This is a genomic window from Flavobacterium sp. YO64 (assembly GCF_004119505.1).
Lineage (GTDB): Bacteria > Bacteroidota > Bacteroidia > Flavobacteriales > Flavobacteriaceae > Flavobacterium > Flavobacterium oncorhynchi.
Genome location: NZ_NRQV01000009.1, coordinates 1 through 57,671, shown reverse-complemented (window position 1 = coordinate 57,671; position 57,671 = coordinate 1). Strand labels below are relative to the sequence as shown.

The 57,671-nt window shown below is 34.4% G+C and carries 44 protein-coding genes (1 of these 44 running past the window's edge); 19 read left to right on the top strand and 25 right to left on the bottom strand.

Annotated elements, in window-relative coordinates; translation table 11 throughout:
- The 6 genes from BOW57_RS08310 to BOW57_RS08285 form a co-directional block, all read left to right on the top strand.
- Positions 1 to 318, top strand: partial view of an AraC family transcriptional regulator gene (locus BOW57_RS08310; protein WP_129053734.1) — the 3' end only. Its footprint begins 576 nt before the window's first position; 318 of the gene's 894 nt are visible here — the last part of the coding sequence; the start codon falls outside the window, past its left edge; the stop codon is at positions 316 to 318.
- A 283-nt stretch (positions 319 to 601) separates the two neighbouring features.
- Positions 602 to 1,147 (top strand): hypothetical protein, encoded by a 546-nt coding sequence (locus BOW57_RS08305; RefSeq protein WP_129053733.1) that lies wholly within the window; start codon positions 602 to 604, stop codon positions 1,145 to 1,147.
- Positions 1,148 to 1,333: 186 nt separating this feature from the next.
- Positions 1,334 to 1,831, top strand: coding sequence for a hypothetical protein (locus BOW57_RS08300; RefSeq protein ID WP_089055032.1), 498 nt, complete (start codon positions 1,334 to 1,336; stop codon positions 1,829 to 1,831).
- A 33-nt stretch (positions 1,832 to 1,864) separates the two neighbouring features.
- Positions 1,865 to 2,662 (top strand): hypothetical protein, encoded by a 798-nt coding sequence (locus BOW57_RS08295; protein ID WP_129053731.1) that lies wholly within the window; start codon positions 1,865 to 1,867, stop codon positions 2,660 to 2,662.
- Positions 2,659 to 3,678, top strand: a complete 1,020-nt coding sequence (locus BOW57_RS08290; protein ID WP_129053730.1) for a hypothetical protein — start codon at positions 2,659 to 2,661, stop codon at positions 3,676 to 3,678. The genes BOW57_RS08295 and BOW57_RS08290 overlap by 4 nt, the downstream gene beginning before the upstream one ends.
- A gap of 12 nt (positions 3,679 to 3,690) precedes the next feature.
- The gene (locus BOW57_RS08285; protein WP_129053729.1) at positions 3,691 to 6,465 is read left to right on the top strand and encodes a hypothetical protein; all 2,775 of its coding nucleotides are present in this window, start codon (positions 3,691 to 3,693) and stop codon (positions 6,463 to 6,465) included.
- 108 nt (positions 6,466 to 6,573) lie between these two features.
- Here the strand turns inward: BOW57_RS08285 and BOW57_RS08280 are convergent, their stop codons facing one another.
- From BOW57_RS08280 to BOW57_RS08260, 6 genes are all read right to left on the bottom strand, one after another.
- Positions 6,574 to 7,413 carry a DUF4249 domain-containing protein gene (locus BOW57_RS08280; RefSeq protein WP_129053728.1) on the bottom strand — a complete coding sequence of 280 codons (840 nt, stop codon included), beginning with the start codon at positions 7,411 to 7,413 and terminating at the stop codon, positions 6,574 to 6,576.
- 4 nt (positions 7,414 to 7,417) lie between these two features.
- A complete protein-coding gene (locus BOW57_RS08275) occupies positions 7,418 to 9,652 on the bottom strand; it encodes a TonB-dependent receptor (RefSeq protein ID WP_241687420.1) in 2,235 nt (744 codons plus the stop codon).
- 53 nt (positions 9,653 to 9,705) lie between these two features.
- Positions 9,706 to 9,984 (bottom strand): hypothetical protein, encoded by a 279-nt coding sequence (locus BOW57_RS20870; protein ID WP_241687416.1) that lies wholly within the window; start codon positions 9,982 to 9,984, stop codon positions 9,706 to 9,708.
- A gap of 144 nt (positions 9,985 to 10,128) precedes the next feature.
- Positions 10,129 to 10,974: a FecR family protein gene (locus tag BOW57_RS08270; RefSeq protein ID WP_129053727.1), complete on the bottom strand. Its 846-nt coding sequence runs from the start codon at positions 10,972 to 10,974 to the stop codon at positions 10,129 to 10,131.
- Between the two features lie 12 nt (positions 10,975 to 10,986).
- Positions 10,987 to 11,196, bottom strand: coding sequence for a hypothetical protein (locus BOW57_RS08265; RefSeq protein ID WP_089055026.1), 210 nt, complete (start codon positions 11,194 to 11,196; stop codon positions 10,987 to 10,989).
- Between the two features lie 46 nt (positions 11,197 to 11,242).
- Positions 11,243 to 11,764: an RNA polymerase sigma factor gene (locus BOW57_RS08260; RefSeq protein ID WP_089055025.1), complete on the bottom strand. Its 522-nt coding sequence runs from the start codon at positions 11,762 to 11,764 to the stop codon at positions 11,243 to 11,245.
- A 374-nt stretch (positions 11,765 to 12,138) separates the two neighbouring features.
- Here BOW57_RS08260 and BOW57_RS08255 point away from each other — a divergent pair, with 374 nt between their 5' ends.
- Positions 12,139 to 14,763, top strand: coding sequence for a phosphatidylglycerol lysyltransferase domain-containing protein (locus tag BOW57_RS08255; protein ID WP_129053726.1), 2,625 nt, complete (start codon positions 12,139 to 12,141; stop codon positions 14,761 to 14,763).
- Positions 14,764 to 14,836: 73 nt separating this feature from the next.
- Here the strand turns inward: BOW57_RS08255 and BOW57_RS08250 are convergent, their stop codons facing one another.
- A complete protein-coding gene (locus tag BOW57_RS08250) occupies positions 14,837 to 15,592 on the bottom strand; it encodes a polysaccharide deacetylase family protein (RefSeq protein WP_241687415.1) in 756 nt (251 codons plus the stop codon).
- Between the two features lie 221 nt (positions 15,593 to 15,813).
- On the opposite strand from BOW57_RS08250, the gene BOW57_RS08245 reads away from it, so the two are divergent.
- The 4 genes from BOW57_RS08245 (at position 15,814) to BOW57_RS08230 (ending at position 22,325) form a co-directional block, all read left to right on the top strand.
- On the top strand, positions 15,814 to 16,731 hold the full coding sequence (locus BOW57_RS08245) for a bestrophin family protein (RefSeq protein ID WP_129053724.1): 918 nt from the start codon (positions 15,814 to 15,816) through the stop codon (positions 16,729 to 16,731).
- 34 nt (positions 16,732 to 16,765) lie between these two features.
- Positions 16,766 to 17,458: a response regulator transcription factor gene (locus tag BOW57_RS08240; protein WP_089055021.1), complete on the top strand. Its 693-nt coding sequence runs from the start codon at positions 16,766 to 16,768 to the stop codon at positions 17,456 to 17,458.
- A complete protein-coding gene (locus tag BOW57_RS08235; RefSeq protein ID WP_241687414.1) occupies positions 17,448 to 18,815 on the top strand; it encodes a HAMP domain-containing sensor histidine kinase in 1,368 nt (455 codons plus the stop codon). Before BOW57_RS08240 ends, BOW57_RS08235 begins: the two co-directional genes overlap by 11 nt.
- A 294-nt stretch (positions 18,816 to 19,109) precedes the next feature.
- Positions 19,110 to 22,325, top strand: a complete 3,216-nt coding sequence (locus BOW57_RS08230) for a TonB-dependent receptor (RefSeq protein WP_129053723.1) — start codon at positions 19,110 to 19,112, stop codon at positions 22,323 to 22,325.
- 80 nt (positions 22,326 to 22,405) lie between these two features.
- On the opposite strand, the gene BOW57_RS08225 is transcribed toward BOW57_RS08230, so the two are convergent.
- The gene (locus tag BOW57_RS08225; RefSeq protein WP_129053722.1) at positions 22,406 to 24,067 is read right to left on the bottom strand and encodes a serine hydrolase; all 1,662 of its coding nucleotides are present in this window, start codon (positions 24,065 to 24,067) and stop codon (positions 22,406 to 22,408) included.
- Between the two features lie 78 nt (positions 24,068 to 24,145).
- Positions 24,146 to 24,958 (bottom strand): AraC family transcriptional regulator, encoded by an 813-nt coding sequence (locus BOW57_RS08220; protein WP_129053721.1) that lies wholly within the window; start codon positions 24,956 to 24,958, stop codon positions 24,146 to 24,148.
- 265 nt (positions 24,959 to 25,223) lie between these two features.
- On the opposite strand from BOW57_RS08220, the gene BOW57_RS08215 reads away from it, so the two are divergent.
- The 8 genes from BOW57_RS08215 (at position 25,224) to BOW57_RS08180 (ending at position 31,807) form a co-directional block, all read left to right on the top strand.
- Positions 25,224 to 26,351: an NAD(P)/FAD-dependent oxidoreductase gene (locus BOW57_RS08215; RefSeq protein ID WP_129053720.1), complete on the top strand. Its 1,128-nt coding sequence runs from the start codon at positions 25,224 to 25,226 to the stop codon at positions 26,349 to 26,351.
- Positions 26,352 to 27,065: a methyltransferase domain-containing protein gene (locus tag BOW57_RS08210; RefSeq protein WP_129053719.1), complete on the top strand. Its 714-nt coding sequence runs from the start codon at positions 26,352 to 26,354 to the stop codon at positions 27,063 to 27,065.
- Positions 27,062 to 28,114 carry a type III polyketide synthase gene (locus BOW57_RS08205; protein WP_129053718.1) on the top strand — a complete coding sequence of 351 codons (1,053 nt, stop codon included), beginning with the start codon at positions 27,062 to 27,064 and terminating at the stop codon, positions 28,112 to 28,114. The genes BOW57_RS08210 and BOW57_RS08205 overlap by 4 nt, the downstream gene beginning before the upstream one ends.
- A 12-nt stretch (positions 28,115 to 28,126) precedes the next feature.
- Entirely contained in the window at positions 28,127 to 28,567 is a 441-nt protein-coding gene (locus BOW57_RS08200) for a 3-hydroxyacyl-ACP dehydratase FabZ family protein (protein WP_129053717.1), read from the top strand.
- Complete coding sequence (locus BOW57_RS08195; protein WP_129053716.1) at positions 28,564 to 29,838, top strand: beta-ketoacyl synthase; 1,275 nt, start codon at positions 28,564 to 28,566, stop codon at positions 29,836 to 29,838. The genes BOW57_RS08200 and BOW57_RS08195 overlap by 4 nt, the downstream gene beginning before the upstream one ends.
- A 4-nt stretch (positions 29,839 to 29,842) precedes the next feature.
- Positions 29,843 to 30,097, top strand: coding sequence for an acyl carrier protein (locus tag BOW57_RS08190; protein ID WP_129053715.1), 255 nt, complete (start codon positions 29,843 to 29,845; stop codon positions 30,095 to 30,097).
- Positions 30,094 to 30,591, top strand: coding sequence for a 4'-phosphopantetheinyl transferase superfamily protein (locus tag BOW57_RS08185; protein ID WP_129053714.1), 498 nt, complete (start codon positions 30,094 to 30,096; stop codon positions 30,589 to 30,591). The genes BOW57_RS08190 and BOW57_RS08185 overlap by 4 nt, the downstream gene beginning before the upstream one ends.
- Positions 30,592 to 31,117: 526 nt before the next feature.
- Positions 31,118 to 31,807 (top strand): VIT family protein, encoded by a 690-nt coding sequence (locus BOW57_RS08180; RefSeq protein WP_129053713.1) that lies wholly within the window; start codon positions 31,118 to 31,120, stop codon positions 31,805 to 31,807.
- A 119-nt stretch (positions 31,808 to 31,926) separates the two neighbouring features.
- Here the strand turns inward: BOW57_RS08180 and BOW57_RS08175 are convergent, their stop codons facing one another.
- The 16 genes from BOW57_RS08175 to BOW57_RS08100 form a co-directional block, all read right to left on the bottom strand.
- Complete coding sequence (locus BOW57_RS08175) at positions 31,927 to 33,057, bottom strand: efflux RND transporter periplasmic adaptor subunit (RefSeq protein WP_129053712.1); 1,131 nt, start codon at positions 33,055 to 33,057, stop codon at positions 31,927 to 31,929.
- A gap of 4 nt (positions 33,058 to 33,061) precedes the next feature.
- Complete coding sequence (locus BOW57_RS08170; protein ID WP_129053711.1) at positions 33,062 to 37,441, bottom strand: CusA/CzcA family heavy metal efflux RND transporter; 4,380 nt, start codon at positions 37,439 to 37,441, stop codon at positions 33,062 to 33,064.
- 86 nt (positions 37,442 to 37,527) lie between these two features.
- On the bottom strand, positions 37,528 to 37,821 hold the full coding sequence (locus BOW57_RS08165) for a hypothetical protein (RefSeq protein WP_241687413.1): 294 nt from the start codon (positions 37,819 to 37,821) through the stop codon (positions 37,528 to 37,530).
- Positions 37,822 to 38,148: 327 nt separating this feature from the next.
- Positions 38,149 to 40,476, bottom strand: a complete 2,328-nt coding sequence (locus BOW57_RS08160) for a glycoside hydrolase family 20 protein (RefSeq protein ID WP_129053709.1) — start codon at positions 40,474 to 40,476, stop codon at positions 38,149 to 38,151.
- 120 nt (positions 40,477 to 40,596) lie between these two features.
- A complete protein-coding gene (locus tag BOW57_RS08155) occupies positions 40,597 to 42,231 on the bottom strand; it encodes a beta-N-acetylhexosaminidase (RefSeq protein ID WP_129053708.1) in 1,635 nt (544 codons plus the stop codon).
- A 240-nt stretch (positions 42,232 to 42,471) separates the two neighbouring features.
- Positions 42,472 to 43,326 carry a fumarylacetoacetate hydrolase family protein gene (locus tag BOW57_RS08150; RefSeq protein ID WP_129053707.1) on the bottom strand — a complete coding sequence of 285 codons (855 nt, stop codon included), beginning with the start codon at positions 43,324 to 43,326 and terminating at the stop codon, positions 42,472 to 42,474.
- 58 nt (positions 43,327 to 43,384) lie between these two features.
- Positions 43,385 to 43,969: an LUD domain-containing protein gene (locus BOW57_RS08145; protein WP_129053706.1), complete on the bottom strand. Its 585-nt coding sequence runs from the start codon at positions 43,967 to 43,969 to the stop codon at positions 43,385 to 43,387.
- A 20-nt stretch (positions 43,970 to 43,989) separates the two neighbouring features.
- The gene (locus tag BOW57_RS08140; RefSeq protein ID WP_129053705.1) at positions 43,990 to 45,363 is read right to left on the bottom strand and encodes a lactate utilization protein B; all 1,374 of its coding nucleotides are present in this window, start codon (positions 45,361 to 45,363) and stop codon (positions 43,990 to 43,992) included.
- A gap of 2 nt (positions 45,364 to 45,365) precedes the next feature.
- Positions 45,366 to 47,621 carry a glycoside hydrolase N-terminal domain-containing protein gene (locus BOW57_RS08135; RefSeq protein ID WP_129053704.1) on the bottom strand — a complete coding sequence of 752 codons (2,256 nt, stop codon included), beginning with the start codon at positions 47,619 to 47,621 and terminating at the stop codon, positions 45,366 to 45,368.
- A 78-nt stretch (positions 47,622 to 47,699) separates the two neighbouring features.
- Positions 47,700 to 48,437, bottom strand: coding sequence for a (Fe-S)-binding protein (locus tag BOW57_RS08130; protein WP_129053703.1), 738 nt, complete (start codon positions 48,435 to 48,437; stop codon positions 47,700 to 47,702).
- 6 nt (positions 48,438 to 48,443) lie between these two features.
- Positions 48,444 to 49,208, bottom strand: a complete 765-nt coding sequence (locus BOW57_RS08125) for an SDR family NAD(P)-dependent oxidoreductase (protein ID WP_129053702.1) — start codon at positions 49,206 to 49,208, stop codon at positions 48,444 to 48,446.
- Positions 49,209 to 49,267: 59 nt separating this feature from the next.
- Entirely contained in the window at positions 49,268 to 50,923 is a 1,656-nt protein-coding gene (locus BOW57_RS08120) for a UxaA family hydrolase (RefSeq protein WP_129053701.1), read from the bottom strand.
- A 16-nt stretch (positions 50,924 to 50,939) separates the two neighbouring features.
- Positions 50,940 to 52,229, bottom strand: coding sequence for an L-fucose:H+ symporter permease (gene fucP / locus BOW57_RS08115; protein WP_089054998.1), 1,290 nt, complete (start codon positions 52,227 to 52,229; stop codon positions 50,940 to 50,942).
- Positions 52,230 to 52,361: 132 nt separating this feature from the next.
- A complete protein-coding gene (locus BOW57_RS08110; RefSeq protein WP_129053700.1) occupies positions 52,362 to 53,267 on the bottom strand; it encodes a metallophosphoesterase in 906 nt (301 codons plus the stop codon).
- Positions 53,268 to 53,604: 337 nt separating this feature from the next.
- Positions 53,605 to 55,863, bottom strand: coding sequence for a GH92 family glycosyl hydrolase (locus BOW57_RS08105; protein ID WP_129053699.1), 2,259 nt, complete (start codon positions 55,861 to 55,863; stop codon positions 53,605 to 53,607).
- Between the two features lie 152 nt (positions 55,864 to 56,015).
- On the bottom strand, positions 56,016 to 57,671 hold a 1,656-nt coding region (locus tag BOW57_RS08100; RefSeq protein ID WP_129053698.1), incomplete at its 5' end, for a glycoside hydrolase family 3 C-terminal domain-containing protein.

The following is a 57,671-nucleotide window of genomic DNA, read 5'->3' as shown; positions in this document are numbered from 1 at the left end:
GACAATCTGAAACAGCTTAAACTCGTTAAAGATTATGCTGATTTGCTTATTATACCCGTAAAGTCGTTGAACGAAATATGCAATGCGATTTATGGTATGTCTCCAAAGAAGGTAATTACGGAAGAAATTGTAATCGAAAGCAAACGTTTACTTCGGTATACTAATATGAGTGTTAAAGAAATAGCTTTTCAACTCCACTTCTTGGATCCAAGCAATTTCATTCGTTTTTTTACCAATGCCGCTGGAATATCTCCCAAAAATTACAGAACACAATTTGAAGAAAAAAGAGTTTACATCCCCAAAAGTAAACTAGTTTAAATTGTTGCTAAAACTCTGGCTGTAAGCCCCAAATCTTAACCTAAAAATTCCTCTTTTTTCTACAGCAGTCCTTTTAAGGATTTTTTTGCTGCTGCTTTCGTGTGCCTTTATTTTAACTTATTGTTATAATGCATCTTAAACAAAAGTTAAAAATAGTGTTTGCTGCAAAATGACACCAAATACACCCTTTTTGACTTTGACTTTCGTTCTGCACGAAAGTAATTTTGCACCAAATATAATAAGCCTACACCAAAAAGGGCTTAAACTAAAAAAAATGTACAAAATGAAAAATTTTTTAATGGCTGCATCATTTGCAATTATTGCGTTGTCGACAAATTCTATTTTTGCTCAAACAACTAATTTAAACGTAAATCTTGCAAACGTTTATTCTATCGAGGTGACTAATCCAACAGTTACTATCGCAATGAATACTGCAGCTAATTTTACAGAAGGTAACACTACAGGTTCTTTACCAAATCATGTTAAAGTAAGTGCAACTAATGATTACAAAGTAACTATTCAGGCTGCTACAGACTTGACATCACCTGGTAATGATGTTATTCCAGTATCGACTGTTGTTGTTAAAACTACACCGGGAACTTTTTCTGGTGCTCCAGGCAGTATTGATGCAGGATCAAACGCAGCTTTCCCTGCAAATGCTCCAGCACTTAGTGTAACTGCTCCAGTTGAACTTATTTCATCAACTACAGGGGATATTCGCGGATTTAATGTACAGTACACTATTCCTCCGGTAAGTGCTCCTGTATACTTGAACAAACCTGAAGCTGTTTACAGTACTTTGCTTACTTACACGATAGTAGCAAACTAATAATAAAAACTTTTACTAAAATGGCACTAATCTGCTTTAAGCGGTTAGTGCCGTTTTTATCTCTATTATTTTCAGAATTAGTTGTTTTCTGAGGGGTATTGTTTAACCATTTTAGGAATATAATTAGGCTTGAAAACTCTTAAAAACATACAAGATTTATTTTTACTGCTTTGTCCTATAGCCGCAATGGCACAAAATATAGGCTCTGCGCAAACACAGGTAAATGTGACTATTGCGCAGGTACAAAGCATACAAATTTCTCAGCCAACTGTTAACATAAGTATGGCTAAGCCTTCTCATTTTCTTTTGGGAAATGATTCTGGACAGCAAACGAATCATATAAAAGTAAGTTCGAGTACTGCATATGAAGTAACTGTAAAAGCAAGCACGGAATATTTCTCTCATAATGGAAATAGCACTTCATTACCTGTAAATACAATTGCTGTAAAAACAGTAACTGGCAGCCTTACAAATTCTAATGCACAACCGCCTGCTGGACTTCAAGTAGTGCCTCAAATTATGCTTTCGGCGCTGCCTGCAACTATTATAAAATCTCCCGCAGGAGAATGGGGACGCGGATTTCATGTGAACTACGCAATACCTGAAACAAAATCACCAAGTTATCTTAATCGCGAATCAGGCACCTATAGTACTACAATTATGTACACCCTAATTCCTCAATAATTGGTATATTTACTAGTAACAAACAATAAAAATATGAAGAATTTTATATTGGTTTTAGTTGGGTTATTCATGGCAAATCAGATTCAAGCTCAGGCAGGAATATCTGTATCGCCAGGACGTTTATATTATAAATTAAACTCTGGAGCATCAGGTTCTCAATATGTCTCTTTAACAAATCCTACGGATAAAGAGCTTGAAGTAGGTGTTTCTTTTAGCGATTGGGAATATGAGTCATCGGGTAACAATAAAATTGTACCGGCAAATACGCTTCCTACTTCATGCACAGATTGGATACAAATATTACCGTCGTCTTATTTTGTTGTAAAACCGGGTGAAACTAAACAAGTTGAGGTGCTTTTTAAAGTTCCTGCAACTGCCAATTCCTCTGTGCCTGTTCATACGGGTATGATTTTCTTTACGCAGCTTAATCCCGGAACGGCAACAGATCAAAACGGTGCTGCTATACAAGTAACCGTAAGAATGGGCGTAAAAGTGTATCATAGTTTTATTAAAGAAAATAAAGTTCTTGTAGATTTTGTCGATTTTACAAGTTATGCTGATGATAATAAAAACAAAATCATTGAACTAAAAATCGAAAATCAGGGCGATTTATGGACGGATGGAAAGGTAAAATGGGAATTATTTAATAATAGCACTGGTAAAAAAAGCACTTTAAAAGAGTCCGAGTTTTACACACTTCCAAAAGACATTAGAATCCTAAAACAACAATTACCAGCAGATCTTGCCAAAGGCAACTATACCGTTTCGGCCATTTTAACTTATGGCGAAAACGACCTTATAAAAATTGCTGAGTTAGAATTTAGTCTATGAAACAAATAATAACCTTTATCGTTTTTTTCTTATGCGTGCAATATAATGCTGTTGCACAGTATATGCTGGGAGCTTATAATAATGGTCAGCCTGTATTTTCTACTTATGCAGAAATGGTTTCAGGAAAAACATTAAACAATCAAATTTCTATTCCAATACAGTATTACGGTGCTAATATGGATGTAAACGAATGGAAACTTACTGCAAGACTTACACAGGATTTTACGAGTGAAGTAAATAGTGCTTATACTGTAGGTGCGCAATATGCTTATTTAAAATTTAACAGCCAAGAAAACAGCGGATCAGCAAACGGAACATTTATCAACGTTCCAAATCAAGTATTTCAGTTGAGTAAATACAATGAAATTACCCTTATTCACAGCAATGTAAACTTAAATGGTGCTGTAAACAGACTTTTTAGATATAACTTAACCATTCAAGGAGGAAATCATTTATTGGTAAGTCCGAACGGAATGTATAATACATCTTATGAATTTAAGCTTTATAAAATAAGCAACGGAACAGAACAATTAATTGGCATCTACACCTCGCCTATTGGTGACGCAAGGTTTCAGTTGTCTTTTGGAGGAAATTTTGGAAGTCAAAGTGTTATATTACAAAATGGTGCACAACAGTTTAACTTAAACTACAATTCGCCATCTGATTACACCGTAGAAAAATCGGTTACAATTCCGAATGCGCTTCGAGTTAATACTTATAATTCGCAACTGGCTGTGGAAGCTTCTGGCGATTTTATATCGTCAACATCATCGCAGACACTGCCGCTTTCTAACTTAAAATTACAATTAACCACGAATCAAACTTATAAAGGATTACAAATAATTTCTCCAGTTACATTATCGACCACAACACAACCAGTATCGATTAGATCCAGCAGTACGCCTCAGGATATCACATACAATGTGAAATTTTTCATTCCAGCTAATAGTCCGGGACTAAATGTTAATCCTGGAACATACAGTACAAGAGTATATTTTGTAATAATGCCCAATTAACCCTTTTTTATAATGCTGAGTAAATTCTATAAAATAGTATTGTTTTTTACTGTTTTGGGATCAAGTTTAAGCGCTTGGTCACAAGATAGCCGCTTTACTATAGAATTTACAAATAATAAAATTGAAACAAACAGCAAAGAGGTTATAGAAGCTTACATAAAAATTGTAAACACCAGCTCTAATCCTATTGAAGGAATTTTTGATACCCAAAGCAGTCACGAAGATATTTACCTTTCGCAGCGAAAAGCTAAAAACATAACACTAGCCGCTCACGATAGTATTTTTATTCCTGTAAAAGCTATAGTTTCTACAACTGCCAAAGCGGGAAATAAAAGCACTATAGAAGCCATATTTACGATCGCTGGAACTTCAGTTACTAAAAGTGTGTTTTTATCGGTATTTATTCGTGAACGTAAACTGGTAAAAGTTATGCTGTTGGAAACAAACATAATCTACGAAAGAACTGGTGATAGTCTAGCGATACCAATTCGTATTTCTAATGAAGGTAATACCGCTCAAAAAGTCACCATTTTAGCCCGTTATCCCGATTTTATAACTCGAAGTGCCATAGAAAACAAGGATATCAATATTCAGCCATTTACTGATACTATTGTAGTCTTGAAAAAAATAGTAAACAAGACTATCTTAAACCAAGAGGATTTCACCATAAATATTACGGCTCTATATCATAATGGTGATATTATCACTAACGGTACGGTAAGAGCCAGTTCTATTAGGCAGGACCGAAGATATGTTATGCCATACAACCCTGATTATAATTATGATTTTAACCAAACCAATCAGGTTACGGCAAGTGTACAGCATAACAGCGACAATACAAATGCTTATTTTTTGTATGCCAATGCTAAAGCCGAAATAAACAAAGGCACTTTACAGGCAAATTTAGATATGAACTGGTGGGAGAATTCCGATCAAGTATTTTTAAGAAATACTTGGCTTGGATACAGCCAAAAGAACTTTGGAGCTACAATTGGAAATGTATCGAAGTTTTTTGACATGAATCTAATTGGAAGAGGTGCCGAAGCTTTTTATAAACCCAACGAAAAAAGTACTATTGAAGCTGGTGCAATTGATAAAACGTTTAATCTGATCGACAATCCTAGTTTGTCTTTTGGTAAATCGGCATGGGCTGTTTTCACGCACAATAACGGATGGATGCAGAAAAACGGTTACGAGAATACAATTATCTACGATGATGACACTTATTCTGGAACCAAAAACTATCTGGCATCGTCTCGTTTTTCATTGTATACATCAGAAAGTTTTAACCTTAGATTTGGCGGTGCTGTAAGTAATCTAACTTCTAATATGGAAACTGGAAACAAACTCGGCGGCGCAGGAGAACTTCAGTTTAATGGTAAATTTAAAAATTTGTTCTACAGCAGTTCCAACTACCTTAGTTCTGGTTATTTTTCAGGAATGAGAAAAGGAGTTGTAAACCTAAATGAACGAGTAAATCTGCCTGTTGGTAAATTTAACTTTTGGGGAGTTTACAATTATTTGTCGGCAAAACCAGAAGCATTTGGAAATCAATTTACCTCTACGCATTTCTCGACAGCACGTTATGACATTGGGGCATCTCGACGATTTTCTTCATTAGTACTATCGCTGTCTCCTTATTACTATACTGAAAGTCGTAAAGAACAACTTACAAGTACGCTAATTCCAGAAGAATACTCAATGAAAGCTGCTCGAATGACGTTGGGTTTAACCTACTTTAATGCACCTACAAAACAAAATTTATCGCTGTCTTTTGAGGGCGGACTTTTTTCTGCTAATACAACCGAAAATAAAGAGTTTCATTTTAAAACAAACTTTATTTACAGCTGGAAATTCTTTAATCTTCTAGCGTTCTATCAATACAATAATTTTTATTTAGGAGAAATCATTGCCAATTCACAGTTAGGCATCAACGATACATACACCAATCTTACCATCTCTCCTAACCTGCAGCACAAGTTTTTTAATGATAAACTTAATGTTAATGTTGGAATGGTTTATTCTAAAAACAGCATAATCAGTGAATCGCTTCAGTTTACTGGACGTTTGGATTATAATATAACAAAAGATTTTACCATATTCCTTTATAATTATTACAGCGATTTTTCGACTAGCATAAACACTTTAAATACGATTCAAGTTGGTCTTACAAAGCGTTTTAATCCTATAAAAATTGATAAATCAAGAAATGAACTTGAGGTTTATGTTTACTATGAAACGGGAAACAAAAACGAACCAGCTGTAAACCAACTTGTAATTATTGAAGGAAAAGCATTTCGAACTGATACAAATGGAATTCTAAAATACAGATCATTACCCGCAGGTTCATATTCTGTAAAACCCGTTAATACAAATGAATGGTATGCTGACGAAGTAAAAGTGAATGTAAATGAAGACACTAAAATTGCTATTGGTTTAAATAAAACAGCTGCCATTAGAGGATCAATAACTTACAGCACAACTGATAAAAGCTTTGATATAACAAAGAAAAAAGGTGGTCTGCCGCTTATAGCAATTGGTAATAATGGTAAAGCATTTACAACCAAAACGGACGAAAACGGAAACTTTGTGTTGTATGTACCAAAAGGATCATACACTGTAAGTCTTGAAAAAACAGGTCTTTCAGAATATGTTGAAGTTGAAGATAATAATCAGCTTGTAAGTGCTGAACCTAATGCTATTAAAGAAATAAAATTTACTTTAAATATTAAGGAGAAACGTGTAGAAACTAGAAAATTTAGCTCCAGCGGTTTTAAAAAACAATAGATTTATCTAAATCAAACTTAAAGATTACTAAGATTTATTGCAAAAAAAAATACACCTGACATTATAAAATGCCAGATGTACATACAAATCAATTTTAAAAACTAATTTTTATTTTACAGTATAGGTCATTCGGTTTGCTTCACAAACCCTGAAATAACCAAGTGCAAAATTGTTTGCGTCAGTGGTATTAATAATATTTCCTCTTATATTACCCGGTGCGGCAGCAAAAGGATTCGAATTTGTTACTTCCAGAATTAAACTCATATAATTAGAGAAATTTTTAGAAATACCACGATGTGTAATATTTAAAACTTTTCCCGGCTTTAAGTCTGTATCAGTAAATTTTTCATTTATTTCATTTCCATTAATAAATTCATCACTTGTAGATGTGTATTCCGGAAAAGGCAGAAAATCAGTTTTATAATCTGTTAGATAATAATTTGCCTGATCGGCAGGATCTTTATAATAAAATGTTACCACAATAAGGTCTGGTCCCGTAATATCGGCCATAAATTCCTGATCTATTCGGTCAATTGGCGGTACACTAATTAATTTTTCAGTCGCAGTAAAACTCTGTCCATCAACGTCTACAAATAATTTATATTCCATATTAATTACAGGAACAAAATTAGTACAGACATATAAACCCGGCTCAGATTCATTGAATTTAAAAACAACTCCATTGCTATTTTCTACTCTCACCTGTGCTCCTGAAACCTTTGGCGTAGTGGCACTGTAATAAGGAGCCATTCTAGTTATTTTTATCGATTGTTGACTACCGTCAGTTCCTTTTTCCCAAATGATTTCAGCATCAATTACTATTTTGGGATCTCCACTTTCTAAATCAAGTTCCACAACCTTATCACAAGATGAAAAAAGTAAAACAAAAAGAAGACTGAATAGCGTAAACGCTTTACTTTTAAAATTGTATTGTTTTAATCTAAGCATACTATTAAAATTTAAAATTATAAGAAACACCAGGAACTAATCCATAAATAGATAATTGTCTAGACTCGTTCATTCCTGTATCATTATTTTGTGCAAACGTGATCGCTGCAGCATTTTGCCTATTATAAAGATTGTAAATACTAAATACCCAATAGCTTTGCCATCCTTTCTTTTTATCTGGTTTAGGAGTATAAGTTGCCCCAATATCTAAATGATGATAGGTTGGAAGTCTGTTTGAATTTCTCAACGTATAGTTAGGTATGTTTCTTCCGCCAAATTCGTAATAACCATTTGGGTATGTTACGGGCTGACCTGATTGTAAGCTGAAATTAGCATTGAAAGACCATTTAGGATTGAATTCGTAATTTGCTGTAATATTCAAATTATGCAATTTATCATAACCAGATAAATACCATTCGCCATTGGCAATACCTGGTTCTTCAGGTGTTCTTCCAGGTGTTTTTTGTTCTGCTTTAGACAAAGTATAAGAAACCCATCCTGTAAAACGACCCGTATTTTTTCTCAATAATAACTCCATACCATAAGATCTGGCTTTTCCATTCAAGATATCTTGTTCAATATTATTGTTACCTAACAAATTTGCTCCATCGATGTAATCAATACGGTTTTGAATCTTTTTATAAAACAATTCACCTTCAAAAGAGTACTCTTGATCCTTAAAATTTTTGAAATACCCTACTGCATATTGATCCAGCAATTGTGGTTTTGTAAAAGGTCCGCTTGGCGTCCAGATTGTCATAGGCAAGGGAGCACGGGTATTAGACAACATGTGGATATATTGAGCCATTCTGTTGTAGCTCGCTTTTACAGAAGTTTCATCATTAAAAGCATATGATAATGCCAATCTTGGTTCAAAATTATTAAAAGTACTAATGGTTTTTCCTTTTCCGTAATAAGTACTTCCAATAGGAGTTCCTTCTTCATAAATATGATATAACGGATTATAAACTACTGCTTCTCCATTTTCATAAATATTGATACTTTCGCCGCCCAAACGATTAAACATACTGTAACGAAGTCCGTAACGAAGATTTAATTTTTCTGTAATTTGATTCTCAACATCGAGATATGCAGAAGTTTCTAAAGCGTATTTTTTATCTAATTGTTTATAATTATACTGCGAATCAATGCCATACGGCTGTACAGTTCCCGGATTAAAATCATAATATAAACCGTCTATACCATAGTTAAGTTTAAAATTGTCTGATATCGTGTGGTTCCAGTTGTATTTTAAACCATAGTTGGTAATCTTACTATCCCATTCAAGTTTTTGAAAGGGTATTTGCAGATTAAATTTGTAATCACTGTAAAAAAGAGAAAGATTTGTATTTAAGTTGTCCGAAAACTTATGTTTCCAACTAAACGTTCCCATAGTATTACCGTAGGTACTGGCAAAAAAATTATTAATATCAAATAAATCATTTCCCATATAACCAGAAAAAGCAATCGAGTTATTTGCGCCTAGACGATAATTTAACTTAGCATTAATGTCATAAAACATGACCGAACTTTTAATATCAGTAAGTTTTAAAAATAAATGAGCATAAGAAGCACGACCAGCAATAACAAACGAACCAACATCCTTTTTTAAAGGACCTTGTACTAAAAGTCGGCTTGAAATCAGACCAATACCACCATTTACTTTATAATCAGTAAGATCTCCTGTTTGCTGACTTACATCAAGAACTGACGAAACACGACCTCCAAATTTAGACGGAATACCTCCTTTGTATAAATCTAATCCGCTAACGACGTCTGCATTAAAAATAGAAAAGAAACCAAACATATGTGAATCACCATATACCGGAGCGCCATCCAGAAGAATTAAGTTCTGATCAGCGGCGCCTCCACGCACATTAAAACCAGAAGAAGCTTCGCCTGCATTTGTAACACCCGGTAAAGTCAATAATGATTTTAAAGGATCTGGTTCCCCCATCGCCGTTGGTAATCTTTTAATTTCTGCCATCGAAAGCTTATTAACACTCATTTGAGTATTTCTAACATCAACAGCTTTATTGCCGGTAATTACGACCTGTTCCAGCTCGTGACTGTCTGGCTCCATATTGAATCTTACCTTACTATCATCAGAAACTGTAACTTGCTTTTCTTTATTTTTGAAACCAACATAGCTTATTACAACCGTATAAGTGCCTTTCTCTAAATCCATTGAAAACGTTCCGTTAGCATCTGTCGAAGCACCTGCAGCAATCTCTTTAATGTATACATTAGCACCAATAACAGGTTCTTTGTCTTCATCGAGAACTTGTCCTGTCAGCTTATTTTTTTTTTAGTTGTTTTTGCAGCTTTATGCTTTACGAAAATATTATTACCTACAACCGAAAATTGAACCAATGCCGTTTTATTAAGCTGATTAATAAGCTCTTTTATTTCGACATTGTTATAAACCCCTTTTTGAGTAAAATACTTCTGATTGGTATTTATCTGATCCGTAAAGGCAAATTTATAATCCGTTTGATTTTCAATTTGCTTAAAAAATTCTTTTAATGTTACTGTTTGATCTACAGTTACGCTTATGTTTTGGGCACACATACACCAACTGAATAAAAAAAAGCATGCTGAAATTATACACTTCATGAAATTTTGTATTTTTGAATATTATTAAATAGACAGCTTCGTGCTGTCTTGACTATGGGAAGGATGTTTAGTTTCGCGGCTAGGACATCCTTTTCTTTTCTACTGAAAAGTAATCTGCTTTAATTTCTCATTTACTTCAAAGTTTAGGTTATACATTTCTGATATTAATTGAACAATTGTTTTTAAATCTTCTTTTTTATTTATTCGTACTGTGATTCTCTGGCTTTGATATTCTTCAGGAATAGTCACTTTATAACCATAATTTGTTTCTATGTAAGTACAGACAACGCTGAGTTTTTCGTTATCAAAATCTGTAAATCTATTAAAGTGAGATACTGAAGCAGTTTCTTCTCCGTAAGTAAATTTTTCACCTGGTTTAAGTATCCATTTCTTATCTTGGTTTTTCACACTCATCTCAACACTTCCTTCAAAAAGCTCAACAGTCACACTTTTATTAGTATAGCCTTCAACTGTAAAAGAAGTTCCTAAAACTGTAGTTGTTGTTTCATTACAAAAAACCTGAAACGGATGCTTTTTGTCTTTCTTAACTTTAAAATAGGCACGACCAGTAACTTCAACTTTTCTGTCAACAGCAAAATTGTTGGCGTACACAATTTTAGAATTTGGGCTCAATTCTACACTTGAACTGTCTGGCAATGCCACAATTTTTAATATTGAAGTCGAATTTTCGATTGTAATTCCAGCAAGATTTACACTGCTGGCCGTAACATCTTTATTAAAGTAAATTCCTGTACCAATGAAAATAAAAACCAGCACCGCTGCCGCTGCCGCATAATAACGCCATGGCTTAAACTTCCTCTCTTTTATAGGAAATGCTTTTGCCTGAAAGGCTTCCCAAGAAGCTTCTTTTTCACTATCAGAATGCGCAACAGGAGTTTCGTCCCATATTTTTTTCAATTCTTCCTCTAATTTCTTTTCATTCATATCTTTTGAGCGCTAAAGTTTTTGACAATGAAATCCTTGTTTATTAAAAACGCCATAAACCATTTCTTTTATTTCTCTATTGGTTTCAATTCGAAGAATTTTATTAGAATCCTCCAAATCAAAATTCATGATACAATCAGAAATGATAAACTGCAAAAGCGCAACCATAAAGCTTGCGTCTTCCTTGCTTTTTACATCTGTTTTATAAGATTCAATATGCATTTTAAGTTCTCTTTTTTATATATAACAAACGAGAACAGAAAAGTTCCTAATGATCTTCTATTTTTTTTCGAATAAATTTACTGGCAAGATAAATATGATTGGCAATAGTCTTTTCAGAAAGATCTGTAAGCTCTGCAATCTCCTTATAGCTAAGGTTTTCCAGTTTATGTAGTGTAAATATTTTTTGCTGTTGTTCAGGAAGCTGATTTATGAAGTTATACAGTTTTTCTTTTCTTTCTTCAAAAACTGTGGTATCTGTATCTTCCTCTTCAAACTCAAATCGTAACGAATCAAGTTGAATTACTTTGTTTTCTCTATTAACATGATTTATAATGATATTTTTACATATCGTAAACAATTGCTTGTCAAACAAAACATCCTCATTAAGTAATTCTCTTTTATTATAAAGTCTTAAAAAAGTTTCTTGAATAAAATCCTGTGGAGTAAGAACTGTAAAATCAAATCGTTTGGCAATACTAATAAGCTTATCATAATAACTTAGATACGCTTTTTTGAAAGCCTCCTCATTACCATTTTTTAAACTTAATATAAACTTTCTATTGTCCATAATGCAAATACGATAATTAGTCTTAACTCAATGTCTTAAATAATATTGCATTTAAAAAACGACAGCTTAGACTTTTTTACTTCTTTTCTTAAGTAAATCTTAAGATGCAAAGTACAGGAATTTAATTTGAAAAATGGTCAACCTGAAAAGAAAATAGTACAAAAAAAGCACTCTTTTCTACTTCATTTGCTATAACAATTCTAAAAAACACAAATTTTTATCTTACAAAAAATAAGCGTATTTTTAACTGTTATTTTCTTTTTAAAATTCAGTTTTAAACATTTGCAATCATTCCTTTAAAAAAAGAGTTAAAAAATTATAGAATACAGAACTTATAGATTGTTTTAATCCTAAAATAAATAAGTCCTTTTCTTATGAAAGAGATAAACAAAACCAAAACTACTTTCCACTCGCTCCAAAAACAAATTGTTGCTTTTTTCTTAAAAAACGGAAAATTGTTAGGTCAAATTACTTTGACCTTAGTTTTCTTTATAATTGCTTTTTGGTTTATAAAAGAAGAACAAAGTGAGTTGTATCAAATAAAAAACAGCATAACCGCAGCCCAGCCGCAATGGATTCTTATTGCCTTACTTGTTACAATTCTATATATTTTTCTTCAAGGTTTATTATATGTCGTTTCATTTTCGGCTATTGGCGCCAAAATCAGCTGGAAAGATGCAAATGCCCTGTTTATAAAAAGAAACTTTATTAGCGTATTTCTCCCTGCTGGCGGCATCACTTCACTTTTGTTCTTTACTGAACGTTTATCAAAAAAAGGAACAACCAAAACTGAAATTCATTTAGCCTCTGCTTTATACGGATTTGTTGGAATTTTATCAGTCGTACTTCTTGCAATACCTCTATTTCTCTTTTCTCTGCTGAAGGGAAGCATTGGCTACAGCGAATGGCTGGTTCTAGGACTTCTTATCTTTATTCTACCATTACTTTTTGTTTTAATCAATTCGATAATTCAAAAAGGGAGCTTTTACAAGTTTCTGCTGAAAAGCTTCCCCAAAACAGAACCTTTTTTAAGCGATTTACAACAGCATAAAATCAATAGAAAAAGCTTTCTTAAAATTGTACTTTGTTCTTTATTAATTGATCTTACTGGAATTATACATATCTATATCGGTATGAAAGCAATGCAGCTAGAAGCTTCCTTCCTAGCCGCTTCAGTTGCCTATGTAGTTGCCGTGATCTTTTTAATAGTCTCTCCTTTATTAAGAGGTCTTGGCGCCGTCGAAGTCTCTATGAGTTATATTTTAATAAAATATGGTTTTAATAATATGGAAGCCGTTGCAATAACACTATTCTATCGTGTTTTCGAATTTTGGCTGCCTTTGCTTGCCGCCGTATTTTTGTTTGCTTCAAGAATCCAAAAACTAATTTTACGAATAGTTCCTGCACTGCTTTTGTTTGTACTTGGTGTTATAAATATTATTTCGGTTGCAACGCCTGCCATTCACAGCAGACTTTTGACTCTTAAAGATATTCTGCCTATTGAAGCCATACATACCTCAAACTATTTGGTGCTCACAACAGGTTTATTTCTATTGGTAACGGCAGCTTTTATGCTAAAAGGACTTCGAATAGCTTGGTGGTTTGCCGTATTATTATCTATAATTTCATTAATTGGAAACTTAACTAAAGCCATTGATTTTGAAGAATCTACTATAGCTTTTTTAGTACTTTGTGTTTTAATTGCAACGCGAAAAGAATATTATATAAAAACCAATCCAAAACTTGGACTTATTGGTTTACAAACTTCATTATTAAGCATATTAGCCGTTTTAATTTATGGAGTTCTTGGCTTTTACTTCTTCGATAAAAAACATTTTGATATTGATTTTAGCTTTATGGAATCTATTCGATATACACTTCAAAACTATTTTTTAATTGGCAGTGATAACCTGCATCCAACAGGAACATTTGCGATGCACTTTTTACTATCACTCAAAATTAGCGGATTTCTTTCTTTTGCATTCTTAATTTTTACATTGGTAAAACCTTCGATTCTAAAAAACACTGTCACTGTACAAGAAAAAGAAACTGCCTCTGCGCTTTTAGAACAATACGGTAATTCAAGTTTAGATTATTTCAAAACCTATTTTGATAAACTGCTTTTTGTTTCTAAGAATCAAAATGCGTTTCTTTCTTATAGATTATCAGGAAACTTTGCAGTTGTACTAGAAAACCCCGTTGGACGTGATGAACAGGAAATCCGTTCCTGCATTCTTGAATTTGATAAATATTGCTATGATTATGGACTAAGAAGTATGTTTTATCGCATTCCAGAAGCAAACTTAAAAATGTATACCCAAATGGGTAAAAAATACTTTTTTGTTGGGCAGGCTGCGGTTGTAGATTTACAGGAGTTTCATCTTGAAGGACAAAACAGAAAGTCTTTACGTAACTCTATAAAAAAAATTACCGATTTAGATTTGCGAGCTGCTATTAATGAGCCTCCAATAAAAGATGGTTTACTACAGCAAATAAAAGCCGTAAGCGATCAATGGCTTATCGAAACTTCACGAAAAGAAGTACTTTTTTCTCAGGGTATTTTTCTTTGGGAAGAACTCAAAAAACAAACTATTATTACGGTAGAAAATAGCGAAGGTAAAATTCTTGCGTTTTTAAATATCATTCCCGATTATAAGAAAAATGAAAGTACTTACGACTTAATACGAAAAACAAATGATGCACCAAATGGTATTATCGATTTTATGATGGTAACACTTTTTAATCATTTAAAATCACAAAATGTTTCCTTTGTAGATCTTGGTCTTGCGCCAATGAGCGGAATAGAAAACCCGCAGACTATTCAAGAAAAGTCAATGAAATACGCGTACGAAAAACTAAAATCATTTTCGCATTATAAAGGTCTTCGTGATTTCAAGGACAAATTCTCTCCATCGTGGCACAATCAATATATTGTTTTTAATGATGATTACGATCTGCTTCAAATTCCGCAGGTTCTAGCAAAAGTAATTAAAAGCTGAGTAGAAAGTAAAAAGTCTTAAAGTCAAAAAAACAAAGATTTTTAGATTATTAAAGATAATCTCTTACTATTATTTATTTCTGAGGAAGAAGATCATCTAAATCAGATAATTTATAAAACTTAAGATCATGCTGTTTCATATACTTACAGATAAACTCCAAAGTTTCAATTTTTACCTGATAATTTTCGGTTACGTCTTTCACTGGTTTATGACCGCATAAAAGCAAAATTTTATTATTTTTCTTAGCATAATCAAGTAATTCTAAAACATAAGGAATACTAAAATGAATATGACTGTTATCAATATCAAAAGCAAATACTATTTTTTTATTATTAAAATAACTATCCTGTTTTTCTGGAACTTCACCTCCAAAAGCTCTTCCTCTAATAATTTTAAAATCGGCAGATAATGCTTTATCAAGAGCATCCGATCTTTCTCCATAAGGATATGCAAACGAAGTCACCTTAAAAGATTTCTTTTTCATGGAAACAATCATTGGATCAATTTCCTGCTTCATATAGGCATCAATTCCGTTTTTCTGTACAAATTTTACCGCATTATAATGATGATAACCATGGCCTGCAATTTCATGTCCTTCTTTTTGAAGCTGCAGCAGTTTTTTCATTTGAGGAGCTCCAATAGAATCAATTCTGCACACATTAAAAGTGGCTTTCCATCCATATTTCTTCAAAGCCTGATCAGCCTCAAACCATTCATCAACATAAGCATCATCAAAAGATAAAATTACGCCAGCCGCATAAGAATTTGGTTCTGGTTTTTGCTTTTTGCTGTCGCAGCCTAAAAAAGTTAGTAACAGAAAAAATGCCATTGTTTTGATTAAAAAAAACTTCATAAACTGCGATCAATTAGTTAACAATAAAATTTTGATTACTTTGTTAAATGATAAATTTAAGAACCAAATATAAACTTTTTCTGAAATCATTTACTTACACATGATATAAATAATACTATACTATATTCTCTATTATTTTTCTTGTAACAGGTTGTACTTTTAACTATTTTTATGGTCAATAATTTCTCCTGTTTTAAATGATTATAAAGAAAAAAGATACTTGGTTTAAAATGCTCTTTGAATGGAAAGGTTCGGTTCTGCCTCAGCTCCTTCCAAGACTTGTATTATTGCTGTTATTCTCTTTTGCAGTAGTTTATTTTAAGCCTTATCTTATTCAATACAACTTACATATAAATCCTGCCATTTTTACTTTATTTGGTATTGCACTGGCAATTTTCCTCGGATTTAGAAACAGTGTAAGTTACGACAGATTTTGGGAAGGTCGAAAACTTTGGGGCGCACTGCTTAACGATACTCGATCTTTAGCCAGACAAAGCATTACTTTGATTAATGATAATACTTATGAAGCAAAACGTGATAACTTTCTTAACTTACTTATTGCTTTTGTTTACAGCTTAAAACATCAACTTAGAGAAACAGATTCCGCACATGATATGATGCGACTGCTTCCAAAAGAACTTGCAGAACAACTTAAAGAAGTACAATTTAAACCTATCATCATTTTACGTGAATTAGGTCTTTGGGTAAAAAATGCCAAATCTGAAAACAAGATTGACAGCATTACCCAACTAGCTTTTGAAGAAAACCTAAACAAACTCTCCGATATAGTTGGCGGCTGCGAAAGAATAGCTAGCACACCTATTCCCTATACTTATAGTGTATTATTACATCGAACCGTTTATATTTATTGTTTTTTATTGTCTTTTGGTTTTGTAGAAACAATGGGATGGATTACACCATTTATAATTGTATTTATTGCCTATACCTTTGTTGCACTTGAAGCAATTGCTGATGAGTTAGAAAATCCTTTTGGACTTCAGCCCAATGATCTTGCTCTAGATGCAATGTCGCAAATGATCGAAAACACACTTTTAGAATTGAACAATAAAAAAGTAACTCCAATAAAAAACTCAAATGACTATTGTATTTCTTAGTTTATAATAGCCAGCATTACAATTATATCTAATTATGAATAAAGTATTATTAGTTGAAGACGATCCAAGAGTTGCTTCCTTTATTAAAAGAGGACTTGAAGAACATCTTTATGAAGTTAAAACAATAGCAAAAGGTTTTGAAGCCATAAAAGAAGTTACTGAAAATGAATATAATATTATCATTCTAGATATTATGCTTCCTGATATAACAGGATTTGAAGTTTGCGAAGCCTTAAGAAGCAGAAAAATTATAGTTCCAATTCTCATTTTAAGTGCGCTAGATACACCACAAGAAAAAATAAAAGGATTGCAAGCCGGTGCCGATGATTATCTCTCAAAACCTTTTATGTTTGAAGAACTGCTGGCAAGAATAAACGCTCAGCTTCGTCGTGCCGAATTTAGTAACGGAATTCTAGATTTTCAATCGTATGCCGGAGTCGAAATTAATATGAAAGAACAAAGTGCTTCGAGAGACGGAAAGGAATTAAATCTTTCATCCAGAGAGTTAAAACTTTTAATCTTTTTTATGAAGAATCGGGAAAAGGCTTTATCTCGAACTGCAATTGCTCAAGCTGTTTGGAGTATCGATTTTGATTCAACCTCAAACACGGTGGACGTTTATATTAATTATCTGAGAAATAAAATAGACAAAAACTTCGCAGTTCCATTAATTCATACTATAAAAGGAACAGGATATATGCTCAAACAAAAGAGTCATGAATCTTAAAAACAAGCTATCTTTAAATTCTACTCTGCTTTTTGCCTTTACGGTGGGACTTCTTATGGCAGGTGCTTTTTTCTTGTTTAAAAGTCATATGAAAGATTTGTACATTGATACTCTTGAAGATCATGCCATGACTACTGCCCTTTTTTACTTTGAAAAAGATGAAATTAAGGAAATCAACAACGAGCGTTATCGACAGATTGAAATTCAATACAATAAAATCGACAACGAATCTATTCGGGTTTACGACGCCAAAACCAAAAAGCTTTATTTACGCGACAATATTGATATTGATTTAAATGATCAATATTTAGATCATATAATCAAAAATAAAATGACGTCGTTTACTATTAATGACCGACAATTTGTTGGATTATTCTACAAAGACAATCAAGGAGATTTTATAATTGTTGTTTCAGGAATTGATCGTGCCGGCAATAGACAGCTTGAAACATTAGGATTAATGTTCTTACTGTTCTATTTAATCGGCATACCTTTAAACTACTTTTTAGGCACTTTTTTGTCAAGAAAAACATTTCGTCCATTTGAAGAAGTTATTGCCAAAGTAAATACCATAACCACAGAAAATCTTCATTCTAGATTAGAAATTCCACAAACCAGCGATAAAGACGAAATTAAAGAATTGGCAACCACGTTCAATTATCTGTTAGAAAGATTAGAAAGCGGGATTATGATTCAGAAAAACTTTCTGAAAAATGCTTCTCACGAATTAAAAACACCGCTTACTATCATTATTGGTGATATTGATGTTTCTCTGCAGCAGCCAAGAACAAACGAGCAATATCAGGATATACTAAAATCACTCCGAAATGACACTTTACACTTAAAAGCTACGCTAGAAGGTTTATTAGTATTATCTGGACTTGAACTTTCTGAACCGCAGCAGATGGAAACGGTGAGAATAGATGAAATTCTGTGGAATGTTCTAGAGAAAAAAGCGATTGAATATCCTAAATCTAAAGTTTCAGTAAATTTAGACGCCATCGCAAATCATGAAGATCTACTTTCTGTTTACGTCAATAAACACATGATATTTATAGCTTTGTACAATATCTTAGACAACGCCATTAAATTTTCATCGCCTGCGCAAGTGAATGTTTTTGCCTTTTCAGAAAATGATAAACTTCTAGTAAAAATTATAGATCAGGGACCCGGAATTTCAGATCATGATAAAGATGCCATTTTTGATCTTTTTTTTAGAAGTGATAATACACGTCATATACAAGGACAAGGATTAGGACTTTTTATAACCATGCAGATACTAAAACTTCATAATATCAAAATAACGGTAGATTCTCAACCCAAAAAAGGCACTTCATTTTCTCTTTTGTTTCCTTAAAAAAATCTTCATTTTTCAAGAAACCTGTATTAAATTATTTCACTCCTTTTTACAATCCGTAACATTGAATTAACACTCTAATCTTTTTCTAATCTACTTTAAACCTAACTCTAATCTATTAATTTTCATTCATTTACACAAAGTATTGATTTTAAAGCGTTAAATCATTTTCATTAAAATAACACCTTAGTAATTTTAAGATAACACGGAATAGTTTTATCATTTTAAGTTAACAAAAACGTTAAATCCGATCGAAACAAACTGAGTTTCTTTGTCAAATAAAAACTAAAAATAATGACAAAACTAAAACTCTTTTTTTCGGCTTTAATGCTCCTTACTGTAGGAAACATTTTTGCTCAAATTACAACTTCATCTTTAACTGCAAAAGTTAATGACGGAACAGGTCCTTTAATTGAGGCCGAAGTAACGCTTACTCATTTACCTACAAACTCAGTTTACAAAGCTGTAACAGACAAACAAGGCCGATTCAGTTTCGAGAATTTAAGTGCTGGAGGTCCTTATGAATTAGAAATCAAAAGCCCAGACACTAAAGATTATTCAAATGCAAATATACATTTAGCTCTTGGTGACAACGATTTACCTGCTATTGTAGTTAATAAAGCAGATAATACTGTATTGGCAGAAGTTGTTATTACAAGTTCTAAACCATCTTCTAAAAATAACGGAACCAATATTAACGAAAAACAAGTAAATGGACTTCCATTAATCAACAGAGGAATTCAGGATGTTACAAAACTAGTTCCACAAAGTTCAAACAACTCATTTGCAGGAACCAATTTTAGATACAACAACGTAACTATTGATGGTTCTATCAATAACGATGCAATTGGTTTTAGTCCATCATTAGGCGGTCAATCTGGTACTTCAGGTATGCCGGGAAGCAGTACACGCTCTAACTCAATAAGTTTAGATGCTATACAAGATATTCAGGTTTATATTGCTCCTTATGATATTAAACTTGGAAACTTTTTAGGAGGAAGTGTAAATGCTGTTACACGCAGCGGTACAAATACAGTAAGCGGATCTATTTACAGTTACGGAAGAAGCGCCGCAATCACAGGACCAAATAATGCTAGCGACGGCTCAAAAATGCCAAATGCTTTTGGAGATTACCAAGTTGGTTTTAGATTAGGACTTCCAATTGTAAAAGACAAGTTATTCTTCTTTACTAATATGGAATATGCTGAAAGAACTGACCCTTTATTTTACAATGCAGGACAAACTGATGCAAACGGAAAAGTAACTTCGTTGATCGATAATGCAACAGCAGAACAAATATCAAATTTTGTAAAAACCAATTACGGTTTTGATTCAGGAACTTATGGTTCTTACAACAACTTTTCTAAAAGTCAAAAATTCTTCAATAAATTAGACTGGAAAATAAGTAATAAACATTCTCTTTCGTTGCGAAATAATACAGTAGTTTCTCAAGCTTCAAACCTAGAACGTGATGCAGCAAACTTCAGATTCTCAAGTATGGATTTTACACAAAAAAATCAAGCAATAAGTACTGTTTTAGAATTCAAAAGCCATTTCAACAGCCAATGGTCAAACTCCTTCATTGCAAGTTATTCAGCTATTAAAGATTATCGTGATCCAAAATCAAGCAATATTATGTTTCCCCAAACAGAAATTGGTTATAATGGAGGTACAATATTCTTAGGAAATGATCGTGAAGCGACTGTTTTTAACATGAAACAAAACACAACCGAAATTACAGATAACCTAACCTACAAAACAGGAAATCATACTTTATTGTTTGGTACACACAACGAATTCTACGATATTAACTACGGTTTTGTAAATGCTCTTAACGGAAGAGTTTCTTATAAATCTCTTGCAGATTTCTATAGCAAACTGCCTACTCGTGTTCGTGGTACTTATCCGTTCGACGGTTCAACAAGAGATGAGATCTTTAATAATCCTTACGCAAAATTCAAAGTAAACCTTTACAGTGTTTATGTGCAAGACGAAATTAGAATTGGCAGTAAATTAAAAGTTACTCCTGGAGTAAGAGTTGATTATACAGACATGCCGACTAAGCCAAATTTAAGCTCGCAAGTTCAAAACTCTCCAGCCGATCCAAACTATGGAACTACATATTCTTATACGCCTTTAAGCCAAATAAAAAACAACTTTTTCAGCACTGCTTTAATTTCGCCAAGAGTTGGATTTACTTATAACGTAGACGAAGACAAAACTCTAGTTTTAAGAGGTGGTTCTGGAGTATTTACAGGAAGAGTTCCTTTTGCGTGGTTAGGATATGCTTATTATAATGATGGTGTAGGTTACGGAAGCTACGATAAAAATAATTTAACTCCAGCTCAAGTAGCTGTTGCGGGAGATCCTTTAAAAGCTAATGGCTTAAACGGTTATCATGATGCAACACCAAAAGTACAAGCAGATTTAATTGATAATAAATTTAAAATGCCAGCCGTTTTAAGAAACACACTTGCAATTGATAAAATTATCGACGGTTATAAATTTACTACTGAAGGAATGTATACAAAAGTAATTCGTGATTTAGAATTTCAACAAGTAAATAAAACAGATAATCCATACTATTTCTCATACGATACAAATCATCAAATGCCTATTTACGCCTCAAATATCAATCCTGCATTTTCAAATGCTTACTTACTTTCAAATACAAGTAAAGGATATCGATACAGCATTACTGAAATGATTACAAAAACGTATGACTTTGGTCTTAACTTCATGGTAGCTTATACTTACGGAGATTCTAAAGATGTTACAAACGGAATTCGTAACTCAATGGAAAGTAACTTCCAAATGAACCAATCTTTAACGCCAAATGATCCGCAATTAGCAACTTCGAATTTCAATATTAAACACCGAATTGTTTCTAATGTTGGATACGCTGTAAAACTTGCTGATAATAACACTTTCTCTGCAAATGTGTATTTTAATGCACAATCAGGAAATCCGTTCTCTTGGGGATTTGTAAACTCAACAATTGCAGGAACTGGACAAGCAGCAGGATTGACTTACATTTTTAAAGATGCCGCAGAAGCAGCAAAATATATTGGAGTAAATGCAGCAGGAGTTCCTTCAGCTACAGCAGCACAACAAGTTGCAGACTACGAAGCTTTCATAAATGGACATGATTATTTGAAAAGCAGAAGAGGAACATTCACACAAAGAAATGGCGATACTACACCATGGAACATTCAAGCTGATTTGAAATTAATGGACGAAATCAAAGTTAATAAAGTTGGTACATTCCAAATTTCATTCAGCATGGCAAACGTTGGTAATCTAATCAATAAAGATTGGGGAAGAAGTTATTTTGTTCCAAATACCTATAATTCAACAGCAAGTCTTGGGTTAACAAAATCAGGAAATATTGGAGGAACTGCTACTGGCGATCCTACTTATACTTTCCAAAAACCTACGTCAGCACCTTATACTGTAGATCAATTAGCCTCAAGATTCCAAGGACAGCTTGGACTTAGATATTCGTTCTAAAAGATTTTGTTTGATTTTTTTTGATTATCCTTCAGTTCCACCTTTAATGGAACTGAGGGATTTTTTTATAATAATATGTATTATTTCAATAACGCAGGCAAAATATATTCCTGTACAATCTTATCTGCCTGAGCATGAGCATAAGGTTTATTATACGCTTTTGATGTAATAATAATTACAAGAGGAAGCTCTTTAAAAACAATAAATTCGTTTCCGCCATTTCCAGCACAATAAAAAGTTTCATAATTCTTACCTTTATAAACAAAGGTTTTATTCCAAAACAAATAACCATAAAACTGATTATCTCTTTCTGGAATCTGAATTTGTTTAGTAAACGTTTTATCTATCCAATCTTTACTTAATATTTGTTTTCCATTCCAGATACCGTTGTTTTTGTACAATTGAGCATATTTCGCATATTCCAGTGAAGTCATTTGTAAACTTCCTGCAGTATTAACCACTTTTTGAGGTGTATATTGCCATTGATATTCGGTAATATTTAAAGACTTAAAAAGTTTCTCTGCTGCATATTTCTCTAAACCACCAGGAACAGATTTATTCAAAATATCGCCTAATACTACAACTCCTGCTGTAAAATAATCCCATTGACCTCCGTTTGTTTTAGCTTTATTCATTGGTAAATCAAGAGCAAATTTAACCCAGTTATCTGTTGGATACATATTTTCTTCGTTGCCAGGCGATTGTCCATCAATATCAGATCCGTCAACAGCAGAGCTCATTGTAAGCAAATCTTTTATTTTTACCTTTTCTTTTTCAATATCGTAATGATCAAATTGCTTTAAATCATAGAACTTGCTCAAAGTAACATTTTCATTTTTAATATAACCATCCTGTATCGCTAATCCCATTAAAGTTGAAGCGAATGATTTTCCTGCAGAACGTGTGTCATGTAATGTTTTTCTATTGGCATCATTAAAATACTCTTCCAGCATTAATTTGCCTTCGCGAATTACCACCACACTTGTTATCTCTTTTAAATTATATTGACCAACAGCAGTATTAAGTTCTTCAATTTTCTTTTTGTTAAATGGCAAAGTCGAAACCTCCCAACCGCTATTGGACTGTATTTCCTGAATTTCGATTTCTTTTGCTGTTAATTGAGGGGTTTTCACAACTAATTCTACCTCTCCTGCAGCAATTAAACTTCCCGTTTTAACCTCACTTGTTTCGCTCAATTTTATATACGGTCTGATTTCTATTTTTAGCAGATGCTTCCCTTTTACTAATACTTTTTCCCCTCCATTATTCTTAAATCTTTCCCACATATAAATTGCCCACCAGTCCTCTCCTTTTGAACTGGTAAGAGGAACACGAAAAGTAATAGATGTTTTTTTATTTCCTCCAGATCCAAAATTAGCTCCAAAATGAATGTTTTCTTTATAAATAAACTTACCATTTACATAAAATGAAAATTGAAGATTTCCAGATTCTAAAAGTTTTTCTGCCGGTACATCTGGTGCTAACTGATGCAGATAATTGACAACAGAATTATCCATAAAAACCCTGATATTTAAATCAGATTTGCGTTTAAGCTCAAATGATTTTAGCATATCCGAACTTTTGTATTGCTCTAATGGAATGTTTCCATTCATAAAAGTCACTTTACCAATATTCGATTTTTGAAGATCTGTTGTAATGGCATCTGTGGGATACAAATTATTATTCTGAGCCATTAGATTGTGGCATAGAAAAAGTAGAAACATTGTAAGAATTCGATTCATGATTTGATTTTTTTGATTGATTAAAGGCAAAAATAAGTCTCCTAAAACTGTAAAACTTGTACAGAATTAACGTTACAACTATTTTTTGAAAAGAATCTTTTTATGTGCAGAAGGATTTATACCGTTGATTTCCTTAAAGCAACGATTGAAATGGCTTTGATCTGAAAAACCACATTGATACGCAATTTCTGTAAAAGACTGCTGTTTAGAACTCATTAACGAAAGCGCCTTTTCAACTTTTAATTTCCTAATATATTCACCCAAAGTACAATTAAAATACTTCGAAAAATCTCGTGAAAGATGCATCGGATGAATATTAAGTATTTGCGATAAATAATCAAGTGTAAGCAAATCGGCAAATTGTTCGTGAAGAATTTCGTCAATCATCTTGACCCATTTTGGATTTTTATGCAAGACATCCTGAGAGCTTTTTTTTAGTTTAGACAATATTTCCAGCAATAAAGTTTGCGTAGAAAGATCTGAATCGCCATCATCAATTTTTGAGGCCCTAAAAATTTTATACATCAGCAGTTTAATATCGGGATTACTAATTTTAGTACTTCCTTCTAAACCATCGCTGGTTAAGGACAGTTTATCAAACCATTCCTTCTCTATTTCAAGATGAAAGCCTCTTGTAAACCCATCTGGTTTGATATTATAATGTGCATCTTGCCAATTATGAAACAATAAACTTCCAGGAACACAATTATAGACTTCTTTTTTATTTCCTTCAATCACATTTCCTTCAAGAATAAAAGTAAAATAAGCATGTTCGTGATAATGCCAGTCCACTTTAGGATGTGTATAAACAGTATCAGTCAAAGTAAGTCCGTCAAAACAAACTGTTTTATTTGTTTCTCCGTAAAACTCCCCTTTTTGCGAATGTTTCATAAGTACTTTGAATAGAATTACTGATAGGTAAAAAACTTTCTTTTAAAAATTAACGATATAAATATAATAATGATTCCGTTCAAATTACAAAAGAAGAAGCAGTATAAAAAAGAATTAGCAGGATAAGACATTTCATGTCCTATTAATCCATCTTTCTTATCTGATAATTTAATATCTATATAGCATATATTTTATTTATTATTCGAAACAAACTTAATATCCTCATTTTAACCATTATCTAAGATATAATTTCTAAATTAGTGATATGGAAACAAATCCGGATGTACTCATTATTGGCGGCGGACTAGCCGGTTTGACTGCGGCTATTCATTTGTCTCAAAGGAAACTAAAAGTAATTTTGATCGAAAAATCCAGTTATCCTAGACACAAAGTCTGTGGTGAATATATCTCTAATGAAATCCTTCCTTATTTAAAATGGCTCGGCGCCGATGTTTCAGAACTAAATCCCACCACCATTTCAAAATTTGAATTTACTGCCAGTAACACAAAAAAAGCTTCTGCAGCACTTCCATTAGGAGGTTTTGGCGTAAGCCGATACACGCTTGATTATTTTTTATATCAAAAAGCATCAGCCCATAATTGTACTATTATTAATGAGACCGTTACTAATGTATTTTTTGATAATGATATATTCACCATAAATACTTCAGATCACACTTTTAAAGCAAAAATAGTTTTAGGTGCTTTTGGAAAAAGATCAAACATAGATCAAGTTTTGACAAGAAACTTTATTCATAAAAAATCGCCTTGGTTAGCCGTAAAAGCCCACTATTCGGGTAGTTTAGACGATGATCTTGTGGCGCTTCATAACTTCAAAGGAGGTTATTGCGGGGTTTCTAAAGTCGAAAACAACATCATAAACATCTGTTATCTGGCAGATTACAAAACCTTCAAACAATACAAAAACATTGAAGACTATCAACAAAATGTGCTTTATAAAAACAAGCATCTTAAAACTATTTTTGAGAATAGTCAACTCCTCTTTGACAAACCATTAACCATAAGTCAAATTTCTTTTGACAAAAAGCAAGCTGTTGAAAACCATATTTTAATGATCGGCGATACAGCTGGACTTATTCATCCGCTTTGCGGCAACGGAATGGCAATGGCAATTCACAGCGCCAAAATAGCATCAGAATTAATCTTAGAATATTTTTCAGAACAACAAATGCCTCGCGAAATAGTCGAAAAAAAGTATACTGAAGAATGGAACATTCATTTTGGAAAAAGAATGCTTTGGGGCCGAATTCTAGCCCAGATTTTAACTCATAAAACGATTACAAACATACTTGTTACAATAGCAGCATCGTTTCCTAAAGTAATATCAAGAATAATAAAACAAACACATGGCAAAACAATAGCAATTCAGTAAATGGCCGTAAGCACCCAATATAGAACACTCGCTCCTGAGATTATGGATGATTTTTCTCTTGAAGGAGAAGAACTCCAAGCTGCACTTGACCAAATTGCACGCATAAATCAATTGCTTGGCGGCAACAAACTTACTCTTCACGGAATAAAACAATTGCTGAAAAAGACTGATACTGCCAAAATAATAACCATTGCTGATATAGGCTGCGGCAACGGCGATATGCTGCGAATGCTGGCGAAATTTGGTAAAAAAAATAATCTCAAATTTAAACTTATCGGTATTGATGCAAACGCATTTACTATAAAATATGCCCAAAATTTATCAAAAGAATATTCCAATATCCAATATTATTGCGAAGACATTTTTAGTCCAGAATTTGAAAGCTTAAAATATGATATTGTATTATGCACCTTGACACTGCATCATTTTACCAATGTCGAAATATTAAATATAATTACTACCTTTAATAAGAATGTTGAGGTTGGAATTATTATTAACGACCTGCATCGCAGCAAACTAGCTTACAGCCTTTTTGAATTAATCTGTGTTCTTTTTAGTCTGAATAAAATGTCGCGTGAAGATGGACTAATATCTATTTTAAGAGGATTTAAAAAATCTGAACTGGAAGAGTTCTCCAAAAAGTTAAGCTTAAAAAACTATACCATAAACTGGAAATGGGCATTTCGCTATCAATGGATAATTACTAAAACATGAGTGTAAAAATAGTAACAGTTGCCAAGCAGCTACCACAATATTCAAGAGAAACGTCCGAAATAATTCCAATGCTGGAAGGCTGGCTTCACGGACAAGACGAACGCTTCATCAAAAAAGTCAAAAAAATATTTGAAGGCGCCGCTGTAGACAAACGTTACTCTATAATGGATCCTGAATCTGTTTTTACAGCAACTTCATTCGAAGATAAAAACGACATTTATAGTAGGGAAGTTATTATTCTGGGCGAACAAGTTTTGCAAAAAACACTCGAAAAAGCCAACTGGAATCCAGAAACTTTAGATTATATCATTACGGTAAGCTGTACCGGAATAATGATTCCGTCTTTAGATGCGTATCTTGTAAATAAAATGAAATTAAGGCAAGATATTGTACGGCTTCCTGTAACCGAAATGGGTTGTGCTGCAGGAATATCTGGAATAATTTACGCTAAAAATTTCCTGAAAGCCAATCCCGGAAAACGTGCTGCTGTGATAGCCGTAGAATCGCCAACAGCAACTTTTCAGCTTGATGATTTTTCGATGCCTAATATTGTTAGTGCTGCTATATTTGGAGATGGTGCGGCTTGTTGTTTGTTGTCTTCTTTTGATGAAGATTATGGCCCTGAAATACTCGATGAAGAAATGTATCATTTTTATGATGCTGAACATATGATGGGATTTAAACTCACTAATAATGGTTTAAAAATGGTGCTGGATATAGAAGTGCCAGAAACTATTGCTTCCCATTTTGAAGATATTATTCATCCGTTTCTACAAAAGAATAATTTAAAAATTGAAAATATTGATCATATGATATTCCATCCCGGCGGGAAAAAAATCATTAATAAAGTAGAGTCACTTTTCTTAGAATTAGGAAAAAATATAAACTTAACTAAAGAAGTACTTAAACAATATGGCAATATGTCGAGTGCAACAGTTTTATACGTTTTAGAACAAATTATGGACGAAAACCCACAAGCAGGAGAAAAAGGATTAATGCTAAGTTTTGGCCCAGGATTTTCAGCACAACGAGTTTTACTGCAATGGTAATTAATTAGATAAATGACAAAACTAACCGAAATTCTAGCAAAGCTGCCTTACAGCAAACCTTTTCTATTTGTAGATGAATTACTTCATGTAGATGAAAATAGTGCTATAGGAACTTATATCTTTAAAAAAGATCTTGACTTTTATAAAGGGCATTTTAAAGATAATCCGGTAACTCCAGGTGTAATTCTGACCGAAACGATGGCACAAATTGGTCTGGTTTCCCTTGGTATTTATCTATTAGGAAACAACTTTAACAAAAATACCGTAATCGCTTTTACATCAGCCGATATGCAATTTTTAAAACCTGTGTATCCTAACGAAAAAATAACAGTGACTTCTCGAAAATCATTTTTCAGATTTGGAAAATTAAAATGTGATGTAGTAATGACAAACGAAACTGGACAAGAAGTTTGTAAAGGCGTTTTGGCTGGTATGATTACAAATAAATTATGAGCAAACGAGTTGTAATAACAGGATTAGGCGTTGCCGCTCCAAACGGAGTTGGAATCACCGAATTTAGTCACGCCATAAAAAACGGAATATCAGGAATTCGGCACGATACTCAGTTGGAAGAACTTCAATTCTCTTGTCAGATTGCAGGAAAACCTGAAATCTCTGAAGAAATAAAGGCGCAGTATTTTACAGAACTAGAACTTCGTGGTTTTAACAGCACAGGTATTTTGTATGGTGTTATTGCAGGTATTGAAGCTTGGAAAAATGCAGGATTAGCTATAGAGATTAACGACGATCCTGATTGGGACAGCGGAATCATTTTTGGCTCTGGTACATCAGGAATTGATAAATTTCGCGAAAGCATTTATAAAATTGATGAACTTGAGGTTCGAAAATTAGGCAGTACTGTTGTGGCTCAAACCATGAATAGCGGTATTAGCGCTTATCTTGGCGGTAAATTAGGACTTGGTAATCAGATTACCACAAATTCGTCTGCCTGTTCAACAGGAACCGAAGCTATTTTAATGGCTTACGACCGCATACAATCCGGACAGGCAAAACGTATACTGGCTGGAAGCACCGGTGATAGCGGACCATATATTTGGGGCGGCTTTGATGCCCTTCGAGTTTGCAGTTCAAAATACAACGATAATCCTGAAGAAGGTTCTCGACCAATGAGCGCATCAGCAGCAGGATTTGTACCGGCAAGTGGTGCAGGTGCATTGGTAATCGAAGATTTAGAAAGTGCCCTGGAACGTGGAGCAACTATTTATGCCGAAATATTAGGCGGAAATGTAAACTCAGGTGGTCAACGCGGTAACGGAAGTATGACGGCTCCCAACAGCACAGCTGTGCAGCGCTGTATTACCAATGCAATTAATAATTCTGGAATTTCTGCAAATGATATTGATGCTATAAACGGACATCTTACTGCAACCACAAAAGACAGTCTTGAAATTGAAAATTGGACCAAAGCATTAAATCGAAAAGGAAATGATTTTCCGTACATCAATTCCTTAAAAAGTATGACTGGGCATTGTTTAAGTGCTGCGGGAAGTATCGAAAGTATTGCTGCAATACTACAAATTCACGAAGGTTTTGTATTTGGAAATACCAATTGCGATGATCTTCATCCAGAAATTACGGCATTGATAGATCCATCTAAAATACCTTTAAAAACAATCGAAACTAGTCCAAATATAATTGCCAAAGCCAGTTTTGGTTTCGGTGACGTAAATGCCTGCATTATCTTTAAGAAATTTAAAAAGTAAAGCTATGAACAAAGAAGAACTTGTCGCTAAATTAAAACTGATTATAAAACCATACACAACTAATAGCGAAGCCTATGACAACCTTAATGAAAATACTGATTTCATTAAGGATCTAAATATCAATTCGGCTAACTTAGTAGATATTGTGCTGGATATCGAAGAAAACTTTGATATAGTAATTGATAATACTGATATGGAACGTATGCTAAATGTAAAAGCTGCCGTAGAAATTATAGAAACTAAGTTATCTGAAAAATGATTGGCAATGATGTTATAGATATTCAACAATCGCGAAAGGAAAGCAATTGGCGGCGTAAAGGTTTTATACAAAAACTATTTACACTAGACGAACAATTGCTCATTTCAAATGCTCCAAATCCTGAAATTATGGTTTGGCTGCTTTGGAGCATGAAAGAAGCGGCTTATAAAATTTATAATCGCCAAACCAAAATAAGAGAATACATTCCGCAGAAACTCATTTGTTTTATCACCTCTCAAAATGACAACACTGCTACAGGTATTGTTACCTGTTTTAAAAATGTTTATTATACCAAAACAACGCTTTCTAAAGACCATATTCATACTATTGCAGTCAATCTTTTAGACCATTTGAATAATGTAACAGAAATCGAAAGAAGATCCATTCTAAAAGATACAAATGGTATTCCATACTTAATCACTTCTCAAAATACTATTCAGAACGTATCAATAAGTCATCACGGACGATTTGAAAAAGTGGTCACTATTCTTTGAAGTAAGTATGACCCCAGCGGTGGGGTATAAAATATAAGTATTAATGTATAAAATAAGTTCGGGCCTTTTTTTATCTTTCAAATTTAAATATAATTATTTCGTTTAGTTTGTCATTTCGACTGAAAGGAGAAATCACAATAAAAATTCCACAAAGTATATAGCCAATCTTTGTCGATTCCCAAGTGTGATTTCTCCTTCGTCGAAATGACAAAACAGGAGAGTTTATTCAAAAAAAACAACTCCTTATAAAAAAAAATAAGGGGAAAGAAAAATATAAAAAAGCCTCATAATTTACACCCCACCCCCAGCGGGTTACAATATTTATAGAATTGCAATAAGACAAATAAATAAAGCTCCATAGGAGCGGATTATATTTATATTCTGAAAAAAATATCGCTCCTCCATAGCTTTATATTGCAAAAATCTATTTATTTCCCTGAAAATTTAGAATCATTCTATCAGCTTTTATCTGACAATCAAACGCTTTTTGAAGTAACTTCATAATGAAATAACAAAAGGTGTACTAATGGAAGCTGAAAATCATTATATCAATAGAAGCGGCTGGCTTAGAGCAGCTGTTTTAGGTGCAAACGACGGAATTTTATCTACAACCAGTTTAGTTATTGGTGTTGCCGCTGCCACTACAACACGAGAGCCTATTTTACTCGCCGCAGTAGCAGGATTAGTAGCGGGGGCACTTTCTATGGCAGCAGGAGAATATGTATCTGTAAGTTCACAATCTGATGTTGAAGCAGCAGATTTAAAAAGAGAAAGTCATGCTCTGAAAACCATGCCTGAAATCGAACTCGAAGAACTGACAAATATTTATATACAAAGAGGATTAAGCAAACCTTTAGCACGCCAAGTTGCAATGGAATTAACAGCTTATGACGCGCTAGAAGCACACGCAAGAGACGAGCTGGGAATAAACGAAATCACACAGGCAAATCCATTAATGGCAGCTTTTGCATCGGCAGTTTCCTTTATTGTTGGCGGATTGCTTCCGGTTTTAGTAGCCATTTTTGCTCCCATACACAATATGGTATTTTGCCAATATGCTTTTTCGATACTATTTTTGGCTTTTTCAGGAGTTTTAGCAGCTAAAGCAGGAGGCTCACACATATTAAAAGCAGTACTTCGTATTTGTATTTGGGGAACTTTTGCAATGGTAATGTCGGCATTGGTAGGATATATTTTTGGTGTTCAGACTACTTAAAAGAAAAGAGCAGCCCAAATCTGGACTGCCCTCTTACCAACAATTAACTAAATAACTCTTTTAATCAATATCAATCTTTTTGACCTTATGATTTTATTACTTTCAAACTTTCGCCTTACTTATTCATCTCCGCCATTCATAAAAGTCATCAAAAGCGTATAAGCATTCTTAATCACAATTTTTGAAGATTTATCAATAGCCGAAGATTTAATCTGACGGAAACCATCAGTCGTAGTTCCCGGTTCTACTGCAGCCATTTTGTATTGATTATTTCCGCTTAAAGCGAAAACAAAAAACTTACCTTGCCATCTTACTACTGCATCTTCTGGAACTGTAATCGCTTTTTCGTTTTCAAATTCTGCTTCAGCATTAATAAAAAGTCCCGGAATTAATGCGTTATCGTATTGATTAACTTTACAAATAACTTCGGCAGCACGATCGTCGTTAAGACTGCGATTGATATACGCTATTTTTGCAGGGAATCTTTTTGAAGGATTGGCATTTGTAAAAGCACTTACCGTTTGTCCTGTAGAAAGCAAATGAACATCTTTCTCAAAAGCATTCATTACCAATACAACATCACTCATTTCCATCAATTCAAAAAGCATATCTGTTGGGCCAATATATTTTCCAACATTTACATTAATCTTAGACACAACACCATTTATAGGCGAAACAATCGAAACCGTTTTACTGATATTTGAAGCCGAAAGCGTTTTTACATTAATCCCTAACAAGGATAATTTTTGTGCCAGCGAAGCCATATAAATACGCTGTGTCTGCATTTCTGTAGCCGTTTGTTCATACAATTTATCACTGCTTGCCTTCTTCGCATTTAATTCTTTCTGGCGATCGTATTCACTTTTAGCCAACTGAAATTTTTCTTTCGCCGTAAGATAATCCTGTTGCAATTGTATGTATTGCATATCTTCAACAATGGCTAATAATTGTCCTTTTCGAACATGCATTCCTGCCATTAAATCTGTTTTCTTAATATAGCCGCCAAGCGGAATACTAACCGAAACAACACTTTTTGGCGGAACCGTTACAGTTCCCTGAAGTTGTAATATTCCTTTTACTGTTCTTTCTTCCGGATTTCCCACAACAAGTCCTGCATTTTTAATTTGTTCATTGCTTAACTGAATGGTGTTTTCTTGTTTTTGTACTGTTTCTTTCTCCTGATTCTTTTTATCACTGTGGCACGAAACCAGAAATAAAAGACCAAAAATTGTGATGATATATGTTTTCATGATGTTATAAATTAGTGAGAGTTTGAAGAGTAATGATCGCTTTATTGTAATCGTTAATCCTGTCGAGATATTCATTTTTGATGGTAATTGCCTGATTTACGACCAAAACCCATTGCAAATAATCAATGTCTCCATTTTCTAGTTGGCTATTGGCAGCATCAATAATCACAGTCGCATTTTTAAGTCCTTCGTTTTCATAATAATAAAGGCTTTCTTTATACTTTTCGGCTTCACTTACAGCGTTGGCGATTTCTGTTGTCATTTCGATTTTTACTGATTCGGCCATCATTTTGTAATTTTCGTATTCAATTTTTGCTGCTTTATTACGTGAAGACTGACTCGAAAAGAACAAAGGAATCGATAATCCCAAATTCACATAACTAAACCTGTGACTGCTGTCATAATACACTTCCTGCCCTGCAACACTGGTTTGTGTACCAATAATGCTTAAATTATTATATCCTACCGTAATATCCGGCATTAGTTTAGCCTGCTCTGTTTTCCATTTCCATTTTGCAGCTTCTGCTTCGTGATTCGAAAGTTGAATTTGAGGAAGTTCAGCCGTATTTATTTTTTCGTTTAACGAAATAGCAAAATCATGTTTAATGTTTGCCGAAGCCGGAACATGCGCTACACTGTCCTGCAGTATAGTATTAAACGATTTCAGCGTAATGGCAATATCTTTATTGACCATCGTAAGCTGATTGGTATAAAACTGTCTAGCCGATTGAGAAGCACTTTTCTCCAATACATTTGTTTCTCCTGCTTTATAGCGTAAATCTGATTTCTGTTCCATTAACCTGTAAATAGCATCGGCGTAAGCCAATAACTCTTTTTTACTGTTGAGCCAGATATAATAATAAAACAAACTTCTCACATTCGATTTAATCTGTTTCGAAGTCAATTGCGAAGTTGCTTTTGCAGCATTATAATTTTCTTGTAACGCTTTTTTCTGATGGGTATATAAAGTAGGAAAAGCAAAAGTCTGGCTTACGCCAAAACGAGAATCATTAACAGCGCTATTGAACTGACCATAATCAGCATCTAAAGCCAATTTTGGAATATCATAAGCCGATTTTTGTAATTGCTCTTTAGATTTTTCGTTAAGCTGAGCCGATTTAATTCTTCTGTTATTCTGAAGCGCAATCGACAAAGATTCATCCAGAGAAACAGGCTTTTGTTGCGATTGCACTGAAGCCGTAACCAATAAAGCAACAAGTAATAAAGTCAGTTTATCCATTTTGTTTTTTTTGATTTTTTTCGAAAATACTTTAGTATGATACGTCATTAAATAAATTGCCGGAAGTACAAAAAGAGTCAGCAAAGTTGCTGTTATCAATCCGCCAATAACAACTGTTGCTAACGGGCGTTGTACCTCTGCTCCTGCTCCGTTACTCAAAGCCATTGGCAGAAATCCTAAAGAAGCCACCGCAGCGGTCATTAATACTGGACGTAATCTGTTTTTGGTTCCTGTAATAATGATATCAAACGGATCTGTAATTTCGCCTTGTTTCTGTATTCGATTAAATTCGGATATTAAAACAATTCCGTTTAAAACTGCAACACCAAAAAGGGCAATAAAACCAACACCGGCTGAAATACTAAAAGGCATATCGCGCAAAGCAAGCCCAAATACACCACCAATAGCCGACAACGGAATAGCGGTAAAAATGATAATTCCTTCTTTAAACGATCTGAAAGCAAAATACAATAAAGCCAAAATCATAAACAAAGCAGCCGGAACAGCAACGCCCAAACGTGATTTTGCCTGTTGCAGATTCTCGAAAGTACCGCCATACGTAATATAATATCCGGGATCGAATTTGATCTGACTGTCAACTTTTTTCTGCAATTCTTCTACAATTGATTCTACATCACGGCCTCTTACGTTAAACCCAACAATAATTCTTCTTTTGGCATCCTCACGTTGAATTTGGTTAGGTCCTTCAACTTCTTTCACAGAAGCCACTTGATAAAGTGGAATCTGCATTCCGGAACGTGTAGAAATTAATAGATTTCTAACATCCGAAATGTCTTTTCGTCCGCTTGCTTCAACTCTTACTACCATATCAAAACGTTTTTCGCCTTCGTAAATACTTCCGGCTACAGCACCTGCAAACGCAGCATTTACGGTTTGATTGATATCTGATACATAAATGCCATATTTCGCCATTTCTGCCCAGTCATAATCAATTACGATTTGAGGCATTCCAGTTACTTTTTCGACATACAAATCAGTTGCACCTTCGACCGTTTTACTGATTGAACCTAATTTCTCCGCATATTCGGCAAGTTTGTTCAGATCTTCACCGTAAATTTTACAAACCAAATCCTGTTTGGCTCCGGTCATTAACTCATTAAAACGCATTTGCACCGGAAACTGAAAACCTGTTGTAACTCCCGGAGCTGTTTGTTTTACAGTTTCGGTCATTTTATCTGCCAGTTCAGGAAACGAAGTAGCGCTTGTCCATTCTGATTTATCTTTTAACACAATAATCATATCTCCGCCTTCAATCGGCATTGGATCTGTTGGAATCTCCGCACTTCCAATTCTCGAAACTACTTTTTCGACTTCAGGATATTCTTTTTTAAGTGTATTCGAAATTTTTTGAATGGTTTCTGTTGTCGTTGAAAGATTGGTTCCTAACAACAATCGGGTTTCTACCGCAAAATCTCCTTCTTCTAACTGCGGAATAAACTCTCCTCCCATTCTGCTGAAAAGCAGCAAAGCAATCCCGAATAAAACAAAGGCCGAAATGACAATTCCTTTTTTCATCTTTAAAGCTTTGGTCAGCCAATTTTCATAAAGTCCTTCCAATTTTGTCATAATTCGGTCAGAAAGATTGGGTTTATGACTAACCTTTTTGCTAATAAACAAAGAGCTCACCATTGGTACATAAGTAAGCGAAAGAATAAATGCTCCTAAAATGGCAAACGCAACGGTTTGTGCCATTGGTTTAAACATTTTACCTTCAATTCCTTCCAGCGATAATATTGGCAGATAAACAATCAGAATAATGATTTGTCCAAAAACGGCAGCATTCATCATTCGACCTGCTGAACCTGTCACTTCCTTGTCCATTTCTTCCTGCGAAATGGTGTCGATTCCTTTGTATTTTTTGGCACTATGAATGTGATGCAAAATCGCCTCGACAATAATCACGGCACCATCGACAATCAAACCAAAATCCAATGCGCCAAGACTCATCAAATTTCCGCTCACGCCAAAGGTGTTCATCATAATAATGGCAAACAGCATGGCTAACGGAATCACAGAAGCTACGATAAATGCAGCTCGTAAATTTCCTAGAAAAAGTACCAGAACTAAAACCACAATCAAAGCACCTTCGATCAGGTTTTTCTCCACTGTACCAATGGCATTGTCAACCATTTTGGTACGATCTAAAAAAGGTTCTATTTTTAAACCTTTTGGCAGAATCTTTTCGATTTCGGCAACACGTTTTTTTACATTGACGATAACATTATTGGCATTTTCACCTTTCAGCATCATGACAATTCCGCCAACAGATTCACCAATATCATCTGTCGTTAAAGCGCCGTAACGTATCGCTGAAGACATTTTTACTTCGGCAATATCTTTGATTAAAATTGGAGTTCCTGCCTGTGTATTTTTAACAATGATATTTTGAATGTCTTTAATATTTCGCTTTAGTCCGACACTTCGGATATACAATACAGTTGGGCCTTTTTCAATATAAGCGCCTCCAGTATTTTCGTTATTACTGCTTAAGGCGGTAAAAACTTCTTTTATAGTTAGATTTTGCGCTTTTAATCTCGACGGATTTACGGCAATTTCGTATTGTTTCAGCTTTCCGCCAAAAGTTGCCACATCAGCAATTCCGGGAGTTCCCAGAAGCTGTCTTCGAATCGTCCAGTCCTGAATCGTACGTAAATCTTCGAGCGAATATTTGGTTTCATAACCGGGTTGTGGTTTTAAAACATATTGGTAGATTTCTCCCAAACCTGTTGTTGCCGGAGCCATTTCGGGAATACTGGCATTCTCTGCAATTTCTACTTTTTGCAAACGTTCTGCTACTTGCTGACGCGCCCAATACACATCAGTATCATCAGCAAAAACAATGGTTACAAGCGAAAGTCCGAAACGGGAAATACTGCGGCTTTCTTTAAGCTGCGGAATATTGCTGATCGCCTGTTCAATCGGAAAAGTAATTAAACGTTCTACATCTTCTGCGCCCAAAGAAGGAGCGGTTGTAATAATCTGAACCTGATTGTTGGTGATGTCAGGAACGGCATCAATTGGTAAACGGGTAACTTCAAAAACACCGTAGATAATCCACAGTAAGGTGAAGACACCAATTACCAGTTTATTTTTAACTGAAAATTGAATGATCTTATTGAGCATAATTTTATTTAATTTTTTTGAAATAATACTGTTATAGTCAAAACATAAAAATGTTATGACCACAATAAAAATCTTAGAAAATTAAATTATGCCAAAGGAGGTCTAAATACCGAAAATAAAGCGGGATTAGAATATAAGTTTGAAGTAAACGGAATTATGTCTGATTCTGAAAAATCAGCATTAAAAGGAATATCAAATGTGTGTTTTTCTGCGGGAACAAATACAAGCTGAAACGAAGCGCTCGAAATATGCTTAAACGGAAGCTGCATGTCGCGATCAGAATCATTATCATTGATGTCTTCTCCCCAATAATGCATTTCTAGAAAATCAATAAAACTTACATTGTGTCTTTGCTGATGTTCATTGTAATGTTCAATCAATATGGGCAATTTATAAAACTGCTGAAAGAACCCAATATTGGATACAATTAGAAAGATGAATATGTAGACGATTAGTTTACGCACTTTACAAATTTAGAACATCTAAAAGAATAATCTGTTATCTAAAAAACAAAAAACTACTAGATTTTTAATATTTAACAAAAAATGCTTTCCAATAGTTGAAACCAGTAGCAAGGTTTCAAACTTGGGATAATCAGACACAATATTCAGAATAAAAAAGAGGTCAAATTTCGCGGCTTGCGAAACTGACCTCTTTTTTATACATCATTCAAATTAAAAAGTTTTTCTACTTTTTTATACTGTCACTTACTCAACCATAATTTCATCAACAAACAGCCACGCTGATTGTCCTTCTCCTGGATGGCCTTTAGGACATTGCCCCAAATTCTTGGCTGTAACACGGACAAACTTAGCTTTCTGCGATGCAAATTGAGCTGTAAAGTCTTTTATTAGAATGTCCTTTTCAGAAGCTGTAATAGAGTTCGTCTCTGTTTTTACTTCTTTAAAAGTAACACCATCTTGAGATATTTCAAATTTTACATACTGCGGCAGGAATATCCATTGGTTCCAATTTTGAATACATCCCAAAGTAATACTGCTTATTGATGTACTTGCTCCTAAATCTATAGTAGCAATTAAATCAGTTTCATTGAAACCATGCCATTGTTTGCCAATATCTTTTGTACCTCTAAAACCATCAATCAAAGTATTGACTCCATTTGCACGATAATGAGTGCTGTTGGCATTTGTGTAACTTATTGTTTTTCCAGTTGCTTTATTAAAGGTAAAAGATTGTTCTGCAGGTTTTGCACTCACCACTTTATTATTTATAACCGTGATTGCTTTTACCGTCATAGAACTATTTACTACAAATGGTTTTTCATATTTAATACTGCTTGTAGATGGTGTGCTTCCATCAGTTGTATAATAAATTACTGCCTCTATTTGATCTGTATCGAGTTCTATAAAAAGTTTATTGTTCTCGACTACTGGCTTAATATCTACTTTGAAATTTCCTTTTGAATAACGGATTCCTCTTTGCTCAAAACCTTCTAGGTGCAGTTGCAAACGTTCTGCAAAGTTTTTCCAATCCCGTTGTTCTTTTTTAGACCACAATACTTCAGCTAATGCAAGCATTCGAGGCAGAATCATATATTTAACATGTTCAGCGGTACTTATGTATTCTGTCCATAAATTAGCTTGTGCGCCTAAAACACGTTTAGCCTCTTCTGTAGTTAATTCAACTGGAATTGGGTCATAATTATATACTTTTTTCAGCGTATTAAATCCGCCAATTGCAAGAGGTTCTGTTTCAGGATCACCTTGATAATGGTCAAAATAGTAAGGAGAACCAGGTGTCATCACTACATCATGTCCCATTTTAGCAGCTTCTATTCCGCCTGCCTCGCCGCGCCAGCTCATAACAGTTGCTTCTGGAGCTAATCCGCCTTCAAGAATTTCATCCCATCCAATCATTTTTCTGTTATTCGAAACTAAGAATTTTTCCATTCTGCGAATAAAGTAACTTTGCAATTCTTTCTCGTCTTTCAATTGCTCCGTTTTCATTCTAGCTTGACATTTAGCACAATGTTTCCAGCTCGTTTTGTCTACTTCATCTCCTCCAATATGAATATATTTTGAAGGGAAAATTGCCATCACTTCTGTTAATACATCTTGCAAGAATGTAAAAGCCTTATCGTTTCCTGCACAATAATTACTTTCAACTTTACTGGCTAAAAAATTACCTGATTGTGCAAAAGTGTTTTTAGGATTACATGATAACTCAGGATATGCCGCCATTGCAGCTTCAGAGTGGCCTGGCATTTCTATCTCCGGCACAACTGTAATATTTCTTGCTTTGGCATAAGCCACAATCTCTTTTGCTTGTTCTTGAGTATAATAGCCGCCGTAAGTCGATTTACTTCTGTCGGCATTAAACTCTATTTCAGCCCAATTCCATGATTTTCCCCAATCATCGACACGCCAAGCGGCTTGTTGGGTTAATTTAGGATATTTTTTAATTTCTAAACGCCAGCCTGCTCCATCAACTAAGTGCCAGTGAAAAACATTCATTTTATAAGCTGCCAGTAAATCAATAAATTCTTTTACCAATTCAGGAGAAGCAAAATGACGGCTGACATCTAACATCATCCCTCTCCATTGAAAGCGAGGATAATCTTTTATTTCCATACTTGGAATTTGAACCAAATCATTTGTACGGCTAAAAGGCAGTGTCTGCAATAAAGATTGTACGCCATAAAACAATCCTTTGGATGTATTGGCTCTGATATGAATTTCTTTTGGATTTACAGAAAGTAAATATCCTTCGTCTCCAATTTCTTTGATTTTTTCGATACTAAAAACAATCTCTTTTCCACTTGTTTTAGTATTGTTTAATTCAAATCCTGTAACTCGTTTTACATATTCTTTAAAAAAGTGAACTACCTTTTCAGAAGCCGCATCTTTCTTATCTACTTTTATAACTGTAGAATTATCAAAGGAGAAACTGCCTTGTTTGATCTCTAAACTAACGGGCTGTGGTATTATATGAACGGACTTTTGCGCCTGCAATTGCATCGAAAATACCAATAAAGCGGTTAGAATTAAGTTTGTGGTTGTTTTTGTGGTTTTCATTATTTGATAGAATTAGCTAAAAGTTAATTTTTGAAAATCAAATTTCGTTTTGATCTTCGAAGTTGGACAAATGACAAAAGACAGCCCAAATTGAGCTGTCTTTTAATTTATTGCATGTTATTATTGCTCTTTAAAATAATTTGCTCCCCACATGGTATAACGTTTTTTCATGGTTTCAATTTTTGTTTGAAACTGAGACCAATCTTTTTTATCTTTTGGAGACCATAAAACTTCACTTAAGGCACTTAAACGAGGGAATATCATGTATTCAACTTTGGCAGGATTTGCCATATATTCTGTCCACACATTTCCTTGCGCTCCCATAACGTATTTTGCCTGCTGTTCATTTAATTCTTTAGGAATTGGCTCGTAGCTGTATACTTTTTCTAATGGTAAGAAACCTCCAATAGTAACTTCTTTTTCGTTTTTAGTTTGCGAATGGTCTAAATAAACATGGCTTCCCGGTGTCATAATAACCTGATGATTTTCTTTTGCCGCAGCAATTCCGCCAGCTTCTCCCTGCCAGCTCATAACGATAGCATTTGGAGCTAAACCTCCTTCTAAAATTTCATCCCAGCCAATTATAGTTCTTCCTTTTCCGTTCACATATTTTTCGATACGTTGAATAAAATAACTCTGAAGACCGTGTTCATCTTTTAAACCTTTTTCTTTAATCATCTGCTGACAAAATTCGCTTTTTTTCCAAGCGTCTTTTGGAGCTTCATCACCGCCAATGTGAATGTATTTTGAAGGGAATAAAGCGATTACTTCATCCAATACATCTTCTAGGAATTTAAAAGTATTTTCTGTTGGAACAAAAATATCAGCATGTACGCCCCAAGTTTCCTGAACGATCTTATTTCTTCCGTTAGCCATTTCTTGCTTACTTTTATCTGAAATCATATTAGCAGGAAGATTGGTTTTCTCATTAGGAAAACAGCTCAACTCAGGATAAGCCGCAATTGCTGCACTGCTGTGTCCCGGCATTTCAATTTCTGGAATTACTGTAATAAATCTATCTGAAGCATATTTTACAATATCTTTTACTTCTTCTTGAGTATAAAAACCACCTTCTGGTGTATTATCGCTTCCTTTACCTGGATATTTGCCAATAATACTTCCGTTTCTTTTTGAACCAATTTCAGTAAGTTTAGGATACTTTTTAATTTCAATTCTCCAACCTTGATCTTCGGTTAAATGCCAATGAAAATAATTCAATTTATGCAATGCCAAATAATCAATATACTTTTTAACGAAAGCAACTGAGAAAAAATGACGTCCAACATCAAGCATCGCACCTCTGTAAGCAAAACGAGGTTCGTCTTGTACATTTACAGATGCTATAGCAAGATTACTGCTTTTTTCTACAGGCAGTAACTGAATAAGTGTTTGAATTCCGTAGAAAGTTCCAATAGGAGAATTTCCTATAATTTCGACACCACTTTTATCAGATTTTAAACTATATCCTTCGCCTTTATGTCCTTGAATACTCTTAAGACTTGATAATTTGATATAATTCTTAGTTGCTTTTTTTACCACAGGCAATACAAAACCATAGTAGTCAGACAAATAAGCATTTAAAAAAGCTGCCGAAGCATTATCTTCTTTATTAGCAGCAACCAAACTTGTTTGTGCATTAATCACAAAGCTTCCAGCGTTTTTAACAACTTTTACCGGCTGAGGGATAATATTCACTTCTTGTGCAAACGATAATGTGCAGCATAACAGAAGTGAAAAGAGAAATGACTTAACCATATTTACTATTTTTTAATTATTTTAAAACTATAAATTCTAAGTGTGTACGATAACACTTTCAAAGAAAAACATAATAAATTTATATAACAAATTGAAACATAGATTTTAACCAAAATTAAATCCATTTCTTGATACAAAATCAAATTTGTACCTTTCAGATAAATGAAACGTCTTTTTTTGAGGCTTCAAAATCTATGTTTCTATGTGTTTTAACTAATTTTACCCAAGGGGTTTATTAATTTATTTCGTGTATGCAACAGCATGTTGTTTACTGCTGCCTAAACCATCCATTCCTAATTCGATCACATCTCCTGCTTTGATATAAATAGGTTCTGGTTTTATTCCTAAACCTACACCCGGAGGAGTTCCAGTACTAATTATATCTCCCGGAAGCAGTGTCATAAACTGACTTAAATAATGCACTAAAAAAGGAATTTTGAATACTAAATTTGAGGTGTTACTGTTTTGGAATTTTTTCCCGTTTACGGTTAACCACATTGGTATATTATTCACATCTTCAATTTCGTCTTGCGTTGCCAAAAATGGCCCAAGCGGTGCAAATGTGTCGCTTCCTTTTCCTTTTGCCCATTGTCCTCCACGTTCGATTTGAAAAGCTCTTTCGCTGTAGTCGTTAAGCAAAGCGTAACCTGCAACATAATCTAAAGCTTCAGCTTCTTCTACATAGCTTGCTTTTTTTCCTACTACAAAAGCCAGCTCAATTTCCCAATCGGTTTTTTCGCTGTTCTTTGGAATAATCAAATTATCATTTGGCCCGCATAATGAGGTTGTTGATTTAAAAAAGATTATCGGTTCAGTCGGAATTGGTGCATTAGTTTCATGACAATGATCCACGTAATTTAATCCAATACAAATTATTTTTGAAGGTCTTGCTACAGGAGATCCTAAACGAACTGAAGCATCAACTTCTGGTAAAACTGGATTACTTTCTAATACTTTTTTTAATTTTTCTAATCCGTTTTCTTCGAAAAACGCTTCATTATAATCTGTTACTATTGAAGATACATCAAATCTTTTTTCATCTATTAAAATACCCGGTTTTTCTTTACCGGCTTCTCCAAATCGTATTAGTTTCATTTTATTCTTATTTAATATATTATACTTTGTCTTATTTGTTCAAAAATTATTCTGCCGTTTATTCAATTACATAAATCACAGCACTTCTAGCTCCATGCGCTCCTATTACTAATGATTGTTCAATGTCGGCTGTTTTAGATGGCCCAGCTATAAAAGCTCCAAATCCTTCTTTCGAAACATCCAGTTTTTGATAAGCCTGATGTAAAGTATCTACAAGATTTTCTTTTTCTACTACTAAAACCAAATGCTGGCAAATAAAAGGAATAAGTCTATTTATCATTTGACTTTCGTAAACCCAGACAGCGCCATTTTCTGCCACTCCAAGTGTTCCTTTAACATATGCTTTTTCTACTTTTTCTAATTCAGATGCGGTTAAAAAAGCGGCTTGTTCATCTACATTTCCAAGTTCAGCTATTGTATTTATTACAAAACTCCCATTCTGCTTATCAAGAATTAATTGTTCTTTCAGTACTGAAATATCACCTATTAATTCCGTCTTACCACCGATACTTTCTAAAACTGTTTTAAACTGGGCATATACATCATCATACTGAATCACAACGCTGCTGTCAATAACAGGAATCTCAATAAATTCAGGCTGATTCAATGCTATGGCATTCAATATGTTTTCTCTTGCGCTCATGTTTTTTATTTTCTGATATTTTAGTTTTGGCTTTTCTTATTCTTTAGATACCAATCTCTAAAAGATTCTTTTGGAGGAACTGGCATTTCTCTTTGTCTGAACCAAACATTAAATTTATTGTTTATCATAAAAGGGAATAACTGCATGCTCTTTCTTCCAACTTTTCCCATTAAACGATAAATTTTAGGATTCGAGAATAGGAAATTCATTCCTTTCATGCCTATTTTTTTACTTCCTGCAACATAACCTTCGGAAACAATTACTTGTCTCCATTTCCATAACTGTTCGTGGATGTTAATTTTTACTGGACATACATTACTACAGCTGCCGCATAATGTTGAAGCAAATGGCAGATCGGCATTGGCTTTCATATCTAAATTTGGATTCAGAATAGAACCAATTGGCCCTGCAACAGCAGTATGATAACTATGTCCGCCGCTTCTGCGATATACGGGACAAGTATTGAAACATGCGGCACAACGAATGCATTTCAAGGAATTTCTAAAATCTTCTCTTCCTAGTTGTTTACTGCGGCCATTATCTACAATAACAATATGCATTTCCTGATTCGCTCTAGGTTTATGAAAATGACTTGAATAAGTTGTGATAGGCTGACCTGTAGCACTTCTGGCTAATAATCTCAAAAACACTGATAAATGTTCTGCTTTTGGAATCAATTTTTCAAAACCCATGCAGGCAATGTGTACAGGTGCTGTATGTGCTCCCATATCAGCATTTCCTTCATTGGTGCAAACTACGAAACCGCCTGTCTCTGCAATGGCAAAATTAACTCCAGTAATTGCTAAATCAGATTCTACAAATTTATTTCGCAAGTGTTGCCTTGCTGCCTCAGTCAAATATTGCGGATCATTATTTCCTTTTTGAGTTTGTAAATGCTCATGAAAAGTGGCACTTACATCTTCTTTTTTTAAGTGAATAGCAGGCAGTACAATATGACTTGGAGGCTCTTTTCTGAATTGAACAATACGCTCTCCAAGATCTGTATCCACTACTTCTATTCCGTTATGCTGTAAATATTCATTCAAATGACATTCTTCGGTAAGCATACTCTTGCTCTTCACAATTTTCTGAATACCGTGCTTTTTGATGATTTTATGAATGATTTCATTGTGTTCTTTTGCATCTGAAGCCCAGTGAACTTTTATGCCATTGGCAGTAGCTTTTTCTTCAAATTCTTTTAAATAATTGGAAAGATTAGAAAGTGTAGCATTTTTAATCTGAGATCCCCATTCGCGCAGCTGCTCCCATTCAGGCAAACCATACGCAGCTTTGTCTCGTTTTTCACGAACAAACCACAAAGTTTCGTCGTGCCAATCAGTTCTTGGCTCGTCTGCTATAAACTTTTCTGCTAAATCAGCATGGGTTGTTTTCATAATTACTTTTTACTAATCTCTTTCAATTCTGCATTAAACGTATAACTTTTACCTCGCTGTGTCGTAATTTCAATATTGTTATTACCGCTTTGCACTTTACAAACTCCGCCAACTTTTGAAAGTACTTTTGCACTCACCAACTTACCTTCGTCCCATTTCATATCTACTTCAAACCCACCTCTAGCACATAAACCTTTTACTTCTCCTTTTTCCCAAGTCTTTGGAAGTGCAGGAAGTAACTGAATTTTATCTGTTTGGCTTTGAATAAGCATTTCAGCCATAGCGGCAGTAATTCCAAAATTACCGTCTAGTTGAAATGGCGGATGATTGCAAAATAAATTAGGTAAAGTATTGTATGTAAGCAATCCGCGAAGCATAATGGCTGCACGGTCTCCTTCGCCCAAACGCGCCCAAATTGCACAACGCCAAGGCCAAGTCCACGAGCGGCGGCTGTCACCAACAGTAGATTCAACTGTAAAAGGTGTGTTTTCATTTTTTCCAAAATTTCCACTTCGGCTGCGTAATGAAAGTACAGCACCTTTCGCTAATTCGGGTGTAATAGTATTACTGATTTGACGTCCTGGATATACCGCAAAAAGATGCGATGTATGGCGATGCTCGTCATTTGGATCATCACGATCTGCTTGCCATTCTTGTAATTGTCCCCATTTTCCAATTTTATTTGGTGCTAAACGGGCTTGCATATCTGCTACTTTCTTTTGATAATCACTGTCAATATTAAGAGCTTTGGCTGCGTCCAGATAGTTTTGGAACAAATCCCAAACTAGCTGCTGATCCATCATTACTCCATCTTCACGCGGACCATGCTCAGGCGACCATCCATTTGGAACCATTAATTGTCCATCTGGCATTGTTTTTAAATTGTCTTCCCAATATTCGCAAACTTCTTTAATAATCGGATATGCTGTGCTACGCAAATAATCATTGTCTCTAGTAAATGCCCAATGTTCATATACATGTTGTGCATACCAAGCGCTTGCAGGTATATTCCATTCCCAGCCATTTCCTCCAAATATATTTTGACTAGTTCGAGCTGTCCAGCCGCGTGTTTTCTCTCCAAAAGCTTTGCGAGTAGCAATACGACAAGGTTCTTGTGCTGCTACGATAAAATCAATCAATGGCAAATGACATTCTGATAAATTAGTCGATTCGACTCCCCAATAATTCATTTGCACATTAATGTTATTGTGATAATCACTTGCCCAAGCAGGTGTGTTGCTGTCATTCCATAAACCTTGCAAATTAGCTGGCAAACCTCCACGACGTGAACTGCTTGCTAATAAATAACGCCCATATTGAAACATCGTTTCTTCTAAATCGGGATCAACTCCACCTGCCGTATATTTTTTTAATCGTTCATCTGTTGGCAAACTTGAAGTAACTGCATCAGAGCTTCCTATATTGAGGTAAACGCGCGTTAGTATAGAACTCAAATCCTTTAAATGAGCTGCTCTAAGTTTTTCGTAACCTTTGCTTTTTGCAGCTGACAATTCTTTTTCAATAAGCGGCATCGGATCTTCTCCTCGCCAATTTGATTTATAATCGGGTTTATAGTTTGTTCGGGCATCCAAAATCAATGTCAATGAATTACAGTTTTCAAAGATCAAATTTTCACCTTCAAAGCGTATTTTCCCTCCTTTATTTTGCACTAAAAGTTTGGCTGCATATTTTAGTTTATTTGGCATTTCTCCTATAAAACTTATACTGCTCATCGAAGCTTTGCTTATTGCTCCTTGAGCTGAATTAAAAGAAATAGTTCCTGAAAAACCATTCTTCCCATTAGCTTTATATTCAAAAACCATCACTTGATCTGGATAACTGGCAAAACCTTCCCGACTGATTTTTGTTTTATTCTGAATAAATTCTGTTTGGTGAATCCCATTCGAAATATCAAGCGAACGAGAATAATTAGAGAAAGCACTTTTGTCTGTAAAATCAATTGTGATTTCTCCAAAATTACGATATGAACCAAATCCATGATCTCCTGTTTCATACTCTCCATCCCAGTTGTTATCTCCCGACCAAAGGCTTTGTTCATTAAACTGAATAACTTCTCGTTCTACTCCACCAAAAAACATGGCTCCCAAACGTCCATTGCCAATAGGTAAAGCTTCAGCAGACCATTTCACGGCTGGTTGTTTATACCATAATTTTATGGGTTGATTCTTCTGTGCCAAACAGACTGAATCAACAAATAATACAAGTACTAAAAGTGTAAATAATTTAATTTTATTCATTATTTTGAATATGCAATTAATGATGACTATATCATTTACTTCCTCGATTTAAATCGAAGAAATTTTCTAATCTCTTACTTATAAACCATTATTCAATATTTCGGCAATATGAATCGTTTTTGTTTTACTTCCTTGTCGTTTTAATATTCCTTCTAAATGCATTAAACAACTGGTATCTCCTCCGGTAATATAATCTACTAGATTGTCTTCATGCTCTTTTACTCTGTCCTTACCCATTTTTACGCTTACTGCTTCTTCAAATACGCAAAAAGTACCTCCAAAACCACAACATTCATCGTTTCGTTTGGGTTTACTTAACGTGATACCGTTTACCATTTTTAGTAATTGCTCGGGTTTCGAAAACTCGGGCAGTACTCTTTCTGTCATTGATGAAAGATGTAATCCTCTTTGTCCGTGACAACTATTGTGTAGGCCCACTTTAAATGGAAAATTGGCATTAATACTTTCTACTTTTAAAACATCTGTTAAAAACTCTGTAAGTTCATAAACCGAATTACGAATGTGTAATGCAGTTTGCGGATTCTCTAAATCCTGCAAATGTTCTTTTACATGCAAAACACAACTTCCAGATGGAGCTACTATATAATCGAATCCTGTGAAGTTTTTAACAAAATTCTTATCGCAGCCTTTACTTAAACTGGCAAAACCGCTGTTGGCCATTGGCTGACCGCAACAGGTTTGTTCCAAAGGAAAAGCAACATCACACCCCAGTTTTTCTAATAATTGCAAGGTCGCAATACCCACATTTGGATAAAATTGATCTATATAGCAGGGTATGAATAAAGCAACCTTCATTGTAACTTAGTTATTTAGTTTTATAAATCCTCCATCAATAGGATAATCGCAACCGGTAACAAAACCAGATTCATCGCTGCATAAAAACAAAGCTAAAGCTGCAACTTCATCTGGTTTTGCCATACGTCCGATAGGCTGAGATTTTGATAATTTTTCGAACATTTCTGCTTCTTGACCTGGATAATTTTTGGCAATAAATCCATCTACAAATGGTGTATGTACGCGTGCTGGTGAAATAGAGTTACAACGAATATTTTCGCTCATATAATCTCTCGCTATCGATAAAGTCATTGCCATTACAGCACCTTTGGCTGTAGAATAAGCAAATCGATCAGAGATACCTACCCACGCTGCAATAGAAGCCATATTGACAATTACACCTCCACCAGAATTTCTAAATTGTGGTATCGATGCATGCAAACAATTGTATACGCCTTTTACATTCACGCTCATCACTCTGTCAAAATCGGCTTCGGGAGTAGTATCTACTTTACCTACGTGAGCAATTCCTGCATTATTTACCAAAATATTGATATTTCCAATTTTCTCAAATGCAGCTGTAACTTCTTGTTGATTCGCAACATTACAAGCGTGTGAAAATACTTTTCCTCCATTTGCTTTAATTTCATCAGCGGCACTTTTAGCACTTTCTTCAGTTAATTCGATAATATGAACTTCCGCTCCTTGTTTTGCAAATAAAACTGAAATGGCTTTCCCTATTCCGCTTCCGCCGCCAGTAACTACTGCTTTTTTGTTTTGTAATGAAAACATATGATTAGATTTTTTGATCTTTTAGATTATTAGATATTGAGAGTTACGATTTATAATTATTACAATGATACCCCTCGTTTCCACGGAATAAAATCGTCTTGATTTAATAATACTGCTTTTGGAATGATTTCACCGCTTGCCGCTTTGATGCAATATTCTAAAATATCTTCGCCCATTTCTTCAATGCTTTTTTCGCCGCTGATAATTGGACCGCAGTCAATATCTATAATGTCACTCATTTTTTTAGCTAAAACAGAGTTTGTAGCTACTTTGATTACTGGACAAACTGGATTTCCTGTTGGAGTTCCTAATCCTGTTGTAAATAATATTAATGTTGCTCCAGAAGCTGCTTTTCCAGTTGTTGCTTCTACATCATTTCCTGGTGTGCAAACTAAACTTAAACCTGCTTTTGTAGCTGGTTCGGTATAATCTAGTACATCAATTACAGGAGCGGTTCCTCCTTTTTTGGCAGCACCTGCACTTTTTATTGCATCGGTTATTAAGCCGTCTTTAATGTTTCCCGGCGATGGATTCATATGAAATCCCGAACCTACTTTATGGGCTAAAGCATCATATGACTGCATTAAATCAATAAACTTCTTTGCTGTTTCTTCTGATGTACAACGATCGATAAGATTTTGCTCGACACCGCACAATTCTGGAAATTCTGCTAGTAATACTTTACCGCCCAAAGCCACTAGCAAATCTGATGTATAACCTACCGCAGGATTTGCCGAAACACCACTGAAACCATCACTTCCACCGCATTTAACTCCTAAGCATAATTCACTCAAAGGCGCTGGAGTTCGTTCTTGTTTGTTTATTTCAATTAATCCTTCAAATGTTTTTTTAATGGCATCTGCAATCAATTGTTCTTCGCTTTTTGATTGCTGCTGCTCAAAAATGTACAAAGGTTTATCGAAAGACGGGTTTTGTTTTTTAACATCGTTTGTAAAATCCTGTACTTGTAAATGCTGACATCCTAAACTAAGTACTGTTATACCTGCAACATTTGGATGATTTGCGTACGATGCTAATAATGCACTTAAGGTAGCCGAATCTTGACGCGTGCCTCCACAGCCTCCTTGATGATTTAAAAACTTTATACCATCTACATTTTTAAAAACTTTATTTGTATAAGGTTCTGGAGCCAATTGCACATCAATTGAATCTAAACTTTTACCATTCTTATAGGCTTGAAGTAAAGCATGAGTATACTGAGTATATTTATCACTCACAGAATATCCTAACTCGTTATGTAAAGCTTCGCGTATTACATCCAAATTTCTATTTTCACAAAATACTGTTGGCACAAATAACCAATAATTGGCAGTTCCTACACGACCGTCATTTCGTTTATACCCTTTAAAAGTTCTGTCTTTATACTTTGAAACATCTGGCGCCTGCCATTCAAAATCAACATCACGATATTTATAAGGTTCAGCCGCATGTTTAAGGTTTTCGGTCGTCATTAGACTTCCTTTGGCAACATCGCATTGTACTTTTCCAACCAAAACGCCGTACATAATAATTTCATCACCCGCTCTCAAATTGGCTGTATAAAACTTATGCTTTGCCTTGATTGTGTCCTGCAATAGGAAAGTTTCATTCTCAAAAACTACACTTTCTCCTTTAGACAAATCTGTTAAAGCCACCAATACATTATCGTCTGGGTGCATTTTTATAACCAATCTTTTACTTCCGTTTTCTAACATATTATATAAATAGAATTTATGCTTTATTTGTTTTATGTCCATTAAATGCAAACAATAGAATTACTGAGAAACATGTCAATGGAACAACATAACCATACTGAATGCTTCCTGTAATATCCGAAATCAATCCTAAAACTGGAGGAAGCAATGCTCCGCCAACAATTGACATTACGATTAATGAAGAACCAATTTTTGTGTTATGTCCAAGTCCCTCAATTCCCATTGAAAAAATCGTTGGAAACATGATACTCATAAAAAACGCTATTGCTATTAAAGTATAAACCACTAACATTCCAGTTCCTGTTATGGCTACTATTGATAAGCCAATATTAATAATGGCATAAATGATTAATAATTTTCTAGGTTGTATGTACTGCATGAAGAATGTACCCGCGAATCGTCCAAGCATAAATGCCAAGCCAAAAAATCCTAAATATTTGGCTGCAACACCTTCTGCAAGTCCAGCAGAAGTTGTCGCCATTTTAATAAAAAAGCTTCCAACGCAAACTTGGGCTCCTACATAAAAAAACTGCGCTAAAATCCCCCAACGTAAGCGCAGTGATTTCAAGGCTCCGGCAAAACTTGCGCCGTCAGCTCCTTCTTTATCTTCATCTTTTACATCCGGCATATTCGTAAAATAAAACAAAACTGCTACTGCCAGAATAATTAGTCCTAAAACTAAATACGGCATTTTTACACTCGCTGCTTCTTCTAAAACATAAGCATGCAATTCGGCAGGAGCCATAGCATCCATTTGAGCTTGGGTTAGATTTTTACCCGATAGGATCATTGGGCCAATATAAGCCGGCGCAATAAATGCAGCTAATCCATTAAACGATTGGGAGAAATTTAATCTCTTTGTTGCTGTTTCTGCTGGTCCTAGAATAGTTACATATGGATTTGCTGCTGTTTCTAAAAAAGTAAGTCCGCAGGCAATAACAAATAAAGCTCCTAAAAAGTAAATATATTGTAGTGAATTGGCGGCTGGAACAAATAAAATTGAACCAATACCAAATAAAACCAACCCAATCATAATACCTGATTTATAACCGTATTTTCGCATAATGTAACCCGCAGGCAATGCCATCACGAAATAGGCTATAAAAACTGAAGAGTCTATTAAAGACGATTCTAAGTCTGTAAGATTAAATGCTTTTCGTAAATGCGGAATAAGTATTGGATCTAGATTGTGTACAAATCCCCAGAAAAAGAATAAACTGGTAACTAATATAAAAGGAAAAAGCCATTTTTTATTTTCTTTTGTACCAGCCTCTTTTTGAACATCTAACTGCGTTATTAATGCCATATGCTTTTTATTAAAATTATACTTTTTTACGATTATAAAAATATAATACTTGAAGTATAATTATTAATTCAATATTACCCTTGTTTAATTATTAATTGTCTATTATGATAATTTTAAACAAAAAAGCTGCATTTAAAAAGAATGTGGATAATATTGATTTGTAACTGATCCATCTTCAAAAAGATCAATAATCGCATAACCTGGAGGTGTTTGTTTGTAATAAGTTTTCCCTGCTGAATCTTTATCTCCTGGTTCCCACCAAAAGCCGCTCAAAGCACCATTGCAATAATAATGTACATTATTGTAAACGGCTTCATCCTTTAAATGAATGTGTCCGCTTAAACATGTGATCTTTTTATCTTTATGTTTATAAAAAAGATCACTGATATATTTAGAATCAGTATGATTTCCTCCGTCAACATGTGTGCAAACGGCAAGAATTGGGAAATGACTCATGCAAACAACTGGTGTGCCAGCCGGTAAACTTTGTAAATCTTTTTCGAGCCATAAACGCTGTTCATCATCTAATGAACCTCCACCATTATTACTATCTAAAATCACAAAGTGCCATCCTTTTTTATCAAAGCTGTAATAACGGTTTGGGATTCCTAATTGTTTTACAACATAATCTTTCCCATACATAGCATCTTGTTTGTTTGGCGCTGCCCACCACATATCGTGATTTCCGAGACAACTATGCAATTCAAAACTACTGATTGCTTTAGTTGTATCGTTCCAAATTTTCCATAGTTCATTTACTCTTTCGCGAGTAATATTATCATAGTCTGCTGCAAAAATGGAATCGCCGCCATTGAGAAAAAAATCGACTTTGTGTTTCTTGATTTCTTCTAAGCATTTTATAAATCGATCTGGAGCATTTTCTTCAGGTCGAATATGCACATCAGTAATATGTGCAATTCGCAAAACCCTTTTAGATTTATTGTTTTTTTCTGCTGCAGAAATAACAGAAGTTGAACCCGTTAACGCAACAGTACCTGCTGTTAAACCAATATATTTTAGTAAATCTCTTCTTTTCATTTTCTAATTTATTTGTTTGATAATTTTTACACAGATCTAGCAGATTTTATGATTTTTAATTCTATCTATATCTTTTTTAAATGATTAAATTACCTCCAGTTTTAACAGGAGAAATAAAATTGACAGCAAAAAGGGCTTTAACCAAACTCATACATTTTGGCTAAAGCCCTAATCTCAATCTTACTATTTACATCCCGCTAAAGCTGGATGCTATTCATTCACATAGCAAACTATGTGTATTTTAAACAAGTGAAACGCCTTTTCTAAGAATTCTAAATCTATGTTTCTATGTGTTAAAAATATTTACACCAAACGATTCAATACTATAAATTCAATATTATTTAACAGAATAAGGTCTGTCTTTCGCAGCAACTCCCCAAGTTTTAGAAGGTTTATCTCCCATCGTAAAAATTAACTCGCCGCCTTTCATAATATCCGAATGAAGAATATAGCTCTGCGTATAAGGTTTTCCGTTTAAAGTTGCTTTTTGAATGTAGATATTCTTTGTACTGTTGTTTAATGCTTTTACAGTAAAGCTTTTTCCATCAGCTAAATTCAATGTTGATTCGTCCATGCTTGGGCTTCCGAAAACATAAATTCCATTGAATGGATTTACAGAATACATTCCCATAGCGCTCCAAATATACCAAGCTGACATTTGTCCAACATCTTCATTTCCACACAATCCATCATGTTTGTCACTGTACAAATTATCAACAATGTAACGTACTTTTTCGGCTGTTTTCCAAGGTTGTCCTACGAAATTATAAAGGTATGTAATATGATGGCTTGGCTCGTTTCCGTGTGCATACTGCCCAATCAAACCTGTAATATCACTAGAAGCTTCTGCTCCCATATCGCCTGTTATTGTAAACAAAGTATCCAGTTTTTTTGTAAATGATTTTTCTCCGCCAAGCATTGCGATCAAACCTTCTACGTCATGAGGAACTAACCAAGTATACTGCCATGCATTTCCTTCGGCAAAATCATCTTTCATGTGTGCCGATTTAAACGGATCAAAAGGTGTTCTCCATTGTGTATCGCTTACTTTTCCGCGTACAAAAGTGGTCGAAGGATCGTAATATTTTTTGTAGGCTTTTGAGCGATTAATGAAATAATTATAATCCTCGGTTTTGCCCATTTTTTTTGCCATCATTGCAATTGCACCGTCAGAAATAGAATATTCCATACCAATAGCAACTGATTCTCTCAAACTATCTGCAGGAATGTAGCCTATTTTTTTTACGAAATTCAATCCGCGATCGTCCTGCATTGCTGTTGCTTTTACAGCTTCGAATGCTAATTCTCCGTCAATTCCTTTAATACCTTTCAAATACGCATCAACAACAATCTGAATTGCACTATTCCCAGGCATACAATAGGTTTCATTCCCCATTAAATGCCAAACCGGAAGATGTCCTGTCTCTTTATAAATCGCCAGCATCGAGTTAATAATATCCGAAACTTTATCGGTTTGTGTTAGTGTAAGCAAAGGATTTGCTCCTCTGTAAGTATCCCACAACGAAAATGTAGTTAAATTGGTAAATCCTACTGCTCTATGCACTTGTTTGTCTGAACCGTAATAATCTCCATTGCTGTCGTTGTAAATCGACGGCGCAATCATAGTGTGATATAAAGCTGTATAAAATGTTCTCATTTTAGCAATATCTTTCGATTTTACTTCGATTTTATTCAACTCTTTATTCCATTTTTCATCTGCTTGAACAGCCACTTTTTCAAAATTCCAGTCTGAAATTTCTTTTTTAATATTCATTAAAGCGTTTTCTGTACTTACTGCCGAAATTCCCACTTTAATTTTAATCACTTCATCTTTTAAAGTCGAAAACTGAAGTACTGCTTTCGCACTATCTCCCAAAACCACTTTATTAATCATCTCTTTTGTATTGTTATACAATTGGATTTTCTTAGCTGGTTTTGACAAAACTGCTGCAAAATAAATGCGTTGATCCGGCGCCCAGCCTTTCGAGAAACGATATCCTTCGATCAAGGTGTCATTTTTTACTCTGATATAAGTATCTACTGCTTTATCCCAGCCAATTCCTTCCACTAAATCTAGAACGATATGTGATTTATCTGAAGCAGGAAAAGTATATTTTTGAAATCCAACTCGCTCTGAAGCCGTCATTTCCGCTTTGATTCCATTTTTCTTTAAAATAACAGAATAATAACCCGGTTTTGCTACTTCATCTTTATGATCGAAACCTGAGATATAACCATTTTCCATGTCTTTGGCAGTTCCTTTTTTCAGATTGATTTTACCAACAGCAGGCATAAAAAGTAAATCTCCAAGATCACCAATTCCAGTTCCGCTTAAATGCGTGTGCGAAAACCCAATAATTGTTGGGTCAGAATAATGATAACCCGAACACCAATCCCAACCTTGTGAAATATTCACTGGTCCTAATTGAACTGCTCCAAAGGGAACATTTGCGCCCATAAAAACGTGTCCGTGAAATCCTGTTCCAATAAACGGATCTACATATTGTGTCAAATTTTGTTTACTTGTCTGTCCTTGTATTTGCAGGCAGCAAAGGCCTAAAATTGCAAATAATGTTGATTTTAAATTTTTATTCATATTTCTTTAATTTGATATATCCTTCTGTTGTAATCTGAAAAGTTTTTTGCCACGACCCGAGCGATAGCGAACAGGCGAAGCAATTGCACGAATTTTTAGCAGAGCAAACCTGAGCTACTTTACTCTTGCTTCTTGCTTCTATCCTCTTTTTTCTACTTCACAATCTCAAAACTACCTTCCAACATTGTATCTCTTGAATTCGATCCGATTTTCAATGTGTAGTTTCCTTCATAGATCTTAAATTGTTTTGTAGTCTCGTCCCATTTTTGAAGCTCTTCCAATGGAATTTGCAATGTGATTGTTTTTGATTTTCCTTTAACCAACGAAACACGTTTAAAAGCTTTGAGTTCTTTCAACGGCATTCTATCAACATTTGGATATTCTACATATACCTGAGCAACTTCATCAGCATCATAATTTCCTGTATTAAAAATTTCGATTTGCATTGAAATTTCGTCTGAACTCATTGTAACTCTCTTAGGTTGTCGAACCCAATTGTAACCAAACGTGCTGTAACTTAATCCAAAACCAAACGGATATTGTACCTCTTTATCCGAATAGCGATACGTTCTTCCTGCCATTGCATAGCTGTTATAATCTGGTAAATCGCTAAACGATTTGTAAAAGCTAACCGGTAAATGTCCTGATGGAGAAACTTTTCCAAAAAGAAGATTTGCCAAAGCAGTTCCGCCTTGTTCTCCTGGATACCATGCAAAAACAATCGCATCTACATAAGGTTCAATTGCCGAAATATCAACGGCACTTCCGCCTGTTACAACTGCTATAAGCGGCGATTTAGTTCCTTTACGAAGTGCTTTTATATATGCAATATGCGACGCTGGTAAATCCATGTTTTTTCTGTCTCCTTTTCCGTCAGCAAGGAAAGCATCACCTTCTTCGCCTTCATAAACTGGAGTAAAACCAATTACTGCAATCGTCAAATCAGCCATAGAAGCTGCCCAAACACCACCAAAGTTTTTTGTGTCTGTAAAATCGCACCCCATATCATATTCTACACGAGTATCAGGATCTACAGCACCTGCAATACCTTCTACAAAATTTACGGCTTTATCAGTAATTCCGTGATAATTGCCTAATAAAGCATCAAGTGACGCAGCATTTGGCCCAACGACAACCATCGATTTATAATCTTCTTTTTTCAGCGGAAGCAATTTTGTTTTCTTTTCTCCCACTTCACCGTTCTTCAACAAAACCATACTTTGTTCTGCCATTTTTCGGCTTAGATTTCTGTGATATGTATTGGCAATACTATCTATACCATATTTTCTATACGGATTATCTTCTGCTTTGTCGTAAAATCCAAGTTTAAACTGTGTACGTAATGTTGGTGCTAACGCATTATCAATGTCTTTTTGAGTAATTAATTTTTGATTCAGAGCGTTGATAGCATCCTTTTGTAGTAATCCGCTGCAATCCATATTTACGCCCGCTTTAATTGCCTCTGCAGCAACAGTTACGCTGTTTGGCAGGGTTTTATGGCTTTCGTAAATATCCTGAAGTGCCCAACAATCCGTAACAACGTGACCTCCAAATTTCCATTCATTTCGTAAAATATCTTTTAGTAATGTTTTACCAGTGCAGCAAGGTTCTGAATTTACACGATTATAAGCACACATTACAGTTTCTACTTTTGCATCAACTAATTTTTTGAAAGCGTACAAATAAGTTTCTCTCAAATCTTTTTCGTCTACAATAACATCAATCGAGTGTCTGTTTTTTTCAGGGCCGCTGTGTACTGCAAAATGTTTAGCACAAGCTGCCGCTTTCATGTATTTAGGATCTGTGTG

Bases quoted from the DNA above. Each gene is read 5' to 3' on its own strand.
- BOW57_RS08265 (WP_089055026.1), bottom strand. From the start codon at position 11,196: ATGCATATTGAATCTTATAAAACAGATGTAAAAAGCAAGGAAGACGCA.
- BOW57_RS08260 (WP_089055025.1), bottom strand. From the start codon at position 11,764: ATGGACAATAGAAAGTTTATATTAAGTTTAAAAAATGGTAATGAGGAG.
- BOW57_RS08110 (WP_129053700.1), bottom strand. From the start codon at position 53,267: ATGAAAAGAAGAGATTTACTAAAATATATTGGTTTAACAGCAGGTACT.
- BOW57_RS08105 (WP_129053699.1), bottom strand. From the start codon at position 55,863: ATGAATAAAAATTTAAAATCAACATTATTTGCAATTTTAGGCCTTTGC.
- BOW57_RS08145 (WP_129053706.1), bottom strand. From the start codon at position 43,969: ATGAGCGCAAGAGAAAACATATTGAATGCCATAGCATTGAATCAGCCT.
- BOW57_RS08285 (WP_129053729.1), top strand. From the start codon at position 3,691: ATGCTGAGTAAATTCTATAAAATAGTATTGTTTTTTACTGTTTTGGGA.
- BOW57_RS08130 (WP_129053703.1), bottom strand. From the start codon at position 48,437: ATGAAGGTTGCTTTATTCATACCCTGCTATATAGATCAATTTTATCCA.
- BOW57_RS08220 (WP_129053721.1), bottom strand. From the start codon at position 24,958: ATGAAACATTCGCAAAAAGGGGAGTTTTACGGAGAAACAAATAAAACA.
- BOW57_RS08170 (WP_129053711.1), bottom strand. From the start codon at position 37,441: ATGCTCAATAAGATCATTCAATTTTCAGTTAAAAATAAACTGGTAATT.
- BOW57_RS08155 (WP_129053708.1), bottom strand. From the start codon at position 42,231: ATGGTTAAGTCATTTCTCTTTTCACTTCTGTTATGCTGCACATTATCG.
- BOW57_RS08120 (WP_129053701.1), bottom strand. From the start codon at position 50,923: ATGTTAGAAAACGGAAGTAAAAGATTGGTTATAAAAATGCACCCAGAC.
- BOW57_RS08300 (WP_089055032.1), top strand. From the start codon at position 1,334: ATGGCACAAAATATAGGCTCTGCGCAAACACAGGTAAATGTGACTATT.
- BOW57_RS08125 (WP_129053702.1), bottom strand. From the start codon at position 49,208: ATGTTTTCATTACAAAACAAAAAAGCAGTAGTTACTGGCGGCGGAAGC.
- BOW57_RS20870 (WP_241687416.1), bottom strand. From the start codon at position 9,984: ATGTGTGCCCAAAACATAAGCGTAACTGTAGATCAAACAGTAACATTA.
- BOW57_RS08235 (WP_241687414.1), top strand. From the start codon at position 17,448: ATGAATCTTAAAAACAAGCTATCTTTAAATTCTACTCTGCTTTTTGCC.
- BOW57_RS08270 (WP_129053727.1), bottom strand. From the start codon at position 10,974: ATGAATGAAAAGAAATTAGAGGAAGAATTGAAAAAAATATGGGACGAA.
- BOW57_RS08280 (WP_129053728.1), bottom strand. From the start codon at position 7,413: ATGCTTAGATTAAAACAATACAATTTTAAAAGTAAAGCGTTTACGCTA.
- BOW57_RS08200 (WP_129053717.1), top strand. From the start codon at position 28,127: ATGACAAAACTAACCGAAATTCTAGCAAAGCTGCCTTACAGCAAACCT.
- BOW57_RS08290 (WP_129053730.1), top strand. From the start codon at position 2,659: ATGAAACAAATAATAACCTTTATCGTTTTTTTCTTATGCGTGCAATAT.
- BOW57_RS08305 (WP_129053733.1), top strand. From the start codon at position 602: ATGAAAAATTTTTTAATGGCTGCATCATTTGCAATTATTGCGTTGTCG.
- BOW57_RS08295 (WP_129053731.1), top strand. From the start codon at position 1,865: ATGAAGAATTTTATATTGGTTTTAGTTGGGTTATTCATGGCAAATCAG.
- BOW57_RS08160 (WP_129053709.1), bottom strand. From the start codon at position 40,476: ATGAAAACCACAAAAACAACCACAAACTTAATTCTAACCGCTTTATTG.
- BOW57_RS08210 (WP_129053719.1), top strand. From the start codon at position 26,352: ATGGCCGTAAGCACCCAATATAGAACACTCGCTCCTGAGATTATGGAT.
- BOW57_RS08255 (WP_129053726.1), top strand. From the start codon at position 12,139: ATGAAAGAGATAAACAAAACCAAAACTACTTTCCACTCGCTCCAAAAA.
- BOW57_RS08225 (WP_129053722.1), bottom strand. From the start codon at position 24,067: ATGAATCGAATTCTTACAATGTTTCTACTTTTTCTATGCCACAATCTA.
- BOW57_RS08215 (WP_129053720.1), top strand. From the start codon at position 25,224: ATGGAAACAAATCCGGATGTACTCATTATTGGCGGCGGACTAGCCGGT.
- BOW57_RS08230 (WP_129053723.1), top strand. From the start codon at position 19,110: ATGACAAAACTAAAACTCTTTTTTTCGGCTTTAATGCTCCTTACTGTA.
- BOW57_RS08195 (WP_129053716.1), top strand. From the start codon at position 28,564: ATGAGCAAACGAGTTGTAATAACAGGATTAGGCGTTGCCGCTCCAAAC.
- BOW57_RS08140 (WP_129053705.1), bottom strand. From the start codon at position 45,363: ATGAAAACAACCCATGCTGATTTAGCAGAAAAGTTTATAGCAGACGAG.
- BOW57_RS08240 (WP_089055021.1), top strand. From the start codon at position 16,766: ATGAATAAAGTATTATTAGTTGAAGACGATCCAAGAGTTGCTTCCTTT.
- BOW57_RS08190 (WP_129053715.1), top strand. From the start codon at position 29,843: ATGAACAAAGAAGAACTTGTCGCTAAATTAAAACTGATTATAAAACCA.
- fucP (WP_089054998.1), bottom strand. From the start codon at position 52,229: ATGGCATTAATAACGCAGTTAGATGTTCAAAAAGAGGCTGGTACAAAA.
- BOW57_RS08245 (WP_129053724.1), top strand. From the start codon at position 15,814: ATGATTATAAAGAAAAAAGATACTTGGTTTAAAATGCTCTTTGAATGG.
- BOW57_RS08150 (WP_129053707.1), bottom strand. From the start codon at position 43,326: ATGAAACTAATACGATTTGGAGAAGCCGGTAAAGAAAAACCGGGTATT.
- BOW57_RS08205 (WP_129053718.1), top strand. From the start codon at position 27,062: ATGAGTGTAAAAATAGTAACAGTTGCCAAGCAGCTACCACAATATTCA.
- BOW57_RS08185 (WP_129053714.1), top strand. From the start codon at position 30,094: ATGATTGGCAATGATGTTATAGATATTCAACAATCGCGAAAGGAAAGC.
- BOW57_RS08135 (WP_129053704.1), bottom strand. From the start codon at position 47,621: ATGAATAAAATTAAATTATTTACACTTTTAGTACTTGTATTATTTGTT.
- BOW57_RS08180 (WP_129053713.1), top strand. From the start codon at position 31,118: ATGGAAGCTGAAAATCATTATATCAATAGAAGCGGCTGGCTTAGAGCA.
- BOW57_RS08175 (WP_129053712.1), bottom strand. From the start codon at position 33,057: ATGAAAACATATATCATCACAATTTTTGGTCTTTTATTTCTGGTTTCG.
- BOW57_RS08250 (WP_241687415.1), bottom strand. From the start codon at position 15,592: ATGGCATTTTTTCTGTTACTAACTTTTTTAGGCTGCGACAGCAAAAAG.